60 protein-coding genes and 1 pseudogene (2 of these 61 cut by a window edge) are annotated in these 53,996 nt (G+C 65.5%); 33 read left to right on the forward strand and 28 right to left on the reverse strand.

Annotated elements, in window-relative coordinates; translation table 11 throughout:
- Window positions 1-84, forward strand: the end of a protein-coding gene (locus ACPYOD_RS02120) for a phosphatidylinositol-specific phospholipase C1-like protein (RefSeq protein WP_481300074.1). It extends 1,044 nt beyond the left edge of the window; the window shows 84 of its 1,128 coding nt (coding positions 1,045-1,128); its start codon lies beyond the left edge, outside the window; the stop codon is at window positions 82-84.
- Between the two features lie 108 nt (window positions 85-192).
- Here the strand turns inward: ACPYOD_RS02120 and ACPYOD_RS02125 are convergent, their stop codons facing one another.
- The 7 genes from ACPYOD_RS02125 to ACPYOD_RS02155 form a co-directional block, all read right to left on the reverse strand.
- Window positions 193-915: a 3-keto-disaccharide hydrolase gene (locus tag ACPYOD_RS02125; protein ID WP_481300075.1), complete on the reverse strand. Its 723-nt coding sequence runs from the start codon at window positions 913-915 to the stop codon at window positions 193-195.
- Between the two features lie 111 nt (window positions 916-1,026).
- The gene (locus ACPYOD_RS02130) at window positions 1,027-1,848 is read right to left on the reverse strand and encodes a CHAD domain-containing protein (protein WP_481300076.1); all 822 of its coding nucleotides are present in this window, start codon (window positions 1,846-1,848) and stop codon (window positions 1,027-1,029) included.
- 43 nt (window positions 1,849-1,891) lie between these two features.
- Window positions 1,892-2,251 carry a 2-hydroxyacyl-CoA dehydratase gene (locus ACPYOD_RS02135; protein WP_481300077.1) on the reverse strand — a complete coding sequence of 120 codons (360 nt, stop codon included), beginning with the start codon at window positions 2,249-2,251 and terminating at the stop codon, window positions 1,892-1,894.
- 194 nt (window positions 2,252-2,445) lie between these two features.
- Window positions 2,446-2,964, reverse strand: coding sequence for a hypothetical protein (locus tag ACPYOD_RS02140; RefSeq protein WP_481300078.1), 519 nt, complete (start codon window positions 2,962-2,964; stop codon window positions 2,446-2,448).
- A 15-nt stretch (window positions 2,965-2,979) separates the two neighbouring features.
- Complete coding sequence (locus ACPYOD_RS02145; protein ID WP_481300079.1) at window positions 2,980-3,348, reverse strand: BON domain-containing protein; 369 nt, start codon at window positions 3,346-3,348, stop codon at window positions 2,980-2,982.
- 95 nt (window positions 3,349-3,443) lie between these two features.
- On the reverse strand, window positions 3,444-4,181 hold the full coding sequence (locus ACPYOD_RS02150) for a 2OG-Fe dioxygenase family protein (protein ID WP_481300080.1): 738 nt from the start codon (window positions 4,179-4,181) through the stop codon (window positions 3,444-3,446).
- Window positions 4,182-4,213: 32 nt separating this feature from the next.
- Window positions 4,214-4,651, reverse strand: coding sequence for a low affinity iron permease family protein (locus tag ACPYOD_RS02155; RefSeq protein ID WP_481300081.1), 438 nt, complete (start codon window positions 4,649-4,651; stop codon window positions 4,214-4,216).
- A gap of 115 nt (window positions 4,652-4,766) precedes the next feature.
- Here ACPYOD_RS02155 and ACPYOD_RS02160 point away from each other — a divergent pair, with 115 nt between their 5' ends.
- Complete coding sequence (locus ACPYOD_RS02160; protein WP_481300082.1) at window positions 4,767-5,267, forward strand: DUF421 domain-containing protein; 501 nt, start codon at window positions 4,767-4,769, stop codon at window positions 5,265-5,267.
- Between the two features lie 355 nt (window positions 5,268-5,622).
- Here the strand turns inward: ACPYOD_RS02160 and ACPYOD_RS02165 are convergent, their stop codons facing one another.
- The 3 genes from ACPYOD_RS02165 to ACPYOD_RS02175 all read right to left on the reverse strand — a co-directional run bounded on the left by ACPYOD_RS02165 (window position 5,623) and on the right by ACPYOD_RS02175 (window position 8,591).
- A complete protein-coding gene (locus ACPYOD_RS02165) occupies window positions 5,623-6,267 on the reverse strand; it encodes a hypothetical protein (RefSeq protein ID WP_481300083.1) in 645 nt (214 codons plus the stop codon).
- A 125-nt stretch (window positions 6,268-6,392) separates the two neighbouring features.
- Window positions 6,393-6,752: a hypothetical protein gene (locus ACPYOD_RS02170; protein ID WP_481300084.1), complete on the reverse strand. Its 360-nt coding sequence runs from the start codon at window positions 6,750-6,752 to the stop codon at window positions 6,393-6,395.
- Between the two features lie 111 nt (window positions 6,753-6,863).
- Entirely contained in the window at window positions 6,864-8,591 is a 1,728-nt protein-coding gene (locus ACPYOD_RS02175) for a L,D-transpeptidase family protein (RefSeq protein ID WP_481300085.1), read from the reverse strand.
- A 136-nt stretch (window positions 8,592-8,727) separates the two neighbouring features.
- Here ACPYOD_RS02175 and ACPYOD_RS02180 point away from each other — a divergent pair, with 136 nt between their 5' ends.
- Both ACPYOD_RS02180 and ACPYOD_RS02185 read left to right on the forward strand, forming a co-directional pair.
- Window positions 8,728-9,450, forward strand: coding sequence for a murein L,D-transpeptidase catalytic domain family protein (locus ACPYOD_RS02180; RefSeq protein WP_481300086.1), 723 nt, complete (start codon window positions 8,728-8,730; stop codon window positions 9,448-9,450).
- Between the two features lie 55 nt (window positions 9,451-9,505).
- Window positions 9,506-9,844: a hypothetical protein gene (locus ACPYOD_RS02185; protein WP_481300087.1), complete on the forward strand. Its 339-nt coding sequence runs from the start codon at window positions 9,506-9,508 to the stop codon at window positions 9,842-9,844.
- Between the two features lie 10 nt (window positions 9,845-9,854).
- Here ACPYOD_RS02185 and ACPYOD_RS02190 read toward each other — a convergent pair whose 3' ends face one another.
- Window positions 9,855-10,253, reverse strand: coding sequence for a response regulator (locus ACPYOD_RS02190; RefSeq protein WP_481300088.1), 399 nt, complete (start codon window positions 10,251-10,253; stop codon window positions 9,855-9,857).
- Between the two features lie 118 nt (window positions 10,254-10,371).
- Between ACPYOD_RS02190 and ACPYOD_RS02195 the strand changes: the two genes are divergently transcribed.
- From ACPYOD_RS02195 to ACPYOD_RS02220, 6 genes and pseudogenes are all read left to right on the forward strand, one after another.
- Window positions 10,372-10,776, forward strand: a complete 405-nt coding sequence (locus ACPYOD_RS02195) for a hypothetical protein (protein WP_481300089.1) — start codon at window positions 10,372-10,374, stop codon at window positions 10,774-10,776.
- A 73-nt stretch (window positions 10,777-10,849) separates the two neighbouring features.
- Window positions 10,850-11,089: a hypothetical protein gene (locus tag ACPYOD_RS02200; protein ID WP_481300090.1), complete on the forward strand. Its 240-nt coding sequence runs from the start codon at window positions 10,850-10,852 to the stop codon at window positions 11,087-11,089.
- A 102-nt stretch (window positions 11,090-11,191) separates the two neighbouring features.
- Entirely contained in the window at window positions 11,192-11,446 is a 255-nt protein-coding gene (locus ACPYOD_RS02205; RefSeq protein WP_481300091.1) for a hypothetical protein, read from the forward strand.
- Between the two features lie 67 nt (window positions 11,447-11,513).
- A complete protein-coding gene (locus ACPYOD_RS02210; RefSeq protein ID WP_481300092.1) occupies window positions 11,514-13,934 on the forward strand; it encodes a DEAD/DEAH box helicase in 2,421 nt (806 codons plus the stop codon).
- A gap of 95 nt (window positions 13,935-14,029) precedes the next feature.
- A pseudogene (locus ACPYOD_RS02215) lies at window positions 14,030-14,854 on the forward strand (ribonuclease H-like domain-containing protein); the annotation flags it as partial.
- 223 nt (window positions 14,855-15,077) lie between these two features.
- Entirely contained in the window at window positions 15,078-15,227 is a 150-nt protein-coding gene (locus ACPYOD_RS02220; protein WP_481300093.1) for a hypothetical protein, read from the forward strand.
- A 109-nt stretch (window positions 15,228-15,336) separates the two neighbouring features.
- Here ACPYOD_RS02220 and ACPYOD_RS02225 read toward each other — a convergent pair whose 3' ends face one another.
- Window positions 15,337-15,921, reverse strand: a complete 585-nt coding sequence (locus ACPYOD_RS02225; RefSeq protein ID WP_481300094.1) for an FMN-dependent NADH-azoreductase — start codon at window positions 15,919-15,921, stop codon at window positions 15,337-15,339.
- 122 nt (window positions 15,922-16,043) lie between these two features.
- Here ACPYOD_RS02225 and ACPYOD_RS02230 point away from each other — a divergent pair, with 122 nt between their 5' ends.
- The 3 genes from ACPYOD_RS02230 to ACPYOD_RS02240 are packed head-to-tail and all read left to right on the forward strand — an operon-like array spanning window position 16,044 to window position 19,018.
- A complete protein-coding gene (locus ACPYOD_RS02230) occupies window positions 16,044-17,072 on the forward strand; it encodes a LysR substrate-binding domain-containing protein (protein WP_481300095.1) in 1,029 nt (342 codons plus the stop codon).
- Between the two features lie 9 nt (window positions 17,073-17,081).
- Window positions 17,082-18,227, forward strand: coding sequence for a pyridoxal phosphate-dependent aminotransferase (locus ACPYOD_RS02235; protein WP_481300096.1), 1,146 nt, complete (start codon window positions 17,082-17,084; stop codon window positions 18,225-18,227).
- Window positions 18,215-19,018 carry an amidohydrolase gene (locus ACPYOD_RS02240; RefSeq protein ID WP_481300097.1) on the forward strand — a complete coding sequence of 268 codons (804 nt, stop codon included), beginning with the start codon at window positions 18,215-18,217 and terminating at the stop codon, window positions 19,016-19,018. The genes ACPYOD_RS02235 and ACPYOD_RS02240 overlap by 13 nt, the downstream gene beginning before the upstream one ends.
- 105 nt (window positions 19,019-19,123) lie before the next feature.
- Here the strand turns inward: ACPYOD_RS02240 and ACPYOD_RS02245 are convergent, their stop codons facing one another.
- The 4 genes from ACPYOD_RS02245 to ACPYOD_RS02260 form a co-directional block, all read right to left on the reverse strand.
- Window positions 19,124-19,987, reverse strand: a complete 864-nt coding sequence (locus ACPYOD_RS02245) for a C13 family peptidase (protein ID WP_481300098.1) — start codon at window positions 19,985-19,987, stop codon at window positions 19,124-19,126.
- Between the two features lie 169 nt (window positions 19,988-20,156).
- A complete protein-coding gene (mtnC, locus tag ACPYOD_RS02250) occupies window positions 20,157-20,840 on the reverse strand; it encodes an acireductone synthase (RefSeq protein ID WP_481300099.1) in 684 nt (227 codons plus the stop codon).
- A gap of 51 nt (window positions 20,841-20,891) precedes the next feature.
- Window positions 20,892-21,461, reverse strand: a complete 570-nt coding sequence (locus ACPYOD_RS02255; protein WP_481300100.1) for a 1,2-dihydroxy-3-keto-5-methylthiopentene dioxygenase — start codon at window positions 21,459-21,461, stop codon at window positions 20,892-20,894.
- Window positions 21,458-22,102, reverse strand: a complete 645-nt coding sequence (locus ACPYOD_RS02260) for a methylthioribulose 1-phosphate dehydratase (protein ID WP_481300101.1) — start codon at window positions 22,100-22,102, stop codon at window positions 21,458-21,460. The genes ACPYOD_RS02255 and ACPYOD_RS02260 overlap by 4 nt, the downstream gene beginning before the upstream one ends.
- A gap of 125 nt (window positions 22,103-22,227) precedes the next feature.
- Between ACPYOD_RS02260 and ACPYOD_RS02265 the strand changes: the two genes are divergently transcribed.
- Window positions 22,228-22,560 carry a high-potential iron-sulfur protein gene (locus ACPYOD_RS02265; protein ID WP_481300102.1) on the forward strand — a complete coding sequence of 111 codons (333 nt, stop codon included), beginning with the start codon at window positions 22,228-22,230 and terminating at the stop codon, window positions 22,558-22,560.
- A 300-nt stretch (window positions 22,561-22,860) separates the two neighbouring features.
- Here the strand turns inward: ACPYOD_RS02265 and ACPYOD_RS02270 are convergent, their stop codons facing one another.
- From ACPYOD_RS02270 to ACPYOD_RS02280, 3 genes are all read right to left on the reverse strand, one after another.
- Window positions 22,861-24,300 (reverse strand): amino acid permease, encoded by a 1,440-nt coding sequence (locus tag ACPYOD_RS02270; protein WP_481300103.1) that lies wholly within the window; start codon window positions 24,298-24,300, stop codon window positions 22,861-22,863.
- A gap of 88 nt (window positions 24,301-24,388) precedes the next feature.
- Window positions 24,389-25,879 (reverse strand): amino acid permease, encoded by a 1,491-nt coding sequence (locus ACPYOD_RS02275; protein WP_481300104.1) that lies wholly within the window; start codon window positions 25,877-25,879, stop codon window positions 24,389-24,391.
- Between the two features lie 216 nt (window positions 25,880-26,095).
- Window positions 26,096-27,061, reverse strand: a complete 966-nt coding sequence (locus ACPYOD_RS02280; protein WP_481300105.1) for a transporter — start codon at window positions 27,059-27,061, stop codon at window positions 26,096-26,098.
- Window positions 27,062-27,210: 149 nt separating this feature from the next.
- On the opposite strand from ACPYOD_RS02280, the gene ACPYOD_RS02285 reads away from it, so the two are divergent.
- Window positions 27,211-27,759 carry an NUDIX hydrolase gene (locus ACPYOD_RS02285; protein WP_481300106.1) on the forward strand — a complete coding sequence of 183 codons (549 nt, stop codon included), beginning with the start codon at window positions 27,211-27,213 and terminating at the stop codon, window positions 27,757-27,759.
- Window positions 27,760-27,769: 10 nt separating this feature from the next.
- Here the strand turns inward: ACPYOD_RS02285 and ACPYOD_RS02290 are convergent, their stop codons facing one another.
- A complete protein-coding gene (locus ACPYOD_RS02290) occupies window positions 27,770-28,294 on the reverse strand; it encodes a 3-hydroxyanthranilate 3,4-dioxygenase (RefSeq protein WP_481300107.1) in 525 nt (174 codons plus the stop codon).
- A gap of 115 nt (window positions 28,295-28,409) precedes the next feature.
- Between ACPYOD_RS02290 and ACPYOD_RS02295 the strand changes: the two genes are divergently transcribed.
- Both ACPYOD_RS02295 and ACPYOD_RS02300 read left to right on the forward strand, forming a co-directional pair.
- A complete protein-coding gene (locus ACPYOD_RS02295) occupies window positions 28,410-29,684 on the forward strand; it encodes an NAD(P)/FAD-dependent oxidoreductase (RefSeq protein WP_481300108.1) in 1,275 nt (424 codons plus the stop codon).
- Between the two features lies 1 nt (window position 29,685).
- Window positions 29,686-30,021: a tRNA-binding protein gene (locus tag ACPYOD_RS02300; RefSeq protein WP_481300109.1), complete on the forward strand. Its 336-nt coding sequence runs from the start codon at window positions 29,686-29,688 to the stop codon at window positions 30,019-30,021.
- A 25-nt stretch (window positions 30,022-30,046) separates the two neighbouring features.
- Here the strand turns inward: ACPYOD_RS02300 and ACPYOD_RS02305 are convergent, their stop codons facing one another.
- The 5 genes from ACPYOD_RS02305 to ACPYOD_RS02325 all read right to left on the reverse strand — a co-directional run bounded on the left by ACPYOD_RS02305 (window position 30,047) and on the right by ACPYOD_RS02325 (window position 36,080).
- Window positions 30,047-30,556 carry a hypothetical protein gene (locus ACPYOD_RS02305; protein WP_481300110.1) on the reverse strand — a complete coding sequence of 170 codons (510 nt, stop codon included), beginning with the start codon at window positions 30,554-30,556 and terminating at the stop codon, window positions 30,047-30,049.
- Between the two features lie 194 nt (window positions 30,557-30,750).
- Entirely contained in the window at window positions 30,751-31,677 is a 927-nt protein-coding gene (locus ACPYOD_RS02310) for an MBL fold metallo-hydrolase (protein ID WP_481300111.1), read from the reverse strand.
- Between the two features lie 75 nt (window positions 31,678-31,752).
- Window positions 31,753-32,961, reverse strand: a complete 1,209-nt coding sequence (locus ACPYOD_RS02315) for an acetyl-CoA C-acyltransferase (protein WP_481300112.1) — start codon at window positions 32,959-32,961, stop codon at window positions 31,753-31,755.
- A gap of 52 nt (window positions 32,962-33,013) precedes the next feature.
- The gene (locus ACPYOD_RS02320; protein WP_481300113.1) at window positions 33,014-35,383 is read right to left on the reverse strand and encodes a 3-hydroxyacyl-CoA dehydrogenase/enoyl-CoA hydratase family protein; all 2,370 of its coding nucleotides are present in this window, start codon (window positions 35,381-35,383) and stop codon (window positions 33,014-33,016) included.
- A 34-nt stretch (window positions 35,384-35,417) separates the two neighbouring features.
- Window positions 35,418-36,080, reverse strand: coding sequence for a TetR/AcrR family transcriptional regulator (locus ACPYOD_RS02325; protein WP_481300114.1), 663 nt, complete (start codon window positions 36,078-36,080; stop codon window positions 35,418-35,420).
- Between the two features lie 243 nt (window positions 36,081-36,323).
- Here ACPYOD_RS02325 and ndk point away from each other — a divergent pair, with 243 nt between their 5' ends.
- The 8 genes from ndk (at window position 36,324) to moeB (ending at window position 44,333) form a co-directional block, all read left to right on the forward strand.
- Window positions 36,324-36,749 carry a nucleoside-diphosphate kinase gene (ndk, locus tag ACPYOD_RS02330; protein WP_481300115.1) on the forward strand — a complete coding sequence of 142 codons (426 nt, stop codon included), beginning with the start codon at window positions 36,324-36,326 and terminating at the stop codon, window positions 36,747-36,749.
- On the forward strand, window positions 36,746-37,882 hold the full coding sequence (rlmN, locus tag ACPYOD_RS02335) for a dual-specificity RNA methyltransferase RlmN (RefSeq protein WP_481300136.1): 1,137 nt from the start codon (window positions 36,746-36,748) through the stop codon (window positions 37,880-37,882). Before ndk ends, rlmN begins: the two co-directional genes overlap by 4 nt.
- Window positions 37,872-38,642, forward strand: coding sequence for a type IV pilus biogenesis/stability protein PilW (pilW, locus tag ACPYOD_RS02340; protein WP_481300116.1), 771 nt, complete (start codon window positions 37,872-37,874; stop codon window positions 38,640-38,642). The genes rlmN and pilW overlap by 11 nt, the downstream gene beginning before the upstream one ends.
- 89 nt (window positions 38,643-38,731) lie before the next feature.
- Entirely contained in the window at window positions 38,732-39,697 is a 966-nt protein-coding gene (locus ACPYOD_RS02345; protein WP_481300117.1) for a RodZ domain-containing protein, read from the forward strand.
- Window positions 39,698-39,849: 152 nt separating this feature from the next.
- Window positions 39,850-40,500, forward strand: a complete 651-nt coding sequence (locus ACPYOD_RS02350; RefSeq protein WP_481300118.1) for a YfgM family protein — start codon at window positions 39,850-39,852, stop codon at window positions 40,498-40,500.
- Window positions 40,497-41,696 carry an outer membrane protein assembly factor BamB gene (gene bamB, locus ACPYOD_RS02355; protein WP_481300119.1) on the forward strand — a complete coding sequence of 400 codons (1,200 nt, stop codon included), beginning with the start codon at window positions 40,497-40,499 and terminating at the stop codon, window positions 41,694-41,696. Before ACPYOD_RS02350 ends, bamB begins: the two co-directional genes overlap by 4 nt.
- 21 nt (window positions 41,697-41,717) lie before the next feature.
- Entirely contained in the window at window positions 41,718-43,115 is a 1,398-nt protein-coding gene (gene der, locus ACPYOD_RS02360) for a ribosome biogenesis GTPase Der (RefSeq protein WP_481300120.1), read from the forward strand.
- Window positions 43,116-43,163: 48 nt separating this feature from the next.
- Window positions 43,164-44,333, forward strand: coding sequence for a molybdopterin-synthase adenylyltransferase MoeB (gene moeB / locus ACPYOD_RS02365; RefSeq protein ID WP_481300121.1), 1,170 nt, complete (start codon window positions 43,164-43,166; stop codon window positions 44,331-44,333).
- Between the two features lie 33 nt (window positions 44,334-44,366).
- On the opposite strand, the gene ACPYOD_RS02370 is transcribed toward moeB, so the two are convergent.
- Window positions 44,367-44,945 carry a GNAT family N-acetyltransferase gene (locus ACPYOD_RS02370; RefSeq protein ID WP_481300122.1) on the reverse strand — a complete coding sequence of 193 codons (579 nt, stop codon included), beginning with the start codon at window positions 44,943-44,945 and terminating at the stop codon, window positions 44,367-44,369.
- A gap of 65 nt (window positions 44,946-45,010) precedes the next feature.
- On the opposite strand from ACPYOD_RS02370, the gene folD reads away from it, so the two are divergent.
- From folD to ACPYOD_RS02395, 5 genes are all read left to right on the forward strand, one after another.
- Window positions 45,011-45,865: a bifunctional methylenetetrahydrofolate dehydrogenase/methenyltetrahydrofolate cyclohydrolase FolD gene (gene folD, locus ACPYOD_RS02375; protein WP_481300123.1), complete on the forward strand. Its 855-nt coding sequence runs from the start codon at window positions 45,011-45,013 to the stop codon at window positions 45,863-45,865.
- 188 nt (window positions 45,866-46,053) lie between these two features.
- Window positions 46,054-47,508 (forward strand): IMP dehydrogenase, encoded by a 1,455-nt coding sequence (guaB, locus tag ACPYOD_RS02380; protein ID WP_481300124.1) that lies wholly within the window; start codon window positions 46,054-46,056, stop codon window positions 47,506-47,508.
- A gap of 90 nt (window positions 47,509-47,598) precedes the next feature.
- A complete protein-coding gene (gene guaA, locus ACPYOD_RS02385; protein ID WP_481300125.1) occupies window positions 47,599-49,155 on the forward strand; it encodes a glutamine-hydrolyzing GMP synthase in 1,557 nt (518 codons plus the stop codon).
- 119 nt (window positions 49,156-49,274) lie between these two features.
- A complete protein-coding gene (locus ACPYOD_RS02390; RefSeq protein WP_481300126.1) occupies window positions 49,275-49,889 on the forward strand; it encodes an HAD family hydrolase in 615 nt (204 codons plus the stop codon).
- 27 nt (window positions 49,890-49,916) lie between these two features.
- Complete coding sequence (locus ACPYOD_RS02395; protein ID WP_481300127.1) at window positions 49,917-50,780, forward strand: class I SAM-dependent methyltransferase; 864 nt, start codon at window positions 49,917-49,919, stop codon at window positions 50,778-50,780.
- 6 nt (window positions 50,781-50,786) lie between these two features.
- Here ACPYOD_RS02395 and ACPYOD_RS02400 read toward each other — a convergent pair whose 3' ends face one another.
- Window positions 50,787-51,380, reverse strand: a complete 594-nt coding sequence (locus ACPYOD_RS02400) for a TetR/AcrR family transcriptional regulator (protein WP_481300128.1) — start codon at window positions 51,378-51,380, stop codon at window positions 50,787-50,789.
- 123 nt (window positions 51,381-51,503) lie between these two features.
- On the opposite strand from ACPYOD_RS02400, the gene ACPYOD_RS02405 reads away from it, so the two are divergent.
- The 3 genes from ACPYOD_RS02405 (at window position 51,504) to ACPYOD_RS02415 (ending at window position 53,700) form a co-directional block, all read left to right on the forward strand.
- Window positions 51,504-52,238, forward strand: coding sequence for an SDR family NAD(P)-dependent oxidoreductase (locus ACPYOD_RS02405; RefSeq protein WP_481300129.1), 735 nt, complete (start codon window positions 51,504-51,506; stop codon window positions 52,236-52,238).
- Window positions 52,239-52,264: 26 nt separating this feature from the next.
- A complete protein-coding gene (locus tag ACPYOD_RS02410) occupies window positions 52,265-52,861 on the forward strand; it encodes an NADPH-dependent F420 reductase (protein WP_481300130.1) in 597 nt (198 codons plus the stop codon).
- 86 nt (window positions 52,862-52,947) lie between these two features.
- Window positions 52,948-53,700, forward strand: a complete 753-nt coding sequence (locus ACPYOD_RS02415) for a DUF72 domain-containing protein (protein ID WP_481300131.1) — start codon at window positions 52,948-52,950, stop codon at window positions 53,698-53,700.
- Window positions 53,701-53,707: 7 nt separating this feature from the next.
- Here the strand turns inward: ACPYOD_RS02415 and ACPYOD_RS02420 are convergent, their stop codons facing one another.
- Window positions 53,708-53,996 carry the 3' portion of an ester cyclase gene (locus ACPYOD_RS02420; RefSeq protein ID WP_481300132.1) on the reverse strand. The gene runs 110 nt beyond the window's last position, so 289 of the gene's 399 nt are visible here — the last part of the coding sequence; the start codon falls outside the window, past its right edge — the gene reads right to left on this strand; the stop codon is at window positions 53,708-53,710.

Below are 53,996 nucleotides of genomic sequence, written 5' to 3' on the forward strand. Positions count from 1 at the left end.
TTCCCCTCGGGCGTGGCGGTACGGTGCAACCCCGTGCTCACGAAGAAGAGCCAGTGCAGCGACCGGAATCTGGAGAAACCTTGACTATCCACGAGTGCACTGTGGGAGCCGCTTCAGCGGCGATGGGTGCTTGCTGCAAGCTTGCCCGCTACCGCGGGATCGCCGGCATAGCCGGCTCCCACAAGTCAGCTCTTAAAGTTCCTTGATCCGGATGTTCCGGAAGGAAATCCGGATCGGCTCGATGCCCTTGTCCTCGCCGCCCTGGAGGGCGATGCGGCCCTTATGGAAGCGGGCATAGTCCGGCATCTTCGCGAACTTGGTCTTGGCGACGAGGGCGTTCCACTCCGGCGTCCACATGGTGGTGTCGACGGTCTTCTTGCCATTCTGGAAGAACTGCATGTGGCCGTGGTCCACGATGATCTCGATGGCGTTCCAGTTCCCGTACTCTTTCACGTTCTCGACGGGAGCGGAAATGAGGTCGAAGAGATCGCCCGAGCGTTCGTAGAGCGTGTAGCTGTCCGGCTTGGTGCACACCAGGTCGGCGATCTGCATCTCCGGGCCGGTCTCCCAGGTTTCCCGGTATTTCGGGGTTTCCTGCACATTGAAGATGATGCCGGCATCGGCGCAGGGGGTCATCTTCCATTCGAGCTTCAGGTCGAAGTTCTCGTATTCCTTGTCGGTGACGAGGTCGGCGAAATCTTCCCGCGGCGCCTTGAGGTCGCGGTGCAACTCGATGCTGCCGTCCTCCACGCTCCAGTCCTTGCCCACACCCTTCTGGCCGAAGGAATGCCAGCCGGCCAGGGTCTTGCCATCGAAGAGCGGCGTGAAGCCGTCGGAACTCGCCGCGTCGGCGGCATAGGCGGGCACGGTGGCGATGCAGCACACGGCGACGACGATCAGGCGCTTCGGGAACATGAGGCAACTCCGGGTGGGGGACGACGAGCGTAGCGCAGTTGCCGGCTCATGCCATGCGTTTGCGTATGGACGTCTGGACTTCCAATGCGGGTCTCGCCGCCGTAGCGGCGCCTACGCCGGGTGCAGGTTCTTGCGATGCTTCTTCAGTTCCTGCCCGATCTCCGCCAGAAGAGGAGCCATGGCCTCGGGCTCGCGGAGCGAACGAAGCGTGGCGCGCAGGGCACGCAGGTCCTGTTTCGTGCCGAGTGCGTCGGAGAGGCGCGACAGTTCGTGGGCGCGTTCTTTCCGGCCTTGCGCATGACGGTGGCCTGCCTTTCCGCGCGCCTTCTGGATCCGGCGCCCGAGTTCGAGCTGCATGCGCAGGCGTCGCGCCTTCCTTCGCCAGTCGTGCAACGCCGCCGGATTGGCGGTTCTCTTCGCTCGCTTCTGTGCCTTTGCCAGCCGCCGCTCGGAACGTGCGAGCGCGTCGTCGATCGTCCGCTCACGGAGTGTTCGCCATGGCAGTGCCTCCAGCGTGGCTGCCAGTTCGCGCAATTTTCGGCGGCGTTTCAGGAAACCGGGGTCGTCGTGCAACGCCGCGGCCAGCCGTCCTTCGCTGCGATGTTCCAGTTTCTCGAGCGCGTGCCGCCAGGCGGGCGACGGTCGCGGTCCGGCAAGCGTGCGCGCGGTATGCAGCGCGACGTAGGCGTCGCGCAGCGTGGAAAGACTCTCGGCCAGTTCGGCGAGCGTGGCCTTGATCGCAGGCATGGCGTCGGCGAAGGGCTCCTCCGCCAGCACGAGCAGGCTTTTCAGCCGGCGGATGGCCTTGCGCGTCTCGTGGATGCCGCGATGGCGGTCTTTCGTGTTGGAAAGGGAACGGATCGCCTTGCGGCATTCGCTGACCGCGGATGAGGCGAGGGCGGCCGCGATGCTCGGCGCTTTGGCTGGGCTCATGGCCCCTAGATAGCAGACCCGGAGCGGGGCGTCATCCGCCCGCTCAGCTTTCCGGTGTGGTGCCGTCGTCCGCGGGCGTCTTGGCCTTGCGGCGGCGCCGGGGTTTCGGTTCGCTGGCGGCGATCAGGTTCTGCAGATAGGCGATGCCTTCCTCGGCCGGGAACCACGACACGACATCGGCCACGGTGAGTCCATGCCGCAGGCGCAGCGCCTCGAACTCGGCGCGGGCGCCTGCCAGGGGATCGACCTTGGGGGGCCGGCCGCGGCGCTTCGGTGCGGCGGGCGTGGGCGTGGGCGCAGGAACAGGAGCCCTGGCGGCGGGCTTGCTTTCCGCGGCCTGGCGATCGAGGGCGGCAAGCTCCTCCTGGAACTGCCTGAAATCATATTTGCCGGACGAGTTCATCGCGCTACTTGGAACCGGTGGAACGACCATTGTGACACGGTGTCTCGTTCAGCATTTGAGAAAAGGCGCCGCCAGGCACCGGCGATTCCTCCTTGAGCAGCTTGTGACCAATGCAACGCAAGTGCCCGCCGCAAAAGGCGGCGGGGCACTTATCCACATGGTTGTCCAAGTGCTTTCCACAGCACCTGTGGATATCACGGCACTCTGGCTTCCGAGCCCGTGGAGATGTCGTCGGCGTTGTTGCGGCGGAAGATCTCCTTGGCCGCGTCACGCTGGTTGCCGCTTTCGGTGTGCACCGAGATGAGGATGCCGCCTTCGCGCACCTTGGCGTCGTAGCGCTTGGCTTCGAACTCGGGGATACCCATGCCGACCAGTGCCCCGACGATGCCGCCGGTGGCGGTGCCGACCGCGGCGCCGCCGAGCGCGGCCATGATGGGACCGGCCGCGATGAAAGGACCGACGCCTGGAATGGCCAACGCGCCGATGCCGGCGAGCCAGCCGAGTCCGGCGCCAAGGCCCAGCCCGACCACGCCGCCGGTGGTCGCGCCTTCCGGCGCCTTGGTGTGGTGTTCATGGGCGAAGTCGCGGGTGCCGCGACGGTCCGGAAGCAGGGCCGAGATATCGTCGCTGATGAAACCGGCCTGCTTGAGTTCGAGCACGATGTGCTCGGCCTGTTCCACGGTGCGGGTGGTGCAATAGACGGAGGCTTTCATGGGGACTCCCGTTGATTAATGGGCGATGTCGAGCTGGTTCTGCACGGAGGTCACGCCGGCGACGCCTTTCGCGATCGCCTCCACACGCGACTTCTCGGCTTCCGTCTGCACGGGTCCGCGCAGCGTGACGGTGCCTTTGGCGGCTACCAGCTTCACGTTCTGCGCCGATGTGGACAGCGAGCTGTCCGCCACGAGCGCCTTGCGCACGGCGGCGGCCACGCGGATGTCCTCCGCGTTGTTCGGCTGGTCCATGGGAGTCAGGCTCTCGGCGTGACGGTCGCGCTTGTTGATGCCGGTGTCGTCGACTTTCGAGGTGTCCTGCGCGAACGCCGGCGCCGTCATGGCAAAGGCGAACAGCAGGATGAGAGGGGCACGTACGTTCACGGTGGTTGCTCGGTGTCTGCGGTGCGCGCAGTACGCCGGGAAGGGCGTGAACCGATGGTGCAATCCGTGCGACGGACGCGTGGCCCGTTTTGCTGTCAGCCAGCCTCGGCGCGGAAGGTGACGACCAGCACGTCGCGATGGGACGCCTTCGCAGGATCCAACGGCGTTACCGGCGTCACGCCGTGGAAAACCCGCGGATCATGGATGAGCGCGGCGTCGAAAGGTCGCGCCAGGGTGAACTCGCCGAGTTCCCGGCCATCCGGCGCATGGATCGTGGTGGTACCGCTGGCGATGTTCTCGCGGTCGACTAGCAGCACGAGCACGTAGTCCACCCCGTCGCGATGGCTGCCCTCGGGCGTCGGTTCGCCGGCGGCACCGGCCGTGGCCTCGATGCGGAACTGGTGCACTTCCACGTGCCAGTGGGGAACGGAGGGCGAAAGGCCGCCGAAGAAGTCGCGACAGAAGTCGAGGATGGCGCCCATGGTGCTCCCGGACGCGATCTCCGGAAGGATCGGCTCGAACCAGCGTTCGATGTCGCCCTGCAGCGTATTGTAGGCGAGCGTCTGGTAGTGCGCCTGATGCGGGCGCGGCTCGACGTGGCCGAATGGCGACGCGGCGAAGGTCGCGTGGCGGCGGCGGCGGAAGCGGCCGGTCGCGGCAAGGTAGGTGTCGGGTTCCAGGGCGTTCCAGCTGGCCGCGAAGGCTTCCCAGTCCGTCAGTGGGGCGAGGTGTTCTACCAGCGCACGCATGTCGGGGGCGTGCACGAAGGCAAAACCCTCGTCGCGCACCTGGTCGTGGAGGGAGGTTGCGGTCGCTTCCTGGGGCAGGTTCATCCGCGCAGTATACGGCCACGACCAAGCGGCCATCAGCCGGCGGGCCGGCCTGCGTCGGCCTCCCGCTCGGGCTCGTCTTCGCAACCCAGGTCCTTGCGTGCCTGCAGCGCCCGCTTGAGGTAGGTGGCACGGATGGCGTCGAGCGTCTTCTCGTCCAGTTCCTCCAGGTCCAGCAGGGCCGAGTTGGCGCCCTCCAAGGCGTAGATGAGTTCATCCAGCTTGATCTGGATGGCCTCGGTGTCGCGGTTCTGGGTGTTCTGGATGAGGAACACCATGAGGAAGGTCACGATGGTGGTACCCGTGTTGATCACGAGCTGCCAGGTATCGCCGAAGCCGAACAGGGGGCCGCTCGCCCCCCAGATCACGACGATTAGCACGGCTATCGCGAAGGTGGCGGGCTTGCCGGACGCCTTGGCGACCGCCATCGCCATGCGGGTGAAAAAGCTCTGGTCCTTGCCGTTGTTCGCCATGTCGATTCTCCAAGGGTGCAAGGGTCGTTCACTTCGCGCATGCGCCGAAGCGACCACAACATGCACAGCGTGTTTCGGCGTCCGTGAAGCACGAGCGAAGACGGGGAGTGTGGCGATGAACGAATGGTTTGAACTGTCGGAACCGTGGTGGCACTTCGCGGTGCGCGGCGTGCTTACCTATCTTGGACTCCTGATACTGATGCGGATGTCCGGCAAGCGGAGCTTCGGCGAAATGTCGGCGTTCGACCTGCTGGTGCTGGTTCTTGCGGGCGGCACCTTGCGCACGGCCATCATCGGTGACGACCACACTTACCTCGGCGCTTTCATCGGCGTGGCCAGCATCCTGCTCACGAACAAAGTGCTGGCATGGATCTGCGTGCGCTCGCCGCGCTTCAACCGGCTGGTGGAGGGGCTGCCCGCCATACTCGTGCGCAATGGGAAGCGCGATACGGAAGAACTACGCCGCCAGGCGCTGCCGGAGGCAGCCTTCAACCGCGCCTTGCACGCGGCGGGCATGGAGCACGAGGGTTCGGTATTGATCGCCCGGTTGGAACCGAATGGCAAGATAACTTTCATCCGTCACGACGAGGAAATGAAAGCCGCACGAAGTGGCTGAATCATGCTTTGGCCCGGGCGGATTGATATACATGTGGGGAAGCGCGGCTGCGCTCCCCCAGCCCCTAAGCAGTCAATGGAAGGTGAATTGGACGCTCCAGTCGTGGCTCGCTGTATCCGTTGAGACGAGTCGGCTGCTGCAGCGGGCTCCGCCCGACGCTTTTGCCGAATGGCTTTCGCCGCTCTTGATTTCAGTGTCCGGTCATTCTTGGATATTGGAGTCAGTCTTATCGTTTCCTTTGAAAGGTTGACTACTTCGATCCAAACCTCGGATTCAGCAAGTGCCGTAGAAGAGCTAAGAGCGCAGAGCAGTAGGACCGTTCGTTTGATGTATCGCATAACCATCTCCAATGTCGTTAATGCTTGTTTGCGATCAACATCCATCGCATCAAAAGCGAAAGCATCATCGGAGGTGTGTCATCAGTTGAGCAGTCGGTGTGCGCCGATGGCAATGAGCGGCTTCGGAGCAGATCCAGGTAGCCGTCTGGAAACTGGGCCCGCTCGACGGGCGGGCAGCTTTCGTAATAAGCGAGGGTTTCGGCATTCGTTTGCATGCGCGAACCTGTCTGCTGACGCTCGGCCTTGCTGTTGATATGTGTCTGTATGGACCATTCGCGGTATTGACGGCTTCTCTCCAGGGCTGCCGCGCGGCGCTCGTTGGTAGTGAACGCGCCGCTTTCGTCATACTTGATGGCCGACAGAGCATGCATGTCGAGCCCCAGGAAGGGATTTTCGAGATTGATCCTTTGGGGATCGGATAGCGTCGTCCGTCGATCCATGAAAACCGTGACCTTCCTCGAGAAGGCCACACGTTCAGGGTCGGTGTTGTCTGGTATTTCCGCCGCAAGTTTCTCCCATCCGTCGCGCCAATTGCCCTCGAACACGCGTCGATAGGCGCGGTCGGCCAGCGCACGGAGTTCGTTTATGGAGGCACTGCTATCGCGCGCCTCGGCACGTTGAACAGCCTCCGAGACGGCTTTGCTCCACGAAGACATCTTCACGAGCTCGGTACCGTGGGATGCCAGTGAGGGTGAGGCGGTGGATGCCGGGAGGGTTGCCGACTCGTTCGCCCGCTTCGTGGCGTACGGGCAGATTACGGTTCCACTTTTTATAGATGGAAGCACAGTCATGTGCGAGCTCTGAACGGCTTGTATTGGCTGACAACGTTGGCTTTTGGCTTGTCGATGTCGAGGTTGTGCAAGCGGATGCGGTTCAGGGCGTCGGCGATGTCCTTCTCACGCTGCCGGAGGTTCCCCTTGGCTGCGGGTTTCAGCGCGTTCCAAAGCGTGGCGCACAGGCGTTTCATCACCTCGCTGATGCGCTTGTTTTCCTGACGCGTGATGAGTGAGCGCCGCGCGGGTTTGAGTCTCGGATCGCGGTACGGCGAGCGCCCGGTCTTGCCGAAACGCGGACTCGCCGGGAGGGTGGCGATGCGTCGGCTCGACACCGCACCGGAATGAACGGGACGTGGAACGGAACTGATCATGTGAGCTCTCCTGGGTTGTCCAGGAGTTATGCCCTGCGGCCGCGGAGGGCGAAGCCGGAGGAGTCTGACGAGTGCGTGGGGCCCGGCCAGCCGACGGCCGAGGCGAATCTTTCAGGGCGCGCGCAGTGGCTGCGGCTTGTCCAGGGCGGCGATGAGTGAGCCGTCGCGCTGGTACACGTCCGGCTTGTAGGCGAGCTTGCCGTCCGCACCGATGTCGACCGTCCAGTAAGCCAGCAGCACGGGAATCGCGGTGGGTAGCGTCACGTTCTGCGTGTTCTTCGTGGCGATGCGTTCGTCGATCGCCTGCCGGTTCCATTTCTGGGGATCGTTGAAGAGCAACTCGACCAGTTCCAGCGGATGCTCCACGCGGATGCAGCCGGAGCTGGTGTCGCGCCGGGCTTTCTCGAAGAGTTCCTGGTGCGGCGTGTCGTGCAGGTACACGGCATACGCGTTCGGGAAGCGGATGACCACCTGGCCCAGCGAATTGCCGGGGCCGGCGTCCTGGCGGAGGGTGATGCCGCCCGGGCGCGACCAGTCGACGCTCGACGGGCGGATGACATTGCCGCTGCGATCGAGCACGCGGATGCGGTTGTTCGCCAGGTAGGAAGGGTTTTTCCTGATCTTCGGCAGGACGTCGTTCTTCAGAATGGTGGGCGGAACCGTCCAGGTCGGGTTGAACGTGACGTAGGTGATCTGCGAACGGAAGATGGGCGTGCTGCGGTATGGCTTGCCGACCTGCACACGGGATTTCCAGACCGGCTGGCCATCGCGATAGAAGGTGATCTTGTAGCCCGCGACGTCGACGACGACGAAGGTGCCTTGCAGCGAGTGCAGCAGCCAGCGTGCCCTTTCGAGATTGGCCCGCACCTGCCCGATGCGTGCCTCGACGGGCACGTTGAGCGCGGCCAGTGTTTCGGCACCGACGCTGCCGTCGGCATCGAGGTATTGGTCGGCCTGGAAGCGGCTCACCGCATCCTTGAGCGGGTTGTCGTAGCGATCGCCGTGGGCGAGCGTGGGATCCAGATAGCCGCCGGCCACGAGCCGGGCGCGCAGGGCCTCCACGCGTGGATCGTTCATTCCGGGCTTCAGGGTGGGACCTTCGGGCACCACGGGCCATCCGCCGTTCGCGGCGGTGGTGCGCAGTTGCGCAAGGGCGGCGCGAAGCTGCGCGTAAAGCGGATTCTGCGGCCGCGCCATCGCGAAGGCCTGGTCGACGCTGCGTTCCTCGATGGATGTTTGCAGCATGGACATGCCTTGCTGGGGATCGATCGCGGCGGGGTCGAAGTTCCAGATGGGATCGAGGCGGTTCGGATCCACCTTGCCCCGCGCGAGCTGGACAAGCGCGGAGATGTAGGCGCTCGTGGCGGTCACCTCGAATTCGGCGCGCGCTGCTGGAGAGAGGCCGGGGTCCTTCAGTGCCTCGGCCATCGTGCGCAGTTCCGACAGGCGATAGTCCTCCGGCAGCAGTCCATCGCCCTCGACAGAGGCGATGCCGTCCAGAAGCTGGCGGACGTTGTCCGCGTCCGACCATGCCGCGGCGTAATGGCGCTGCGCATAGAAATCGCCCAGGGCCTTGCCGAGCGCGGCGTCGGCGCGGGGCAAGGGGCCCCCGTCCAGCGGAGTCATCTGCTGGAGCCGAGAGAAGATGGCCTGGGCGACGGGATCGTCGGACGGCGGGGGCGTCACAGCGCTCGCCGCGGGCGCCGGTTCCTGGGCAACGATGGGGGGTGGAACGGCAGCCGAGGCCGCCGGTGGGAGTTCCTGGGCAGGTAAGGCGAGGGGCAGGGCTGCCATCCATGCAAGCGCGGCGATGCTGCGTGACCTCTTTCCCATAGTCATTGCCTATCAATTCCTTATTTATTATGGGCGAATCTTTGCGACTTTCATTTATCTGAATGGCGCCGATGTGACGATCCTGTGGTCAATAAATGATCAGCACGTTAGGATGCGGGTTGATGCTTACACGGCTTGCCGCATGATTCGACCACTTCGGACGCTCCTCGCATCCGCGCCCGTACTCGGCGCCCTGTTTTCCCTCCCGTTTCCCGCCTTCGCCGCCGATTCGCTCGGCGACGCGCTCTCGCGCCTGGCGCCTTCGGCGGATCCGCACGTGATCGGCCTGGCGGTGAAAGCTTCCGAATGTGCGCAGACGCAGGGTGGGCAGCCGTCCGATCGACTGGCGGTGATCGACTATTCGAAGCCGTCGTCGGAACCGCGGCTGTGGGTGTTCGACACCGTGAACCGCAAGCTGCTGTTCCAGGAACTGGTGGCGCACGGAAAGAACAGCGGGGACGCGAAGTCGACGCAGTTTTCCAATGCGCCCAACAGCCTGGCATCCAGCCTTGGGCTGTTCCGCACGTCCGACACCTATAACGGCAAGAACGGCTATTCGCTGCGCATGCAAGGCCTGGAGCCAGGTGTGAACGACCAGGCGATGGCCCGTGCCATCGTCATCCACGGCGCGGCCTATGTGAACGAGGCGATGGCGAAAGTGGCGGGCCGGATAGGCCGCAGCTGGGGTTGCCCTGCCGTGCGCACGGCGGTCGCGCACAAGCTGATCGACGCCCTGAAGGGCGGGCAGATGGTGTTTTCGTACTACCCGGACAAGCGCTGGCTTTCCTCGTCCCATTACCTGAAGTGCGAGAACGGCCAGCTGGCGAAGGCCGAGGCAAGCGTCGCATCGCGCACCGGCGGCTGATCGCACGGGCGCGCCGTCGCGCTAGAATTCCCGGAACCTCACCGTGGAATCCAGCATGAAATACGTTCTTGCGATCGCCGCCAGCACCCTCCTCGCCGGTTGCGCCACCAGTGGCCTCAAAGACACCCTGCCCAAGCTCAGCAGCAAGACGGGCAAGAGCGTCACGGCCTATGTACAGTGCGTGGAGCCGAAGTGGCAGGCGCTCGCAAAGGACGCCAAGGGCGAGGCCAAGGACGACGAGGGCCGGGTGACCGCGAACGACGACGGAAAGCACGAGCGCCTGGATGTCACCGCCAACGGTGCCGGCGCGCTCGTCGTCATGCACGAGATGCAGAAGACCAAGGGCGGCGAGTACGACGGCCGCTTCCGCGACGAGGCCATCTCCTGCCTCTGATCTGGGGACGCTAGCTCGGTTCGCGCGTGGCCGGCCGCGAAGACCGGGCGCGCTCGATGGCATCCAGCAGTTGTGCCCGGTCGAACGGTTTCTCCAGGAACACCGCCGAGCGCGGGAATGGCTCCAGGTCTTCCGGCAGGCGGCTCGACACCACGACCATGGCCGTGGTCGGCCGTTCGCGCAGGGCCGCCTGCAACAGCATGCTGCCGCGGCGCTCCCCCGGCGAGTCCGCGTGGATGACCATCAAGGACAATTCCGGCAAATCGTGAAAGACCCGCTTGGCCTCCCGATAGGTCACCGCCGGGTGCGCCGCGTAACCGGCGTCGTCCAGCACCATGGCAATGGTGTCCGCGACCAGGTGGGCGCGGTCGAAAACCAGGGCGGGGGGGCGAGGAGGCTTGGCGGTCATGGGCGAAGTCTAGCCTTCTCCGAGGCGAATTGGGCAGGATACCGGCCGAATGGCGTAGGCTTTTCACTCGTCTTCGACAGTCTTGAACGAATCCTCCCCTGAACCCAAGGAGTGCCCCATGCGCCACATAGTTATCGCCGGTCTCGTCCTGCTTGCCGGCTGTGCCACCCAGAACGAGCGGCACGTTGGTATCCATGACGTTCCTTCCAGCACGGTGTTCGATCTGCAGGATCCGAACGGCGGCGACGCCACGCTCAACGTCGTGCGCGAACAGGGTCTTTGGGGCGCCGGGTGCTCGAGCGCCATCTATGTGGACGACAAGGTCGTCGCGGACATGGAGATCGGCGAGCAACTCGTACTCCACGTGCCCGCCGGCACGCGCAAGCTGGGCATGATGCCGCACGGGGCGTGCAGCGCCGACCGGGTGGATGTGGATGCCAGCGTGCAACAAGGGGAAACGAAGAACTTCTCCATTCCGGCCAGCGGGTCGGGCCTGACCACCGCAACGGCACCGAGCGCCTGAACCACTTGTCATTTCATCGGCGACGGCGCAAGAATTTGCCGTCGCCACGACGCCATCACAAGGGGGCCGTATCGTGCATCGACGTACCGTTGGGCAGTATTCGGTGGAAGTGCGCACCCTGAGGATTGCCACGGGGGTGTGGAAGGCCGCCTATATCGTCGAGCCCGCCGGCCATGCCGGTCCCCGGGATTTCGTGATGATCACCCTCCTGGATGAATTCGATAACGAGCGGGACGCGGTGGATGCCGCGATGGAGAAAGGCACGCGCCATGCCGACTGGCTGGACGACGCGCGCCGCACCTGTCCCGGTTGACGTGACCGGTCCAGCGACTCCGCCGTGACATGCCCGCGACAGGCGCGCACCTAGCTTCGTTACGACGAAGACCAAGGGGGTCTTCCCGACGGAGCGGACTTCTTGCAACGCACGATCCTCTACGTACCTTTCAATGCGTCGACCCGCGGACAGTGGAGCCTGCGGCGAAATGCCGACCTCGTCGGGCAGTTTGCGACCCGCGACGAGGCGATGCGGCACGCGCTGGCGCTCACCGCGGCCATCCGCAACCAGGGGCACACGGTGGAGATCAAGGTGGAAGACGAATCCGGCATGTGGCGAGTGGCCCATGCCGACGAGGCAGATGCGGGCGCGGGGGCGGACAGCCCGGTGATCTAGACCGCCGTCGCAGCATCTGAGACCGGGCACGGGCATAACGGGCATCCTTCCGCCGCCCGTGACGCCCATGGCCGCCTACCTCAAAGCCCTTCGCTCCGACGAAGCCGACGCCGTGGTCGCGGCGCGACACGATGGCCAGACCCTGGCGCACCGTCTTACCGATAAATACGGCGACCGCGTCTGCTCGGCGTTCACGGTGTTCGGCCGCGAGGGCATCTACGCCCCCATGCCCCAGGGTATGCCCGCAGGTCTTTCCCGGGCGCTGGCCGCGCGCGGCATCGACCGCCTGTACAGCCACCAGCAGGAAGCCTGGGAGGCTGCGCGGGCGGGGAAGAACGTGCTCGTCGCCACGCCCACTGCCTCGGGGAAGACGCTGTGCTACACCATGCCGGTGATTTCCTCGGTGCTTGAGGCGGGCGCCAAGGCGCTTTACCTGTTCCCGACCAAGGCGCTGGCGCAGGACCAGGTGGCCGAACTGCTCGACATCAATCGCGCGGGCGACCTGGGCGTGAAAGCCTTCACCTTCGACGGCGACACGCCGGGCGACGCGCGCCAGGCCATCCGGCTGCACGGCGACGTGGTGGTCAGCAATCCCGACATGCTGCACCAGGCCATACTGCCGCACCATACGAAATGGGCGCAGTTCTTCGAGAACCTGCGCTACGTGGTCATCGACGAGATCCACACCTACCGCGGCGTGTTCGGATCGCATCTTGCCAACGTGCTGCGCCGGCTGAAGCGGATCTGTGCCTTCTACGGCGTGCGTCCGCAGTTCGTGTTGTGCTCGGCCACCATCGGCAACGCCACCGAGCACGCCGAGGCGCTGATCGAGGACGAGGTGGTCACGGTAAGCCAAAGCGGAGCACCCACGGGCGACAAGCACGTGCTGCTCTGGAATCCGCCCGTCATCAATCCAGACCTGGGCTTGCGCGCATCGGCGCGATCGCAGACCAGCCTCATCGCCCGCGTGGCGATCAAGGCGAAGATGAAGACCCTCGTGTTCGCGCAGTCGCGCCTGATGGTCGAGGTGCTCACGAAGTACCTGAAGGACGTCTTCGACCACGACACACGGAAGCCCGCCCGCATCCGTGCCTACCGCGGCGGCTACCTTCCCACCGAGCGCCGTGAGGTGGAGCGCGCCATGCGCGCGGGCGACGTGGACGGCATCGTGTCCACCTCCGCCCTGGAACTCGGCGTGGACATCGGTAGCCTCGACGCCGTGGTGCTCAACGGATATCCCGGTTCCATCGCGGCCACGTGGCAACGGTTCGGACGGGCAGGGCGTCGGCAGCAGCCCTCGCTGGGCGTGCTCGTGGCGAGCAGCGCGCCACTGGACCAATACCTGATGCGGCATCCGGCCTTCCTCACCGAGGCCAGCCCGGAGCATGCGCGCATCCAGCCCGACCAGCCGCTGATCCTGCTCGACCATATCCGCTGTGCGGCCTTCGAACTGCCGTTCCTGGCAGGGGACCGGTTCGGCCCGGACGACGCGGGCGACTTCCTGCAGGTGCTGGCCGAGTCGGAAGTGCTCCATCGCGAAGGAGACCGCTGGGAATGGATCGCCGACAGCTACCCGGCGAACGCGGTCAGCCTGCGCTCGGTGGCCGACGGCAACTTCGTGGTGGTGGACCGTACCGAAGGCCGGCAGACCATCATTGCCGAAGTCGACTATTCGGCAGCGGCGCTCACGTTGTACGAAGGCGCCATCCATATGATCCAGTCGGTGCCGTACCAAGTGGAGAAACTCGACTGGGACGGTCGCAAGGCGTACTGCACGCGCACGCGCGTCGACTACTACACGGATGCCATCGACTACTCAAAGCTCAAGGAGTTGGAGTGTTTCGACGGCACCAACTCGGGCAAGGGCAGTGCGCGGCACGGCGAGGTGCACGTCGTGCGACGCGTGTCCGGTTACAAGAAGATTCGCTACTACACGCACGAGAACATCGGCTACGGCCCCGTGAACCTGCCCGACCAGGAACTGCACACCACCGCCGTGTGGTGGCAGTTGCCGCAGACGGTGCTGGACGAAGCCTTCCGCTCGCGGCAGCACGCGCTGGACGGTTTCCTCGGTGCCGCGTACGCCCTGCATACCGCGGCGGTGGTGGCGGTCATGGCCGAGCCGCGCGATCTGCAGAAGGCGGCAGGTTCCGGCGACGGTGGCTGGTCCGCGCAGGTGGACGCCACGGGCCGCGGCCAGTTACGCGCGCCCGACGGCGGACTGGCCTTGCCCGATGCACTCGAGCGATTCCTGCCCACGGTTTATCTCTACGACAACTTCCCGGGTGGCGTGGGTCTGAGCGAGCCGCTGTTCCAGCGTGCGCAGGAACTGCTGGGCCATGCGCTGGCTACGGTCGAAGGCTGCGCCTGCAAGGCGGGCTGCCCCGGTTGCGTGGGGCCTGTGCTGGCCGCCGACGAAGGCCGCGAGGAAACACCGCGTGCGCTCGCGACGCGCGTGCTTCGCCTGCTGGGTGCCGTTGCCGCATGAGCAGCCTTGCTTCCCGCCTGGCCACCCTCCGCAAGCAGGCTGGCGCAGGCGCCTCGCAGGAACCAACTGTAGGAGCCGCTATAGCGGCGAGGGGTGCTCGCGATTCCGCACCTGTGGGAGCCGCTTCAGCGGCGAAGGGTGCTCGCGACCTCGCCGCACTCCGCCGCATGGCGGGCGTCCGCGAGCGCATCGCGAAGCCCCTCGCGCCAACGCGCCCACATACCCGCGAGGTTCCCGGCGAAGAGATCGCCCCAGGTCTTCGCTACATCGAACAGCGCTTCGCCTGGAACGAACCCCCGGCCGAACTCGACCTCACCTTCGCCAGGCTGACCACGGCTCGCCGCGCGCACCTGCTGCATTTCGACACGGAAACGACGGGTCTCGCTGGCGGCACGGGAACAAGGGCCTTCATGATCGGGGCGGCGGATTGGCACGAGGGCGCGCTGCGCGTCCGTCAGCTCTACATCACCGCCATGGCCGCGGAGTCCGCGATGCTTCGCGCGTTCGCCGAATGGATCCATGCGGATACGGTGCTCGTCAGCTACAACGGCAAATCGTACGACGCACCCCTGCTGGCCACGCGGTATCGCCTGGCGCGCATGGAGAACCCGCTGAAAGGCCTGACGCATGTCGACCTGCTGCACCCCATGCGGCGTCGTTACCGGCAGGTATGGGAGAACTGCAAGATGCAGACGGCGGAACGCCGGTTGCTGCGCATCGTGCGTGAGGACGACCTGCCGGGATCGGAGGCGCCGCGTGCATGGCTCACCTATCTGCGCGGCGGTTCGTCCGCCAACCTGATCCGGGTGGCGGAGCACAACCTGCAGGACGTACGCAGCCTGAGCGGCCTGTTGGTCGCGGCACATGGCTGGGCGGCGCTGGACGTTCAGGATGTTTCGCTGCGCAGTAACGAAAATTAGACGCGCGGCCGAGCACGCTTCAGTGCGTACCTGTGTGGAGCGAAAGCATGAACGAAGCCCCAAAACCGTGCGACCACGTGGGCTGCAACTGCCAGATTCCCGTGGCCCTCGAATTCTGCAGCGAAAGTTGCCGGATGGCGGCGGAGAGCCAGAACGTGGGCGGCGCCTGTGAATGCGGCCACGCCGCATGCGAGCAACGCCCTTGAGTTATCGGAGGTGATTCGTGACGAACGACGGCAAACAGCAGACGCCGGGTTATCGGGAAGACAACCCCAAGCCCTCGCATGGCACGCCCAAGGTGCCCGGCGAAGGACATCCGCAGGAACACCAGAACATGCCGAAGGAAAAACCGGGGAAGCAGAATTCCCCGTGAGTCCGGGATAAGGCTTTCCCGGTAAGCGCACCGGCTCGCTACATGTGCGAGCCGGTTTTGCGTTTGCTGCGACACTGACTGCCCGAACGGACTAGCCACCGTCCCTGGGTCAGGCCGCCTTGCTCAGCAGCCCGCCGATCCCGGCCATCGCAACGCTGATGCCATTGCTCTTGTGGTCGTCACCCATCGCCATGCCCTCGGCGCGAATGAACTCGAGGTCGGTGACGCCGAAGAAGTTGAACATGGCGCGCAGGTAGGGTTCCTGGAAGTCCATGGCCGCGGCGGGGGTGCCCGGCGTGTAGATGCCGCCGCGCGACAACGCGATGATCACCCGCTTGCCGCCGGCGAGTCCTTCGGGGCCCGAAGAGGTGTAACGGAAGGTCTTGCCGGCCACGGCGATGCGGTCGATCCACGCCTTCAGCGTGCTGGAGATACCGAAGTTGTACATCGGCGCGCCCACCACCACGACGTCCGCCGCCAGAAATTCCTCCAGGACCTTGGCGCCTTCGACAGCATTCGGGTCGTCCTCACCCGCCGGCAGGGCCCACGGGGCCAGCGGCGCGGCGTGCAGGTCGCGGTAGGTGACCTCGATGCCCGGATGGTTGCGCTCGAACTCCGCCACGACGGCAGCCGTCAGGCCGCGCGACACGGAGTGGGAGCCCAGGGCGCTGGCGTCGATGTGCAGGAGTTTCATGGCGTTTCCCTCAGTGATGGCCGCCGAAGCGGGATGGGAAAACCATACGCCGCAGACAATGCCCTGATTAGTCGGCTTGGAGTAGACTGATTGTTTCGCAGACGAAACGACGGAATTTCCTGATGGACGGCGCGCTGCAGGACCTCAACGATCTGTATTTCTTTGCCTCGGTGGTCGAACACGGCGGCTTTTCCGCCGCCGGCCGGGCGCTGGGCATCCCGAAGTCGCGCCTCAGCAAACGCATTGCCCAGCTGGAAGACCGCCTGGGCGTGCGCCTGCTCCAAAGGACGACCCGGCGCTTCGTGGTCACCGAAATCGGCGAGCGGTTCTACCAGCACTGCCGGGCGGTGCTGGAGGAGGCGCAGGCGGCGCAGGACGCCGTGGACGAACTGCGGACGGAGCCGAGGGGCGTCATCCGCGTGAGCTGTCCCATATCGCTGGCGCAGAATGTGCTCGGCCCGATGTTGCCGGCCTTCATGCTGGAACACCCGAAGGTGCAGGTACGCCTCACTGCCACGAACCGCCGGGTGGACCTCATCGGCGAGGGCTACGACATCGCCATCCGTGTGCGCGAGAAGCTCGACACCGATGCGACCCTGGTGCTCCGTAGCATCGGCTTCGCGCGCAGCCTGCTCGTGGCGAGCCCCAAGTTCCTCGACTCGAACGGGCGCCCGAAGACGCTCGACGAACTGGCCAAGCTACCGGCGCTGTCGATGTACGAGCATGAGGGAGCCCAAGTCTGGGAGCTGGTCGATGCCAGTGGAAAGAAGGCCGCCGTGGAAGTCACGCCGCGCCTGGTGAGCGGGGATTTCTCCGTACTCATCGCCGCCGCCGTGCAATGTTGCGGCGTGGCATTGCTACCCGAAGATTTTTGCGGCCCGCTCATCGCGAACGGCGACCTGGAATGGGTGATGCCCGAGTACACCACCGCCCAGGGCACGCTGCATTTCGTGTACCCGAGCCGCCGGGGACTTCTGCCTGCCGTGCGCAGCTTCGTGGACTTCCTGGCCGACCGGTTGCCGAAAGCCCAGGCCGAGTTCCACAAGGACTGCGAGAAGGTGGCCGCGAACCCCGAGCAGGCGGGGGCGATCCGCATGGCGCGCATGGTAGGATCGGAACATTCGACGGCATTTGGCCGTCCAAACGAATAAGGGCGGTCGATGCAGCTCGAAACCAAGCTTCCCAAGGTCGGTACCACGATCTTCAGCGTCATGAGCCAGCTTGCGCTGGAGCACAAGGCAGTGAACCTGGGGCAGGGCTTTCCCGATTTCGAACCGCCGGAGGCCCTGCGCGACGCCGTCACGCGCGCCATGGCCGAAGGCAAGAACCAGTACGCACCGGGCATCGGCATTCCGAAGCTGCGCGAGCAGATCGCCCTCAAGACGGAGCGCCTGTACGGCCACCGCGTCAGTCCCGACACCGAGGTGACGGTAACGTCCGGCGCCACCGAGGCGCTGTTCTCCGCCATTGCCGCCGTGGTACGGGCAGGCGACGAGGTGATCGTTTTCGACCCGTGCTACGACAGCTACGAACCGGCGATCGAATTGCAGGGTGCCACTGCCGTGCACCTGCCGCTGCTGCTGCCCTCGTTCGCCATCGACTGGCAGCGTGTGCGCGAGGCCATCACACCGCGTACGCGGATGATCCTGATCAACTCGCCGCATAACCCTTCCGGCGCCGTGCTTTCGCGCGCCGACCTCGACGAGCTCGCGGCGATCGTGCGCAACACGTCCATCGTGGTGCTGTCCGACGAGGTGTACGAGCACATCGTGTTCGACGGACAGGAGCACCAGAGCGTGCTGCGGCACGAGGAACTGGCCGCGCGCAGCATCGTGGTGTCGTCGTTCGGCAAGACCTATCACTGCACCGGCTGGAAGGTGGGCTACGCCGTGGCGCCCAAGGCGCTCACCGCCGAATTCCGCAAGGTGCACCAGTACCTCACGTTCTGCACGTTCAATCCCGCGCAGTGGGCGTTCGCGGAGTTCCTCGAATCCTCCCCGCAGCACTACTTCGAACTGCCCGCGTTCTACCAGGCCAAGCGCGACCGCTTCCGTGCCCTCATCGCGCCGTCGCGCCTGAAGCTGCTGGACGTGCCGGGCGGCTATTTCCAGCTCGTGGACTACAGCGCGGTGCGCGACGTCGACGACATCAATTTCAGCGAGTGGCTCGTGCGCGAAGGCGGCGTGGCCGCCATCCCGCTCAGCCCGTTCTACGAGAGCGCGCCGGACACGCGGCTGGTCCGCCTGTGCTTCGCCAAGAACGACGCCACCATGGAAGCCGCCGCGGAGCTCCTGTGCAAACTCTGACCGTTTCCCTCATCCAGGGCGCTACGCGCTGGCACGATGCGCCGGGCAACCGCGAGTACTACGGCCGGCTGGTGCGCAACGCCGCGCCCAGCGATCTGATCGTGCTGCCGGAAACTTTTCTCTCCGGATTCACCAACGACACGCTGGCGAACGCCGAATCGATGGACGGGCCCAGCGTGGCCTGGATGCGTGCGCTCGCGGGCGAGGTGAATGCCACCCTCACCGGCAGCCTGGTGATCCGGGACGGCGACACCGTGTACAACCGCCTTATCTGGGCCACGCCCGATGGGGAGATGGCCTGGTACGACAAGCGTCATCTGTTCCGCATGGCCGGCGAACACACGCGTTACGGCGGTGGTAACGAGCGTCTGATCGTTGAGCTGAAAGGCTGGCGCATCCTGCCGCAGGTTTGTTACGACCTGCGTTTCCCGGTGTGGCTGCGCAACGGGCGCAAGGAAGATGCCGCGGGCGGCATGGACTACGACCTGGCCCTGTTCGTCGCGAACTGGCCGGCACCGCGGCGGCAGCCGTGGCGCACGTTGCTGCGCGCGCGGGCGATCGAGAACCTCGCTTATGTCATCGGTGTGAACCGCGTCGGCGTGGACGGCAACGAGTTGCTTTATGCAGGCGACAGCGCGGTGATCGATCCCGTTGGCGAGCCGCTGGTGGAACTCGGTGTGCAGGAACAGGTGGTCACCGTCGTGCTCGACCCCGCGCCGCTGAAGGCCCACCGCGAACGCTTCCCGGCCTGGATGGACGCCGACCGCTTTTCGCTGGACGTGTCGGTCTGACCACCTGTTGGTGTGGTGTGGGAGCCGCTTCAGCGGCGATGGGTGCTCGCGGCAAGCATAATCGCTGCGAGATCGCCGGCGCAGCCGGCTCCCACAAGGCCGCCGTTAGTTCGCAGCTTTGAAGGGCACCGTGGGGCCTATCGACGCCGACTTCCGCCATGCCGCCAGCTTGTCCTGGATCCCCGCGCCGATATCGATCTGCGGCTCCGATGGCTCCAGGTTGTCGCGCTTTTCCCAACCGCCGATTTCCGCCTTCGCCTTGTCGAAGGCTTCGATGAAATCCGGTGTCGCATTCAATCCGTCGGCGAGCCACGCGCGACCGAAATACGTGATGTCCGACTCCGCGCCGCAACCGAACGAGGTGCGGTCGGTGCGTGCCGAGGTAAGCACCAACGTGCCGGCGGCGCGGATCTTCGGGACGTACCCGCCGGAATAGCAGGCATTCACCACCACCACCTTCCAGCGGAACGGATGCTTGGCGAGGATGTCCGCCAAGCCGTCGGGGTCCAGCTGGTCGAGCGGAATCGGATCCATGTCGACCAGCAGCGAATGATCGTTGCCGCCATGGGTGGCGACGTAGAGCAGTAGCACGTCCTGGCTTGGGTCCATGACTTTGGCCAGGCCGTCCAGGGCGGCCTCCAGGTTGGTCCAGCTCGCCAAAGGGCGAGTGGCGAGCGTGGCCGGATTGTTTTCCAGCACGAGGGTATGCCCTGGACTGCCGAAGCGCTTCGTCATCAACGTGTCGACATACTCGGCTTCATTGCGGAACACGTCTTCGGTGCCGTCGCCCCCGAAGGCGATGGCATAGAGGTTCGGTTTTCCCGGCGTGCGCGGGGCGAGCGCACCGAGCGCCAGGCGCAGCGCTTCCGGCTGCGCGGTAAAGACCTGTTCCGGCGTGGGCGCGTCGTCGGGCCAGGCGTCGCCGAGAGCCGTGTCGTCGGCGGCCGGTTCATCCGTGGCTGCTGACATACCGGCGCTCGACGTGCCCGCTGCCGGCGCGACGGACGGCGCCGGGCTGCCCGCTCCCGCTTCTGTGCTCGCGGATCCTGTTCCCGGCCCGAGGTGCAGGACACCTACCGTGAGGGCAACCCCCGCGGCGAAGGCGACGACGGTGGCGAGCGCAGTCCGGCGCCGGGATTCAGACGGTGATGGCATCGAAGTCGGCGACCGAAGGATGGCCGTTGTCGCTCAGGGCCAGGGGAGGGCGGATAAGCTGGGTGGTGCGCATGCCGGCTGCGCGCGCGGCATCGAGTTCCTCGCGGATATCCGAGAGAAACAGGATCTGGTGGGGTGGCAGGCCTACGGCTTCAGCGATGCGGCGATACGACTCCACCTCGCGCTTGTGCCCCGTCTGCGTGTCGAAATAGCCGGAGAACAGCGGTGTGAGGTCGCCACTTTCGCTATGGCCGAACAGCAGCTTCTGCGCCGGAACCGAGCCGGAGGAATAGACATAGAGCGACAGCCCGCTTTCGTGCCAGGCCTTCAGGCACGCCGGTACCTCGGGGTACATGTGCGACACATAGGCGCCCGACTCGTAGCCTTCGCGCCAGATCATGCCCTGCAAAGCCTTGAGTGCGGTGGATTTGCGGTCTTCGTCGATCCAGCGCACGAGCATGTCGATGATTTCGCCGCGCGTCGCTTCGACGATGCCCGCTTCGTTCGCCGCCTCGTGCAACCAGTGCTGCACCTCCGGCTCGTCGGTATGCGTCTCCACGAAGGCGGGCAGGTGCCGCCGCGCATAAGGAAAGAGCACGTCCTTCACGAAGTCGATCGAGCTGGTGGTGCCCTCGATGTCGGTGAGGATGGCGCGGATATCGGACATGCGGAAAGCCTGCGGAACGGGTAGTCCCGCAGGATAAACGACGGGGCCGGCTTACGAAACCGTGGACGCCGAGGCGTGCGGCTTCATGCGCGGGAAGCGCTCGGCGATGTCTTCGCCCGTGAATTTCGCCACCCAGCCTTCCACGTTGGTGAACAGGCGGATCGCGACGAAATACGGCGACTCGCTCATATCGAACCAATGCGGCGTACCGTCCGGCACGCCGATGAGATCGCCCCGTTCGCAGAGCACCTCGTACACCTTGCCATCGATGTGCAGCGTGAACTGGCCGGCGCCGGCGACGAAGAAGCGGACCTCGTCCTCGCTATGCGTGTGCTCGTTCAGGAACTTCTGGCGGAAGGCCGCGCGGCCCGGATGGTCGGGCTTGAGGCTGATGACGTCCACGGCCTGGTAACCGTTCTCGCGCATGAGCCGGTCGATGTCGGCGCGATAGGCGGCGATGACTTCGTCCTGGCTGGCGCCGGGCGCGATGGGCTGGTTCGCCTGCCATTGCTCGAAACGCACGCCCACCGCCTTCAGTTCGGCGGCGATGGCGGCGTGGTCGTCGAGGAGGGCGATGGGGGTGTCGTGACGGGTGTCTTCGTAGATGCGCAGACGGCTCATGGCGCAAGCCTCCTCAGGTCGAGTTCGCAGCCCAGCAGGAATTCCAGTGCCTCGAGGTGACGGCGCGTTTCGGCCATGTCGCGGCCCCAGGTGTAGATGCCGTGGCCGTCGATCAGGTAGGCATAAAGCGGCTTGCCCGAATCGATCCAGGCGTCTACCCGGGCCTCGAGCTCGGGCATCTGCTGGGTGTTGGGGAAAACGGGAATGTCGAGCACGCTCTCGTGCGTGGTGTAGCCGGCGATGGCCTTCTGCAGTTCCCAGCCCTCGAGCCGCACGCGGCCTTCGGACGCGAACAGCCGGGAAGCCACGCTCTGCGTGCGCGAATGGGTGTGCAGCACCACGTTGGCGTCCGGAAAGCGGCGGTACACCTGCGTGTGCAGCCCGGTTTCCGCCGAGGGCCGGTGGTCGGATCCCACCGCCTTGCCTTGCATGTCGATCATCATGATGTCGTCGCGGCCGAGCCGGCCCTTGTCGCGGCCTGAAATCGTGATCGCGGCGAGATCGTCGTCGATCCTCATCGAAAAGTTGCTGCTGGTGGCGGGCGTCCAGCCAAAGGCGGCCAGCTCGCGGGCGGCTTCGGCGATGGCATCGGCGCGTTCCGCCAACAGGGTAGCCACGACGGGCGGGGGAGTCTTCGACATGGGGATTTGGACGTCCAAACAGGCTCCGACTATAGCATGGGGTCCAAGATGACCCGAGGGTAATGCGAACCACTTGCCTTTGGCCGATGGAGGTACGATTTCGGCAAATCCGATGGAGGTTACGCATGTCGCAACACGATCAGAACGATGAGGGGCGTCGCCGGTTTCTCAAGCTCGCCGCGGGCGGCGTGGCCGCCGCCGGTGTGCTGGGCACGCTCTCCGGTCCGGCGCGGGCCCAGGACCTGCCTCACGTTTCGCTGTCCGATCCGACCGCCATGGCGTTGAAGTACACCGAGGACAACACCAAGGCCCAGGGAAAGAAGGATCCCAAGGACGCCTGCTTCAACTGCAATTTCTACCAGGGCAAGGCCGGCGCGGCCTTTGGCCCGTGCCAGCTCTTCCCGGGGAAGGCTGTGGCAGCGAAGGGCTGGTGCGTTTCCCACGCCGTCATGATCTGAGCCAGCCTGCAGCGCACAGACAAAAGGCCAGCCGCGAGGCTGGCCTTTCAGTGTCCGGGCTTAAAATGCAGCCCAAGCGCGCCAGGCCGAGGAGCTGACCCGCCTGACGCGCAGGGCGGCAATCCGGGGCCCACTGCCAAGTGATTTACCCTCGGACTGGGGATCATACTCCCCTCCATGGGCGACCGGCCAATGGCAATTAAATGACCGTGGCGATTTCCACTAACCAGTTATCATTTCAACGGTTTGTGCAACAAACTTCAGGCTAGATCAAGGTTTGTGGCGGAAATCCGTGAGCTATCAAGGGTGCCGCTTCAGACGGCTGTGGCGATAGCCGTAGACGAGGTAGACGACGATGCCCACGGCGGTCCAGATGCCCATCAGCACCCAGTTGCGCACGCCCATCGACCACAGCAGGCCGATGCAGCTGAGGATGCCGAGCACGCAGGTAACCGGAGCCCAGGGCACGCGGAACGTGCGCGGAAGGTCCGGTGCCGTCTTGCGCAGGATCATCACGCCGGCGCACACGGCGCAGAAGGCCACCAGCGTGCCCATCGACGTGAGATCGCCGAGCACGTTCAGCGGGAACACGGCCGCGAGCAGGGCGATGCCCAGGCCGGTGATGACCGTGTTGATGTGCGGCGTGCGGTACTTTGGATGGATGGTGGTGAACACCTTCGGCATCAGGCCGTCGCGTCCCATGATCATGAAGATGCGCGGCTGCGCGATGATCATCACCAGCACCACGGAAGAGAGGCCGATGAGCGCGCCGACTTCGACGACGCCACGCAGCCAGCCCAGTTCCGGATGCTGGCGGATCGCCGTGACCACCGGCTCCGACGTACCCAGCTGGGCGAACGGCACGAGGCCGGTCAGCACCGCCGCCATGGCGATGTAGAGCACCGTGCAGATGGCGAGCGACGCCAGCGTGCCGATGGGCATGTCGCGCTGCGGGTTCTTCGACTCCTGGGCGGCCGTGGACGTGGCTTCGAAGCCGATGTAGGCGAAGAACACCATCGAGGCGCCGCGCAGAATGCCGTTCCAGCCGTACTTGTCGCCGCCTTCGTTGGCGGGGATGAAGGGATGCCAGTTCGCCGTGTCGATGTGGCTGGCACCGACGACGATCACCAGGATGATGAGCGCGGTCTTCAGCAGCACCATGGCCATGTTGATGCCGGCGGACTCCCTGATGCCCACGTAACAGACCCAGGTGAGCGCCAGCGTGATGCCGACGGCCGGAAGATTGAACAGCGCGCCCGTGAGAACCATGTGGCCGTCGACCCAGTCCACCGGGGCATTGGTGAGCGCCGGGGGAATGTGGATGCCGACATGGTCGAGCAGGCTGACGAAATAGCCCGTCCAGCTCACCGCCACCGCGGAGGCGGACACCCCGTATTCGAGGATGAGGTTCCAGCCGATGAACCAGGCCGCGCCTTCGCCGAGCGTGGCGTAGGCATAGGAATAGGCGCTGCCGGAGACGGGGATCATCGACGCGAACTCGGCATAGCAGAGCGCCGTGAAGGTGCTGCAGATGGCCGCGAGGATGAAGGAAACGATGATGGCGGGGCCGGCGTGTTCCGCCGCGGCGACGCCCGTGATGACGAAGATGCCGCCGCCGATGACCGCGCCGATGCCCAGCGCCGTGAGCCCCCATGGTCCGAGAGTGCGTCGCAGGGCCGGGCCGTGCGCGTCGTCGGGTTCCGCCTGGGGAGCTTTCTTCGCAAGTAACTGCTGGAGCATGGACAGCCTGGAGGTCGTGTTCGATGGAGGATAGTGCAAATGGAAAGGCCGGCGGACGACCGCCGGCCTTTCCGTCTGGCAGCTGCGATCAGCCGAGGGACTTGCGCAGCTTGCTGTGCGCGTAGCCGTAGCCGAAGTAGATGGCCTGGCCGATGACGATCCAGCCGAGCATCAGGCGCCAGTGTTCTTCGAACGCCTGCCAGAACAGGTAGACGCAGGCCAGGGCACCGGTGATGCAGATGGGCCACACGAACGGCACGCGGAAGCTGCGCTGGAGGTCCGGACGGGTATAGCGAAGGATGAGCACGCCGATGCAGACGGTGGCGAAGGCGAGCAGGGTGCCCATGGACACCAGTTCGCCCAGCACGCTCACCGGGAACAGGCCGGCCATGGCGGCCGCAGCGACACCGACGATGATGGTGCCGATGTACGGGGTGCGGAACTTCGGGTGCACCTTGGCCATGGTCTGCGGCAGCAGGCCGTCCTTCGCCATCGAGAAGAAGATGCGCGGCAGGCCCATGAGCATCACCAGGATGACCGAGGACAGGCCGGTGATGGCGCCGAGCACCACGATGGCCTTCAGCCAGGACAGGTGCGGATAGAGACCGAGGGCGGTGGCGACCGGCTCTGGCGTGTTGAGCATGCGGAACGGCGCGATGCCGGTGAGGACGAGCGCCACGGCGATATACAGCACGGTGCAGATGGCGAGCGAGCCGAGGATGCCGATGGGCATGTCGCGTTGCGGGTTCTTCGCTTCGCCCGCCGCGGTGGAGACCGCGTCGAAGCCGACGTAGGAGAAGAACACGATGGTGGCTGCGCGGAAGATGCCGCCCCAGCCGAACGTGCCCGGGCCTTCCGCTTCGGGAATGAAGGGGTGCCAGTTGGCCGGGTTGATGACCTGGATGGCGAAGGCGAGGAACAGCAGGATCACGGTGACCTTGATGGCCACGATGATCGAGTTGACGAACGCCGACTGCGTGATGCCGACGTAGCAGAGACCCGACAGCGCGGCGATGATGACCACCGCTGGCAGGTTGATCAGCGTGCCGGTGGCCTGGATGTGGCCCTCGATGAACTGGAACGGCGCCGACGAAAGCGACACGGGCAGGGCGAGGTTGGTGCCGGACATCTGGCCGAGCATGCCGAGCAGCTCGTTGAAGTAACCGGACCAGCCGGCGGCGACGGTGGCCGCGGCGAAGAGGTATTCGAGAACGAGGTTCCAGCCGACGAACCAGGCGACGTATTCGCCGAGGGTGGCGTAGGAATAAGAGTAGGCGCTGCCGGAAACCGGAAGCATGGCGGCGAACTCGGCGTAGCAGAGGCCGGCCAGGGCGCAGGCGAAGCCCGCGATCAGGAAGCTGATGACCAGCGCGGGGCCTGCATGGAGCGCGGCGGCCTGACCGGTGATGACGAAGATACCTGCACCGATGACGGCGCCGACGCCGAGAAGAATGAGGTGCTTGGCCGTGAGGACTCGTTTGAGTTCACCGCTTGCGTGCACACCGGTTTCGATGTGTTCGCCAGCGTCGACGTGCGGCGCGGCCTCGATGGGATGCGTCGCGAACAGGTGTTTCAACATGTGTCTCCCCTACTGCCGGAATGTAGCCTTTTATTATTGGGACCGCCGCGTGGGTTACGGTGGACACGCCGCTGCCCGGAGGCGCCAGCACGGCACCATAGCCCAGTGGGCCTTGGCCGTACAAGCTGCAATGCGAGGCCTGCCAAGGCATTGCGCGCTGCGGGCGGGGATGTCGACCATGACTTGCGGCGGTTGTGCATGTCGTGTCTCGGTGCTTCAGAAGACCATGTTGAGCGCCACCTGAGGCGCCACGTAGTCGGCCGTGTTACGGCCGGCGACGGTGAACTGCACGCCGGCGATGAGTCCCGTGTTCGGCGTGAAGTTGTATTCCACGGCGGGTGCGAGACTGAACTCCTGGCTGGGTGCGAGCCTGCGTGCCACATGCGAGCGATCGGCGGCGGTGCCCGCGAGGTCGATGGCGCTGGCGCGGTTCCAGATGGCTTCGCCCACGAGTACCCAGCGGGCATCGAGTGCGTATTCGGCGGCGACGGAGGCATTCCATGCCTGGCCGAGCCGTGCGTGGCCGCGGAAACCGGCTTCGGTGCCATACACGCTGCTGCCGTGCACGCGGATGCGACCGGGCGACGGGCTCCACGCGAGCTGGCCGCGCCAGCGGATGGCCTGGCCACCGTCGAGCCAGAACAGTTCCTGGGCACCGAAGGCGAAGGTGGTGCGCATGGCGCCATTGCCCGTGCCGTTCAGCGGGTTGGTGTCGAGGCGGTGGTAGCGGCCGGTGGGCAGGCGCTGCGCCAGGGCGAGGCCCAGCACCAGCCCGGTGCCGTCGGCGGCCGGGCCGCGGAGCCGCTGTTGGACGCGGACCGTGGTGTCGCCCATGCGCAAGCCGTCGCTGTGCTGGCCGTTGCCAGAGGTACGGGCCGCATTGAGGATGACCTGCGCTGACGCCGTATCGGTGAGGGCGTACGTGATCGGCACCGCAAGCTGCCACTGGCGCACGGTGGGTTTGCTTTCCCGGCGGTCGCCACGGTTGTCGTAGCTGCCGCGCGTATTGGTATGGATGAGGTATGGCTGGATGTTCACCATGCCGGCCGGCAACGCATTGACGGCGGGGGTGACGAGGGGCCCGGTGAAGTTGGCTTCGCCCGGGAGGGCGGCGGCCCAGGCTGCGGCCGGACAGGTGCACGCCAGCGCAATGGCGGCGGCGGACTTCAATTTCTGCGGCATGCGCGACTCCTTGCATTGCACAGCGGACGCTGCGGACGGAGCGCGTCGTGCGCTCGATGACATCCTAGGCAAGCCTTCACCGGCAGCGACATCGGACTAATCCGAAAAAGCCGTGCGAAAATGCCCCGCTCTTTCCAGACCGTGTTCCCATGAACGCCACACGACAGCATTTGCTCGACGCACTGGACCATTACGCCGGCCGTTGGCCGGACGAAGGCGCGGTTCATCACTTCACCGCCTGGACGCGGGACGAGGCACGGCCGTTCCACCGTGAAACGCAGCACGGCCATTTCACGGCCTCGGCGTGGCTGGTGAGTGCGGACGGCGAGCGTGCGCTGCTGATGCTCCATCGGAAGTTGGGCCGGTGGCTCCAGCCCGGTGGACACGCCGATGGCGAGGCGAACCTGCCGGAAGTCGCCTTACGGGAGGCCGAAGAGGAAACGGGGCTGACCGGGCTGGAACTGCTTCCCGGCATCTTCGACGTGGACCGGCACGTCATCCCGGCGCGCGGGAACGAACCGCAGCACTGGCATTACGACGTGCGCTACGCGGTGGTCGCTCGCGGGGGAGAGGACTTCGTGGTGAACGAGGAGTCGCTGGAACTGGCCTGGCATTCCGTGGCCGACATCGCGGCCGATCCGGCACTGGAGCCGTCCCTTCGCCGCATGGCGGCGAAGTGGCTGGCCAGGGAGCGCTGACGCGCGGGAATCAGCCCGCGTATTTCGCCGGAGCGGGGTGGACCGCGCCGCAGTTGGCGCAGGTGCGGGCTTCGATGGACCGGTAGAACTTCTCGAAGACCGGTGGGAAGTCCGTCTCGATGCTGCCCAGCGGGAAATACTCTTCGTAGAGCTTGTGGTTGCATGCCTGGCAGAACCACATCAGGCCGTCTTTCTCGCCGGCGATGCGGCGCCGCTCGATCACCAGGCCGATCGATTCGGGCATGCGCTGCGGCGAGTGCGGCACGCGGGGCGGGAGGTAGAACATCTGTCCCGCCTTGATCGGGATGTCGCGGGCCTGCCCGTCGTCCTGCACTTTCAGCACCATCTCGCCTTCGAGCTGGTAGAAGAACTCGGGGCCCTCGTCATAGTGATAGTCGGTGCGGGCGTTGGGCCCGCCGACGATCATCACGATGAAGTCGCCATCGACGATGCATTTGTTGCCGACTGGGGGCTTGAGCAGGGAGCGGTTCTCGTCGATCCAACGTTCTAGGTCGATGGGCGGCAGCAGGCTCATGGCATGGATTGTCCGGGACGTCCGCCGATCATACGCCTGAACAGGGTGACGGACGGACCTTTCGCCTCGCCGCGCGGTCTTGTACAACGGCGCACCTGCTTCGAGGAACCGCCACATGCCGTCGTGGTACCACGACCGAACGTCCGCTCCCGCGCTTCGGCCGCCGCCGCAAGGCCGGCGCGAGGCCGCGGTCGTCATCGTGGGCGGTGGGTTCGCGGGGCTGAATACCGCACTGGGGCTGGCGGCGCGCGGCGTGCGCGACGTAGTGCTGCTGGAATCCCGATGGGTCGGCTTCGGGGCTTCCGGCCGGAATGGCGGTTTCGTTTTCGCCGGCTACTCGCTCGGCGAAAAGGCCCTGCTGGAACAGGCGGGGGCGGAGCGCGCCCGCGCGCTGTATGCGCGCACCGTGGATGCGGTGAACCTGATACGCGAGCGGATTTCGGTCCTCGGCATCGATTGCGATGCCGTCGACGCCGGCGTCGTCTGGGCCAACTGGTTCCGCGACGCCGAGGTATTGCGCGCCAGGCAGCGCCTGCTTGCCGAACACTACGGCGCCGACTGGCAATGGATTCCAGAGGACGCCATGCACGAGTTCGTGCGCAGCCCCCGGTACCACGACGGCCTTTATGAAAGGAACGCCCTGCATATCGATCCCCTGGCGTATGCCCGCGGGCTGGCGCAGGCGGCCGAGCGGGCAGGGGTAAGCATCCACGAGTCGTCGCGTGTACGCATGCTCGAGCGGCGGGGGTCGCGCTGGGTACTGCGCGTCGGCGATGCGGAGCTGGAAACGCCGAACGTGGTGCTCGCGTGCGGTGGCTATCTTGCGGGATTGGACCGCCGCATCGATCGCGCGGTGCTGCCTATCGCCACGTACGTCATGGTGACCGAGTCGCTGGGCGAGCGCCTCGGGGAATGCCTGCGCACGCGGGCCGCCGTCTACGACACACGTTTCGCCTTCGATTATTATCGGCCTCTGCCCGATACGCGCCTCCTCTGGGGTGGCCGAATCTCGGTGCGCGATCGCTCCCCGCGCGCGGTGCAGCGACTGCTGAAGCGCGATCTCGCGCGGGTTTTTCCGTCGCTGGCGGATGCACGTGTCGAGCAGGCATGGTCGGGCCTGATGAGCTACGCACGGCACGAGATGCCCCAGGTGGGCACGCACGGAAACGGCCTCTGGTATGCGCAGGCATTCGGTGGCCATGGCCTGGCCCCGACATGCGCGGCCGGCGAGGCATTGGCCGAGGCCATCGCCTCGGGCGACCCCGTGCTCGATACCTATGCGGGTTTCGGGCTGGATCCGGTGCATCGGCCGTTCGGTTACCTGGCGGCGCAGGGCACCTACTGGAAATATGAACTGCGCGACTGGTTCAAGTCGCGACTGGAAGGATGAGATGAGCGAAGAAATAAGCTGGGCGGATTTCGAGAAGGTGATGCTGGTGGCGGGCACGATCGTTCGTGCCGAAGTCTTCCCTGAAGCGCGCCGGCCCGCGTACAAGATATGGGTGGATTTCGGGCCGCACGGCGAGAAGAAAACCAGTGCCCAGGTGGCGGCGATCTACAGCGCGGAAGAACTGGTGGGCAAGCAGATCGTCGGGGTGATCAATTTCCCGGAGAAGCAGATCGGGCCGTTCCGGTCGCAGTTCCTCTTGACCGGGTTCCATACCGACGAAGGCGTGGTGATCACGACCACGGAGCGTCCCGTAGCGAATGGCGCGCGACTGGCCTGAAACCAGACAATCGCGCGCGCGACGGTCACCTGTTCTCGTCGGTTGTGTCGATCAGGCTGATGTCTGTCACATAGAATTTGCCGGGCGGCCACTCGGTCTCGCCACGAGGCAGGACAATTAGATTGACCTCCATCGAGCCATTGTCCAGATGGGACGCCACTTCGAAATCGTTCGTGATGACTTCCCAATCCCTTCCCCATACCTCTCCCTGCGCGAGCTCGAGGTGGGCTCCGTAGATAGACGTATAGTCAGGTATCCTCACGGTCACACTTACCTCAGCGAGGATGCGTGGCAAGACCCGATCGGGAAGAGCGTTGACGGCAAAGGCGATGCGATACCGCGCGCCTGCACGCGCTGTTGCCACTAGTCGTTGGCGTGCAATCGTGTTTTCACCGAGGGAACAATGCAGGGCGTTTTTCTTTTCGAAAAGGGAAACATGTAGTTTCCGGCTGCCCCCGCTTACCCAATGCACCGCCTCTTCCGCGAAGTCACCATTCTGAATGAGATTGGAGCCCTTGATCGATTTCGCGCCCATTGCGGTTCTCCTTGGTCGGGTAATGCCAACTGTCCTTGTGCACCGCTGGCAAAGGGAGAATAACAGTGGGTAATGTGTCTGGGCGGCCACGATGCATCGCCTCGCCAGGAGGCTTTTCGAGCGTGAATTGCGGCGGCCGGCGCCTCATGCCGGAAATCCCTAGCGATTCACGTGGCGTGTCCGGTAAGCGGAATTCAGCGGGCGTTTCTGCTTAGCCAAATCATGACGCCTTGCGCATTCAGGCGAATGTCAACCTCCAGCACCTTCACGATTTCCGCCGTGGTCAAGGTCACGCCCTGGCGGTGCGCGCGTTCCACATAGAGGTCGATGAAGTCGAAGGCGGTGCGCTGCTCGCGATCCGCTGCCGTGGCGTGCCGTTTCGCAATCGCCACCATCGCGTCGATCAGCGCGTGCAGATCGTTCGCAAGCCGCTTCACGTCGGTCACCCTGCCGTAATGCGTGAGGTACATCGCTTCCGGCTCGTAGCGCATGAGGCGCTCGATGGAGGCGTGGGCCGCGTCCGGATCGAACTGCACGGGCGATGTCGTGGGGATGATGAAAGGCCCGCCGGGCGAATCCAGCTCGCGATAGGACAAGCCGAAGATGTCGCCGGTGAAGAATGCGTTCGCGCGCTCGTCGTGTATCGCGATGTGGTGGCGGGCATGGCCCGGGGTATCGAGGCAGAGCAGGGCGCGGCCGGCGAGGTCGATGACGAAGCCGTCGTCCGCCTCGATCACGCGGTCCTTCGGTACGGGAAGGATCTCGCCATAGTCGCGCCGAACGATGTCTTCCCCACCGTACACGGCTGAAGCGCCGGCGATGAGGACCGAAGGATCGATCATGTGCGGCGCGCCGCGCGGATGCACCGCCAGCATGGCGTTGGGAAGGTGGCGCATCAGCAGTCCGGCACCACCGGCATGGTCGAGGTGGACGTGGGTGAGGATCACCCAGTCGATGTCTTTCGGTTCCAGGTCGGCCGCGGCGATGGCGTCGAGGAAGCGCGGCAGCGAATGCGCGGTGCCGCTGTCGATGAAGGCGCCGCGGCCCCGCTCGGCCACGAGGTAGGCCGCATCGAAGGACGGGCGGCCGAAGCCGGTGTCGATGGTATGGATGCCGTGCATGGGTCGAGGTTAACCCCAAATCTTCGCTCTGTGTGGGAGCCGCCATCGCCGCCGAAGCGGCTCCCACATCTACCGTTAGAGCGCTTCGAACACGCCGGCGGCACCCATGCCGGTGCCGATGCACATCGTGACCATGCCGTACTTCTGCTTGCGGCGGCGCAGGCCGTGGATCAGCGTGGCGGCGCGAATGGCACCCGTGGCGCCCAGCGGGTGGCCGAGGGCGATGGCGCCGCCCAGCGGATTCACCTTGGCCGGATCCAGGCCGAGGTCGCGGATCACCGCAAGGGCCTGCGCGGCGAACGCTTCGTTGAGTTCGATCCAGTCCAGCTGGTCCTGGGTGATGCCGGTCTGCTTCAGCGCCTTCGGAATCGCTTCCTTCGGACCGATGCCCATCACGTCCGGCGCCACGCCGGCGACCGAGAAGCCGACGAAACGCGCGAGCGGCGTCAGGCCGTAATCCTTGATGGCCTTCTCGCTGGCGATCAGCAGGGCGCCGGCACCGTCGGACATCTGCGAGGAATTGCCCGCCGTGACCGAGCCGCCGAACTGGCCGTTGCGGAACACCGGGCGCAGCTTGCCCAGCACGTCCAGCGAGGTGTCCTGGCGCGGGCCTTCGTCGGTGTCGATGATGCGGCGGTCTTCGCGGACGCTGTGGTTCTTCAGGTCCGGATAGCGATCGTCGAGCTGGAACGGGGTGATCTCATCCTTGAACTCGCCGGCGGCGATGGCTGCGATGGCACGCTGATGCGATTGCAGGGCGAAGGCGTCCTGGTCTTCGCGGCTGACCTTCCAGCGCTCGGCCACTTTCTCGGCGGTGATGCCCATGCCGAATGCGATGGCGCGGTTTTCGTCGTTCTCGAAGATCGCCGGGTTCATGGCGATCTTGTGGCCCATCATCGGCACCATGCTCATCGACTCGGTGCCGCCGGCCAGCATGAGGTCGGCTTCGCCCAGACGGATGCGGTCGGCGGCCATGGCGATGGCCTGCACGCCCGAAGAGCAGAAACGGTTGATGGTGACGCCCGGCACCTGCTCGGGCAGGCCTGCCAGCAGCACGCCGATGCGCGCGACGTTCATGCCTTGCTCGGCTTCCGGCATGGCGCAGCCGATGATGGCGTCGGCGATCATGGCCGGGTCGATGCCCGGTGCCTGCTCGAGCACCGCGCGAATGACGTGGGCCAGCATGTCGTCGGGGCGGGTGTTGCGGAACACGCCGCGCGGCGCCTTGCCTACCGGAGTGCGGGTGGCGGCGACGATGTAGGCGTCTTGCACTTGCTTGCTCATGGAAGTGTTTCCTTTAAGTGGGGAGGAGGGCTGCGTCAGAGCGCTGGGCGCGTCAGTTACGCAGCGGCTTCCCCGTCGTCATCGTGTGCGCGATACGGGCCTGGGTCTTTTCGGTTTGCGCCAGTTCCACGAAGTGGCGGCGTTCCAGCGCGAGCAGCCATGCTTCGTCGACCAGCGAACCGCGTTCGATCTTTCCGCCCGACAGCGTGTCGGCGATGCGGCTGGCGATGTCGATGTCGTGCGCGGAAGCGAAGTAGCCCTCCGCCATGTTCGCGAGCGACGCCTTGAAGGTGGCGGTGGAGGTGTCGCCGGCGGCGGGAATGGCGCGCGCGGGCAACGGCGGGCGATAGCCCGACTCGGCCATCGCGCGTGCCTGCGCCTTGGCCACGTGCAGGAGTTCGTAGCTGTTGAACACCACGATGTCGTCCTTGCGCAGCAGGCCGAGCGACTTCGCTTCGAGCGCGCTCGTGGACACCTTGGCCATCGCCACGGTCTCGAACACCTTCTTCAGCGATTCGAACGGATCTTCCGGATTGGCCTGCGCGGCACGCACGGCCAGTTCCTTGAGACCGCCACCGGCGGGCAGAAGGCCGACGCCGGCCTCGACGAGCCCGATGTAGCTCTCCAGCGCCGCGACGGTGCGCGCCGAATGCATCTGGAATTCGCAGCCGCCGCCGAGGGCGAGGCCACGCACCGCGGCGACCACCGGAACCAGCGAGTACTTGATGCGCATGCTGGTGGCCTGGAAGTTCGCGACCATGGCCCCGAACTGCGCGAGCTTGCCTTCCTTGAGCAGGCCCAGGGCGCCCTTGAGGTCGGCACCGGCCGAGAACGGCTCCGACGGCTGCCACAGCACCACGCCGCGGAACTGCTGCTCGGCCAGGCCGATGGCATGCTGGATACCGTCGAGCACCTGGTCGTTGACCGTATGCATCTTGGTCTTGAAGGAGATCACGCCGATGTCGTCGCCGGCATGCCACAGGCGCACGCCGTCGTTCTCCCAGACCGTCGTACCCTGGTCGAACTTCTCGCCCAGGATCGGATCGGGGAACGCCTGGCGCTGGTACACGGGGTGGCTGGAGCGCGGCTTCTCGGTGCCGTCCGCGGCGGAGTACGAACCCGCCTTACCGTGCACGCCGGCACGGCCATCGGTGACCCAGGCAGGCAACGGTGCGCTGCTCATGGTCTTGCCGGCGGCGATGTCCTCGGCGATCCAGCCGGCAACCTGCTGCCAGCCGGCCGACTGCCAGATCTCGAACGGGCCAAGCTTCCACCCATAACCCCAGCGGATGGCGAAGTCGACGTCGCGAGCGGTATCGGCGATGTCGGCCAGGTGATAGGCGGAGTAATGGAAGAGGTCGCGGAACACGGCCCACAGGAACTGTGCTTGTGGGTCGGCCGACGCGCGCAGCTTCGCGAACTTCTCGGCGGGATCCTTGATGGCCAGGATGGCCGAGACTTCATCGGACGCCTTCTGCTCGGACACGCGGTAGTCCTGCTTCTGCAGGTCGAGCACCACGATGTCCTTGCCGGCCTTGCGGTAAACGCCCGCGCCGGTCTTCTGGCCGAGGGCACCCTTCTCGATGAGCGCCTTCAGCCATGCCGGCGCCTGGAAGTACGTGTGCCACGGATCGTCGGGCAGGGTGTCCGCCATCGTCTTGACGACGTGGGCGAGCGTGTCGAGGCCGACGACGTCGGCCGTGCGGAAGGTGGCGCTCTTCGGGCGGCCGATGCCGGGGCCGGTGAGGGCGTCGACGGTGTCGAAGCCAAGGCCGAACTTCTCGGTGTGATGCATCGTGGAAAGCATGGAAAACACGCCGATGCGGTTGCCGATGAAGTTCGGGGTGTCCTTGGCGTAGACCACGCCCTTGCCGAGGGTGGTGGTGAGGAAGGCCTCGAGGCCCTCGAGCACCGTCTTGTCGGTGAGCTTCGTGGGAATCAGTTCCACGAGGTGCATGTAGCGCGGCGGATTGAAGAAGTGCACGCCGGTGAAGCGATGGCGCATCTCTTCCGGCAGCGCTTCGGCCAGGCCGTTGATCGACAGGCCCGAGGTGTTGCTGGCGAGCACGGCGGTCTTGGACACGTGCGGAGCGATCTTCGTATAGAGATCCAGCTTCCAGTCCATCCGTTCGGCGATGGCTTCGATCACCAGGTCCACGTCGGCCAGGAGGGCCAGGTCTTCCTCGTAGTTCGCCGGCACGATCGCGGCGCCCAGGCTCTTCTCGGCCAGCGGCGCGGGCGAAAGCTTGGCGAGGTTGGCGATGGCCTTGATGGCGATGCCACTCTTCGGGCCTTCCTTAGCCGGAAGGTCGAACAGCACGGTTTCCACGTTGGCGTTCGTCAGGTGAGCGGCGATCTGCGCGCCCATGACGCCGGCGCCGAGTACCGCGGCCTTGCGAATGCGTAACGGTGTTGCGGTCATGGTGTTCTCCGATAGCTCAATGATCGTTCCCCGGTCAGCGGGTGGCCGGGGAGTTCGAAACGGAAGGGTTGCGCAGGCCGGCGGCGGCGAAGCGGATGAGGTGCTCCGCGGCGGCTTCGCGGTGGTCGCGCTCGGCGACGTCGCTCTTGCGCTGGATGATGCCGAAGTCGGCCATCGCATAAGTGAGGGCGCCGGTGACGATATCGAGGCGCCAGTAGATCTCTTCCTTCGCCAGCCCCGGCAACAGGCGGCCGAACTCGGTGGCGAACTGGCGCAGCACGTGGCCGTAGTTGTCCGAAAGGAAGCGGCGCAGGGTGTCGTTGTGCTCGGCATAGGCACGTGCCAGCACGCGAACGAAGGCAGCCCCGCCGCCGTCCGTGCGCGAGAGGTCGAGCGCCGGGCGAATGTACGCGTCGAGCACGTCCTCGAGCTGGGTCTCGTCCTGGTTTGCGATTTTCCCGAGGGCAGCCAGGCGGCGGCTGTTGAGTTCGTCGAGGCGGCGGCGGAACACCTCCTCGATGAGCTTGTCCTTCGAGCCGAAGTGGTAGTTCACGGCAGCGAGGTTCACCCGGGCGGCGGCCGTGACCTGGCGGAGCGAGGCGCCGGCGAACCCATGGGTGGCGAAAAGGGCCTCGGCGGCACCGAGAATCCGTTCTTTCGTGCTGCGTTCGCGGGAAGCGTAGGGTGCGCTCGTCATGTCGGCGGACTCCGCAGGCGGTGGGTTTGAATCAAACGATCGTTTGAGAGTACGCCCGGCCGCCCGGGGCGGTCAATCTGCGACCGCACACCGGCCTGCAAACGGGTTGCGGATCAGCTAGAATCTGTCAAGATTTCGTGTGCTAAGTCAGTCATTCCGGACGGCTTTAGCCGTAAACTGGCAGCCGGCGCCTTCCGAGGCGCCCATAATTTTTTTGTCCATTCCCTTTCCCGGAGCACCCGTATGGCGCTGGAGCGCACCCTTTCGATCATCAAGCCCGATGCCGTCAAGAAGAACGTCGTCGGCGAAATCCTTTCCCGGTTCGAGAAGGCCGGCCTCAAGGTCGTGGCCGCGCGCATGGCGCAGCTGAGCCGCGCCGAAGCCGAAGGTTTCTACGCCGTGCACAAGGAGCGTCCTTTCTTCAAGGCGCTGGTCGATTTCATGATCTCGGGTCCCGTCATGATCCAGGTGCTGGAAGGCGAGGGCGCCATCCTGAAGAACCGCGACCTCATGGGCGCCACCAATCCCAAGGAAGCCGCCGCGGGCACCATCCGCGCCGACTTCGCCGAATCGATCGACGCCAACGCCGTGCACGGTTCCGATGCACCGGAAACCGCGGCTGTCGAGATCGCCTATTTCTTCCGCACGACGGAAGTCGTTTCCCACTGAGTCATGCCGTGAACACGCCCGCCGAAAAGGTCAACCTGCTCGACTTCGATCGCCAGGGACTGCGCGATTTCTTCGCCCAGCTCGGCGAGAAGCCGTATCGCGCCGAGCAGGTCATGAAGTGGATCTACCACCGTCTCGAAAGCGATTTCGAGAAAATGACCGATGTCGGCAAGGCGTTGCGCGAAAAACTCAGTGCCAGCTGCTACGTGGGGCCGCCGAAGACCGTGTTCGAGAAGGCCGCGGTCGACGGCACCCACAAGTGGCTGCTGGGCATGGATGGCGGCAACGCCATCGAGACGGTGTACATCCCGGAGCCGACCCGCGGCACGCTCTGCGTGTCGTCGCAGGTCGGCTGCGCCCTGAATTGCCAGTTCTGCTCCACGGCCACCCAGGGCTTCTCCCGCAACCTCTCCACGGCCGAGATCATCGGCCAGGTATGGGTCGCGGCCAAACACCTCGGCAACGTGCCGCACCAGCAGCGCCGCATCACCAACGTGGTGATGATGGGCATGGGCGAGCCGCTGCTGAACTTCGACAACGTGGTGAAGGCCATGAGCCTGATGCGCGACGACCTGGGCTTCGGCCTGGCGAGCAAGCGCGTCACGCTGTCCACGGCCGGCCTCGTGCCGATGATCGACCGCCTCTCCGCCGAGAGCGACGTCTCGCTGGCCGTGTCGCTGCATGCGGCCAACGACGAACTGCGCACGGAGCTCGTGCCGCTGAACAAGCGCTACCCGCTGGCCGAGCTGATGGGCGCCTGCGAGCGCTACATCCAGCGCGCGCCGCGCACGTCCATCACCTTCGAATACACACTGATGAAGGGCGTGAACGACCAGCCCGAGCACGCACGCCAGCTCATCAAGTTCATGCGCCGTCTTCCGGGTGCGAACAAGGTCAACCTCATTCCGTTCAATCCGTTCCCCGGCACGCGCTTCGAGCGCTCCGGCCAGGACGACATCCGCGCGTTCCAGACCCAGCTGCTCAATGCGGGCGTGCTGACCATGCTGCGCCGTACCCGTGGCGACGACATCGACGCCGCATGCGGCCAGCTGAAGGGACAGGTTGTGGACCGTACCCGCCGGCAGGCGGAGTTCCGCAAGAAACTCGGAGAGGGAGTGGTGAATGCGGCTTGAGCGGTGGGGGATGCTGGCGGCGCTCGCATTCGCGTGCGCCGGCTGCGTGGGGGACGGCTCGGGCCTGAAGCCCTCGACGGCCGCCGACGATCGCGCCAAGGGGGCGGAGGTTCACACGGAGCTCGGCCAGCGCTACATGCAGAACGGCGACCTCAAGGGCGCCATGGAAAAACTTCAGAAAGCGCTTCAGTTCGACCCTAAATACGTTCCGGCCCATACGGTTATCGCCGTGCTCTACGAGCGCATCAACGATCCGGTGAACGCCGAGCTGCACTATCGCAAGGCCGTGGAATACGACCCGAAGAAGGGCTCGGTGAACAACAACCTCGCCGTTTTCCTGTGCACCCAGCACCGGCCGGCGGAGGCGAAGCCGTTCTTCGATCGTGCCCTGGCCGACCCGTTCTACGAAACGCCGGATCTTGCGCTGAGCAATGCGGGCACCTGCCAGCTGCAATCGCAGGATTACGACGCCGCGGAGGGTTACTTCCGCAAGGCGATCGAACGCAATCCGAATAACGCCGACGCCCTGTATCAGATGGCGCACGTGTTGTACCTTAAGAACGATGCATTCCGGGCGCGCGCCTTCCTGCAACGCTACGAAGCGCTGGGGGCGCCGAGTCCGGATTCGTTGAAGCTCGGTCACGATATCGAGCTCCGTCTGGGCAACGGGGAGGTTGCCCAGGACTACGCCAAACGCCTGCGCGAAAGGTTCCCGGATTCGGATCCCGCGCACGCACTCGAAGCCACCGCACGTCAATGACCCCAGTATCTTCGAATTCTTCCGGTCGGGACGGACACGAACAGGACCTGTTCGCGGGGCTCGAGCCGAATGCACACAGGGAGCATGCCATGGACCCGCAAATCGAGGCCCCTGCCGAAGAGGGCCGCGTGCTGATCGATCATCCAGCGACCGCCGCCGGCTTCGGCGCGCGGCTGCGCGCCGCCCGCGAGGCCCGCGGATACACCATCGAGGCCTGCGGCCAGGCGCTGCGCCTGCCCACGCGCCTCCTGCGTCAGCTCGAGGCCGGCGAATACGGCGGTATCGATTACCAGGTGTACCTCGCCGGCTATCTCACGAAATACGGCCTTCACGTGGGCATCGAGGAAGAGGCCATCCAGGCCGAGCTCGCCCGCCTTACGCCGCGTCAACCGGAACTCGTCGTCACCGGTGGCGTTTCCCATTCCCGCTATCTGTTCGAGCGCTACCTCACCGCGGCCACCTACGTGGTGCTGACGGCGGTAATCATCGTGCCGATGGTGTGGCTGGGCGTGCGCGGCACGCTCGACCGCGACATGGCGCGTCTGTCCCCGCTCGACGCCACGCCGGTCGCGCAGCAGGACGCGCCTGCCACGTCGTCTTCCAGCGCCGGCGCCAACGTGGCCGCCGCGGAGACGAAGCCCGTGGCAGCCAGCGAGCCGCGTGTCGAAGACCAGCAGCCGCTCATGGCGTCCATGGCCATGTTCCCGCCGCTCGATCACGCCACGGCCAACAAGGCGCCGCTGGCTTCGGCGGCGCCCGCGCCGGACGCGACCACGGGGCAGGGTGGACACAGCCTCACCCTGAACCTGCCATCGGCCAGCTGGGTGGAAGTCACGGCCGCCGACGGTTCGCGCCTGGAGTACGGCATCCTGCCGGCCGGCACGCAGAAGTCCTATCGCAGTGATTCCCAGCTCGATGTTCGCATCGGCAACGCCACCGGTGCCCAGGTGACCGTCGACGGCCAGCCGGTACAGCTCGACACGTTCCGCCGCGCCAACGTGGCCCGGTTCCGCGTCGACATCCGCGACGGCAAGGCTTCACCCACCGCTCTCTGAACGCTTCGGCACGCCGTGCGCACACCGCGCGGCGCCGCCCGCCCGTCCTTTTCGGGTATCCTTGCCTATTGATCCGTGCCGCCATCGCCGATGGCCGGCCCGGGCTCGTTCCCTCCCTCGGTTTTGCTGCGCGGAGCGCAGTGGGTGATTGCATGGCATTCGACGTATACGACGACTACGAACAGGGCGAACGCGTCCAGCAGTGGCTGCGCAAGAATGGTGTCTCCATCGCCGTGGGCATCGGCTTGGGCCTGGCGCTGATCTTCGGCTGGCAGCAGTGGAAGTCGCATCGCGCCAACCATGAACAAGCCGCCGCCGGCGAATATTCGGCGTTGCAGCTTGCCGTGGCGCAGAGCCGTGGCAACGAGATCGACATGCGTACCGAAACCCTGCTGAAGGACTATTCGGACACCGCCTGGTCGGTGTTCGCCGCCGGCGAGCGTGCGCAGCGCAACGTCCTGGCCGGGCAGTTCGACAAGGCCGCGGGCGACCTGGACTGGGCGAAGGCCCATGCCAAGGACCCGACGCTCAAGGCGCTCGTATCGTTCCGCGGCGCCCAGCTGAAGTACGCGCAGGGCAAGCCGCAGGACGCCATCACCGCTCTCGACGGCATGGACGGCAAGTCGTTCGTGGCGCTCTCGCAGGAACTCCGCGGCGACGCGCTGGTCAAGCTGGGTCGTCCCGACGATGCACGTAAGGCCTACCAGGCCGCCATCGCCGCCATGGGCGACAGCGCACCGCAACGCGGTGTGGTCCAAACCAAACTCGATGATCTGGCCGTGGCCGGGAAGCAGGGTGCATGAAACGTTTCTGGGCAATCGCGTTGACTTCGTCGCTGGTCGTACTGGCCGGCTGCCACTCTTTCAAGAAGGAAAACGTCGAACCGCCGACCCCGCTCGACAAGAAGTTCGAGCCCACGCTCAAGGTCGAGCGCGTGTGGAAGTCCAGCATCGGTGACGGCGCCGCCGAATCCGGCGTGCGCATGCGCCCGGTGGTGTCCGACGGCGTGCTCTACGCCGCCAGCACCGACGGCAAGATCGCCGCGTTCGAAGCCTCCACCGGCAAGAAGCTCTGGTCGAAGAGCACCCGCCAGCACGGCTGGTTCGGTTGGGGCGACGCCAAGCGCGAGGACGCCCGCTTCTCGGGCGGTCCGGGCGCCGCCGGCGACCTGGTCGCCATCGGTACGCTCGACGGCCACCTGTATGGCATCAACGCAAAGGACGGCGAGCGCCGCTGGGCCAGCGAGGTTTCGTCGGAAGTCATCACCGCGCCGGTCATCGTGGGCGACCTCGTGGTCGTCCGCTGCAACGACGGCCGCGTGTACGGCATCGACGCCAAGTCCGGCGAACGCCGTTGGGTGTTCGACCAGGCCCAGGTGCCGGTGCTCAGCCTGCGCGGCAACGGCCGCCTGCTCGTGGCGAACGGCGTGGTGTTCTTCGGCAGCGACGCCGGCAAGCTCGTGGCGCTGCGCCTGGACACCGGCGAGAAGCTCTGGGAGCAGACGCTCGCCACCGGCGAAGGCCGCACCGAAATCGACCGCCTCGCGGACGCCGACGGCGCGCTGGTCCTCGACGGCAGCACCCTCTACGGTGCGGCCTACCACGGCCAGCTCACCGCCATCGACGGTCCGAGCGGCCGTCCGCTGTGGAACCACGCGCTGTCCACCTTCACCTCGCTCGACGTGCACGGCAACGCCGTGTTCGGCGTGGACGATGTGTCCCAGGTGGTGGCCTACGACAAGTCCGGCGGCGCCAACATCTGGAAGCAGGACGGTCTGAAGTACCGTTGGCTCACGGGTCCGGCGGTGCAGGGCAACTACGTGGTCGTGGGCGATCTCGACGGCCACATCCACTGGCTGGACAGCAGCGACGGCAAGATCGTCGCCCGCGAGCGCCTGTCCAGGAAAGCCATTCGTGCCCAGCCCCTCGTGGTGGGCGATACCGTCTACGTCGAGGATGTCGAGGGCCATATCGGCGCCTACCGCATCCCGGCGAACTGATCCAAGGAATGATGTACCCCCATGTTGCCCGTCGTCGCCCTGGTCGGCCGCCCCAACGTCGGTAAGTCGACCCTCTTCAACGCGTTGACGCGCAGCAGGGACGCCCTCGTCGCCGACATGCCCGGCGTCACCCGCGACAGGCACTACGGTGTCTGCCGCCTCGGTCCCCGGCCCTTCGTGGTCGTGGACACGGGTGGCCTGTCCGGTAGCGACGAAGGTATCGAAGGTCTCACCGCCCAGCAGGTTCGCGCCGCCATTTCGGAAGCGAACCTGCTCGTCTTCGTGGTCGACGCGCGCGAGGGCATCCTGCCGCTCGACGCCACGATCCTCACGGAGCTGCGCCGCAGCGGCAAGCCGGTCATCGTCGTGGTCAACAAGACCGACGGCGTGGACGAGCTGGTCGCGCTGGGCGAATTCGCCTCGTTCGGCATTGCCGAAACCCTGCCGATGTCGGCGGCGCACAACCGCGGCGTCGACACGCTGGTGGCCAAGGCGCTGCCCTACCTCCCGGACGATCGCGACGACGATCCGGCCCTGGAAGACCAGGGCATCCGCGTGGCCATCGTGGGCCGTCCGAACGCGGGCAAGTCCACGTTGATCAACCGCCTGCTCGGCGAGGACCGCCTCATCGTGTCCGACGTCGCCGGCACCACCCGCGACCCCATCCGGGTGCCGCTGGAACGCGATGGCCGGCGCTACACCCTGGTCGACACCGCCGGTGTGCGGCGTCGTGCGCGCGTGGAAGAAGCGGTAGAGAAGTTCAGCGTCATCAAGACCTTGCAGTCCATTGCTGCGTCGCAGGTTACGATCGTTATGATCGACGCGCGTGAGAACCTGGCCGACCAGGACCTCACGCTCATCGGTCATGCCATCGAGGAAGGCCGGGCGCTGGTCATCGCCGTGAACAAGTGGGACGGCATGGACAGCTACCAGCGCGAGCAGACCCAGAAGGCCCTGGAACGGCGCTTGCAGTTCGCCGAGTGGGCGAAGACGGTCTTCATCTCGGCGTTGCATGGTTCCGGTCTTCGCGAACTCATGAAGGCGGTAGTCCGGGCACATTCGGCGGCTACGAAGGAACTGTCGTCGAGCGAACTCACGCGCACGCTGGAGAAAGCCTACGAGGCCTACCAGCCGCCGCTGGTGCGCGGCCACGCGCCGAAGCTGCGCTATGCGCATCCGGGTGGCTCCAACCCACCCACCATCGTGATCCACGGCAGCCGCACCAAGCACATCGCCCCGGCGTATCGTCGCTACCTGGAAGGCTTCTTCCGGAAGCGCTTCCGCCTGGAGGGCACGCCGGTTCGCATCGATTTCCGCGACGGCGAGAACCCCTTCGCCGGTAAGAAGAACGTGTTGACGGAAGGCCAGCAGCGCCGCCGCCAGCGCATGATCCGCAACGCGAAGCGACGCGAGAAATAGCGTCGCCAAGGGAGGCGCCGAACCGCGGCGCGTCTCCAGGAGCCACGCATGACCGAAGAGCTCAACCGTGACCGCTGGTTGTCCGACATCCGCTCGAAAGTGGGTGAAGTGTCGGCCACGGAGGCGTTGACCCGGCAACTGGCCGGCGCCTTGCTGGTCGACGTGCGGGAGGACAGCGAACGCGCCGCCGGCACGCCCGCCGGCGCGCTGGGGTTGTCTCGCGGGTTCCTCGAACTCCGCATCGAACAAGCCGAACCGGACCGCCAACGCGAGATCCTGGTGCTGTGCGGTAGCGGACAGCGCTCGCTCCTAGGCGCCGAGGCACTGCAGCGACTGGGCTACCGCCGGGTCTCTTCCGTTGCCGGCGGCATGGGCGCCTGGAAGGCGGCCGGGCTCCCCGTAACGGCGGGAACGCTCGATTCGGATGCGGCGGAACGTTACGCGCGCCAGGTGTTGTTGCCCCAGGTGGGCGAAGCGGGGCAGGCGAAGCTGGCCCAGGCACGCGTGGTCGTCATCGGTGCGGGCGGACTCGGCTCACCGGCGCTGCTGTATCTGGCCGCCGCGGGCGTCGGGCATATCACGCTGATCGACGACGATCGGGTCGAACGGTCGAACCTGCATCGCCAGGTGATCCACAGCGATGCGCGGGTAGGGCTCGGCAAGGCGGAATCCGCCCGCATGACCCTGGCAGCGTTGAATCCGCGAGTGCGGGTCGAGGTCGTCGCGGATCGTCTGCGCGCGGAGAACGTGGAGGCGCTGGTCCGCGATCACCACGTGGTGATCGACGGGGCCGACAACTTCGCCACGCGTTACCTGCTCGCGGCCGCAACCCGCCGCCTTGGCGTGCCCATGGTGTACGCCGCCATCGAGCGGTTCACGGGGCAGGTCAGCGTGTTCGATCCGCGCCGTGACGATTCGCCGTGCTACCGCTGCCTGTTCCCGGAACCACCGTCGGCGGCCGACGCGCCCACCTGCAGCGAGGCGGGGGTGCTGGGCGTGCTGCCCGGCCTGGTCGGTCTCGTGCAGGCCACGGAAGCACTGAAGCTGTTGCTCGACATCGGCCAGCCATTGGTTGGGCGGCTGCTGACCTACGACGCGCTTGGTATGCACTTCCGCGAACTGACGTTGCGTCGCGATCCGCATTGCCCGGGGTGCGGTGTGGACGCCCGGTTCGAAGGGTATGTAGATCTCGAACGGATGTGTGCCGCGGCGGGGTGAGAGGTTTTTCGGCTCGCCCGCTTCCGGGCGAACTTACGAAGCCGAAGCGGCCGGATCGCCGAGCACCACCGAATACATCGCGGCGTCCAGCGATTCGCCCTTGACAACCAATCGTTTACGAAGCATTCCTTCGAGAATACCTCCAATCCGTTCAGCCGTTCTGCGGCTGGGCAGATTGTGCTCTGCCGCGACGATTTCCAGCCTCGCGACCTTCACCGCGGCGAACGCGAAGCCGATGGCGAGTCTCCCGGCGCGGGTCGCGATGCCGCGCCCTTGCTCCGACTGCCGCACCCAATACCCGAGGTTGGCGAAACGCTGCTCCTTGTTCCGCTGATTGACGCCCATGCCGCCGAGGATTTGGCCGGTGGTCGCATCCACGATCAGCATCTCGAAGCCGTCGGCGAGCAGCCAGGATTCCCGTGCGGACGCCATCCACTTCCCGGCATCTGTCACGTCGTAACCGGCATGACACCAGTCCTGCCACCGCCCGACGGTGTCGACCGATTCGCGCACGGCCTCGGCAAGGGCCTCGGCGTCGCCGGGCCGATGCGCGCGCAACGTGACCACGCCATCGCTGAGGTCCTTGGGATAGGGAAGGGTATCTATGGCCATGGCACATCCTACAATCCGCTTCCGCTATCGGCGATAATGCCTCGTTTCCGCAGGGCGACCCATCCATGACCGCACGCATCCTCGACGGCAAGCGCATCGCCCACGAACTGCTCGAGCACATTGCGCGCCGCGTGAAGAAGCGCGTGGCCGACGGTCGCCGTGCGCCGGGTCTTGCGGTCGTGCTGGTCGGCGACGATCCGGCGTCGGCGGTCTACGTCAAGAACAAGCGCCGTGCCTGCCAGCAGGTCGGCTTCAATTCGTTCGGTTACGACCTTCCGGCGTCGACGACGCAGGACGAGCTCTTCGAACTGATCGACAGCCTCAATGCCGATCCGGCCGTGCACGGCATCCTCGTGCAGTCGCCGCTGCCCGAGCACATCGACGAGGACGCGCTGGTCGACCGCATCGATCCCGGCAAGGACGTGGATGGCTTCCAGGCGGTGAACGTGGGTCGTCTCGCGCTGCGCCGCTTCGGCTTGCGCCCCTGCACGCCGAAGGGCGTGATGACGCTGCTCGGTCACACCGACCGTCCGGTGCGCGGCCGCCACGCCGTGATCGTGGGCGTATCCAACCATGTCGGCCGGCCCCTGGCTCTTGAACTGCTAATTGCAGGAAGTACAGTAACTTGTTGCCACAAGTTCACGCAGGATCTAGCCAGCTTCGTGCGCCAGGCCGACATCCTCGTGGTGGCGGCCGGCAAGCCAGGGCTGGTGAAGGGCGAATGGGTGAAGCCGGGCGCGGTGGTCGTGGACGTGGGCATCAACCGCCTCGAGGACGGCCGCCTCGTCGGCGACGTGGAGTTCGCTCCGGCTGCTGAGCGCGCCTCGTGGATCACCCCGGTGCCCGGCGGCGTAGGCCCCATGACGGTCGCGACGCTGATGGAAAACACCTTCGAGGCCGCGGAAGCCATCGACGCCTGAAGTGCGGCAGCCGGCCATGTGGAAGATGTGAGAGCCGGCTATGCCGGCGATCCCGCGGCAGCAGGCAACCCTGTCGCGAGGCTCCATCGCCGCTGAAGCGGCTCCCACAGAAGTCTTCCCACGCCGCTATCTGTCGCTTTGTTGCAACGCACGCTATAATGCCGCGATTTACTCGCGGGACTAATGCTATGCGCATCCTTGCCGAGGCACTCACTTACGACGACGTGTTTCTGGTTCCCGGCCACTCCACGGTCATGCCGCGTGATGTGGACACCTCGACGCGCTTCACGCGCGGTCTCCGCCTGAACATCCCCATCGTGTCCGCCGCCATGGACACCGTGACCGAGGCCCGCCTCGCGATCACCATGGCGCAGAACGGCGGCATCGGCATCATCCACAAGAACATGACGGCCGAGCAGCAGGCCGCCGAAGTGCGCCTGGTGAAGAAGTTCGAAGCCGGCGTCATCCGCAATCCCATCACCGTGCGCCCCGACACTTCCATCGGCGAAGTGCTCCAGCTGACCCGCGCGCACAACATCTCCGGCGTGCCGGTGGTCGACGGCGAGAAGCTGGTCGGCATCGTCACCAGCCGCGACCTGCGTTTCGAGCGCAAGCACGACGACCCCGTTCGCAACATCATGACCCGCGAAGACCGCCTGGTCACGGTGGGCGAGGGCGCGTCGCACGACGAAGTGCTGCAGCTGCTGCACAGAAACCGCATCGAGAAAGTCCTGGTCGTCAACGACGGCTTCCAGCTCCGTGGCCTCATCACGGTGAAGGACATCCAGAAGGCCCGCGACAACCCGAATGCCGCCAAGGATTCGCACGAGCGCCTGGTGGTCGGCGCCGCGGTGGGCGTGGCCGGCGACACCGAGCAGCGCGTCGAAGCGCTGGTCGAAGCCGGCGTCGACGTCATCGTGGTGGACACCGCGCACGGCCATTCGCAGGCCGTGATCGACCGCGCCGGCTGGGTGAAGAAGCGCTACCCGCAGGTGCAGGTCATCGCCGGCAACATCGTCACGGGCGAGGCGGCGCGCGCGCTGCTCGACGCCGGCGTCGACGCCGTGAAGGTGGGCGTGGGCCCGGGCTCCATCTGCACCACCCGCATCGTCACCGGTATCGGCGTGCCGCAGATCACCTCGATCGACCTCGTTGCCACGGCGCTGAAGGGCGAGATCCCGCTCATCGCCGACGGCGGCATTCGTTACTCGGGCGACATCCCCAAGGCGCTGGCCGCCGGCGCGTCGTCGGTCATGCTCGGCTCCATGTTCGCGGGCACCGAAGAAGCCCCGGGCGAGGTCGAGCTCTTCCAGGGCCGCTCGTACAAGAGCTATCGCGGCATGGGTTCCATCGGCGCCATGCAGCTCGGCTCGAAGGACCGCTACTTCCAGGACGAAGCGGACGCCGACAAGCTCGTGCCGGAAGGCATCGAAGGTCGCGTGCCGTACCGTGGCCCGCTGCGCAACATCATTCATCAGCTCATCGGCGGCCTGCGTGCCTCCATGGGCTACATGGGCGCGGCCACCGTCGAGGAAATCCACGCCAAGGCGCAGTTCGTGAAGGTGACCGGTGCGGGCGTGCGCGAAGCGCATCCGCACGACATCCAGATCACGAAGGAAGCACCGAACTACCGCCTGGACTGACGCGCCCCGGCGCTCGCTCCAGGTGACCCAGGACGCCCGCCGCAAGTGGGCGTTCTGCTTTTTCAGCTATTCAAACCGCAGGCTGCCACGATGACCGACATCCATAGCGACAAGATCCTGATCCTCGACTTCGGTTCGCAGTACACGCAGCTGATCGCCCGCCGCATCCGCGAGATCGGCGTCTATTGCGAAGTGTGGGCGTGGGATCACGCGCCGGAAGACATCCGTGGCTTCGCGCCGCGCGGCGTGATCCTCTCCGGCGGCCCTGAATCCGTCACCGAAGACGCCTCCCCGCGCGCGCCGCAGGTGGTGTTCGAACTGGGCGTGCCGGTGCTCGGCATCTGCTACGGCATGCAGACCATGGCCGAGCAGCTGGGCGGCAAGGTCGAGGCCGGCCATCACCGCGAGTTCGGCCCGGCCACCATCACCTTCGGCGGCTGCGCGCTGTTCGAAACCGTGGTGCAGGACGGCGAATCGCTGGGCGTGTGGATGTCCCACGGCGACCGCGTTACCGCGATCCCGGAAGGCTTCAGCGTCACCGCGTCGACACCGAGCCTGCCGCTGGCCGCCATGGCGGACGACAAGCGCCGCTTCTACGGCCTCCAGTTCCACCCCGAGGTGACCCACACCAAGCGCGGCATGGAACTGCTGCGCCGCTTCGTCGTCGACCTCTGCGGTTCGGCCACCCTCTGGGACGCCGCGCACATCATCGACGACGCCGTGGAGCGCGTGCGCGCCCAGGTCGGGAACAATCGCGTGCTGCTGGGCCTCAGCGGCGGCGTCGATTCCTCGGTGGTGGCGGCCCTGCTCGAAAAGGCCATCGGCGACCAGCTCACCTGCGTCTTCGTCGACACCGGCTTGCTGCGCTACCAGGAAGGCGACCAGGTCATGTCCACCATGGCCGAGCACATGGGCGTGCACGTCATTCGCGTGGACGCGAAGCAGCGCTTCTTCGACGCGCTGGCGGGCGTGGAAGATCCGGAAGCCAAGCGCAAGGTCATCGGCCGCCTGTTCGTCGACGTGTTCGACGAGGAATCCGCCAAGCTCGAAGGCGTGAAGTGGCTGGCCCAGGGCACCATTTATCCCGACGTGATCGAGTCCGCCGGCAGCAAGACCGGCAAGGCGCATGTCATTAAGAGCCACCACAACGTCGGCGGCCTGCCGGAGCACATGAAGCTCAAGCTGGTGGAACCGCTGCGCGAGCTGTTCAAGGACGAAGTGCGCCGCATCGGTGTCGAGCTGGGCCTGCCGCGCGAGATGGTCTACCGCCACCCGTTCCCGGGTCCGGGCCTCGGCGTGCGCGTGCTCGGCGAGGTAAAGCCGGAATACGTGGACCTGCTGCAGCGCGCGGATGCGATCTTCATCGAGGAGCTTCGCGCCCACGGCCTGTACGACCGGGTGAGCCAGGCATTCGCGGTATTCCTGCCGGTTCGCTCCGTGGGTGTCGTGGGTGACGGCCGCGCTTACGAGTGGGTGATCGCGCTACGTGCCGTGGAGACGATCGACTTCATGACGGCGCATTGGGCGCACTTGCCTTACGACTTCCTTGACAAGTGCTCTACCCGTATTATCAATGAGTTGCGTGGTATTTCTCGCGTTGTTTATGACATTTCGGGGAAGCCGCCGGCTACGATCGAGTGGGAGTGAGTTCGTCCTTCGAGGAGGGTTGATCGTTTGGATATATCGTCGTTGTCGTAGCCAAACTACGATTAGACGCATATTTCAAATTGACCTTTGCTCGGAAATTCGTCCCTACCTTCCTTTGAATGCCAATCTCACTTGCTCTGTTCGATATGGACGACGTCCTGGTTCACTACGACCGGGCAGCGCGTGTCTCATACCTGGCGTCGCTGTCGAATCGGTCATTGGACGAAGTCGTAGACGCCGTATGGGGTTCCGGACTCGAAGCGAAAGCCGACGCGGGTTTGATCGACAGCGCCACGTATCTGCGCGAAACCAGCCACCTGCTCGGCTGCACGGTGTCGCTCGAAGATTGGCTACGAGCGCGCCGGGAATCGATGACTCCAAACCTTGAGGTACTGGCGCTGGCAGCAGAGGTATCCAGGACGTGCACGATTGCCGTGCTGACCAATAACAGTCAACTCGTGGCCGACAACATCGGCTACTTGTGCCCGGCTATCGCGAACCTCTTTGGCAAGAATGTGTTCGCATCCGCATCTTTTAACGCCACGAAGCCTTCGCCCGAAATTTTCCTCAAGTGCATCGATGTGTTGGGCGTCGCTCCCGCGGAAGCGTTTTTTGTCGATGATAGTGAAGCGAACGTGGCGGGTGCGCGCGAAGCCGGGCTACTCGGACACGTGTTTACCGATTCCGCTGCACTTTCCGAAGAACTTCGCAGACACCACCTGCTGAGTCACTGACATCCGAATCAGAACAAGGAAAAGGGCGTGGCAGAGCAAAACGCGTATCAGGTAACCGATTGGAATGGCCAAAGCGGGGAGCACTGGGTCGCCAACCAGGCTCGGCTTGACGCCATGCTGGCGGTGTTTGGCCAGGCCGCGCTGGAAGCCGCCGCGCCCACGACGGGTGAGCGCGTGCTCGACGTCGGCTGCGGCGCGGGCGCGTCGAGTCTGGCTCTGGCCGCGCGCGTCGGCCCGGGCGGCCACGTGCTGGGCGTGGACATTTCCGAACCGCTGATCGCTCGAGCGAGCGCGCTTACGCCACCGGGTACGCCGGCCCTGTTCCAGGTGGCCGATGCCAGCAGCGCCGAGCTGGCCGAGGGCGAGTTCGACCTCCTGTTCTCGCGTTTCGGGGTGATGTTCTTCGACGATCCGACAGGGGCGTTCGCCCATATGCGGCGTGCGCTCCGGCCAGGCGGGCGGGTCGCTTTCGTCTGCTGGCGCGGCTCGGCCGAGAACGATTGGGTGCGCCTGCCAATGGGTGCGATCAAGGGCCTCGTCCCGCCCACCGCGCCGCCTGATCCGGAAGCACCCGGCCCATTCTCGTTCGGCGACCGACAGCGCGTAGCGCGCATCCTGACGGCGGCCGGCTTCACCGATATCGCTATCGAGCGGTTCGATGCTTCTACCCCGTTCGGCGAGGGCGAGACGCGGGATGCGGCGATCGACGACGCGGTGAAGATGGCGTTCGAGGGCGGCCCGCTGTCGCGTGCGCTCGCTGGTCAGCCCGACGACGTCCGCGCCCGTGCCTCGGCTGCGGTTCGTGCCGTCTTCGCGGGACTCCCCGGCGAGCGGTCGGTGATGATGGACGGCGCGGCGTGGATCGTCACGGCACGCAATCCGGCAAGCTGACAGGACCTAACAGGATCGCCGGCTATCGTGGCGCGACCTCTGACTGTTGCTGGTCCGACTGGTCAGAATCGCGCTCGTAACAAGATGCACGAGATGATCCGCCCGCGCCGCGAATGAGGGCTGGTCGACCGCCCAGCCGAGCGCCGTAATCAACGCGAACAGGTCGTCCCCGGTCATGTCGGCGCGAGCCGTGCCTTCCGCCTGGGCACGCAACAACAGTCGCGCACCTGCGTCGTGTACGGCGGCGCATGACGCGTAAAGTGCGGATTCCGGGTTGGCATGCGCGGCCGCCATCATGGCGACGACACCTCTGTAGCCCTGGGTGAATACCACCAGTTCACGGAACCACGTGAGCAGGGCTTCATCTGCCGATGCCGAGGCTGCGAGTTCGTCCGCCCTCTGGGTCAGGGCGTCCAGGTGGGTGCACAGCAACGCCTCGAACAATGCCTCTCGCGTCGGGAAATGACGAAGCAGGGTGGCCAGGCCCACGCCAGCGCGGCGGGCGATATCGCGCATGGACACCTCCGCACCGTGCTCGGCGATCACGTCGCGCGCGACGGTGAGGATCTGGCTGCGATTTTTTTGGGCGTCGGCTCGCATGAGTGCCTTGACAAAGTGGATCAGTGATCCATATAGTCGTTATATCCGGATCAGTGGTCCACATAATAACGCCTCACGCGGCGTTTCTCCACCTTCCGGCAACTCCTGCGAAGAGCACATGACATGAACAGACTGACTGGAAAGACCGCGGTCATTACCGGCGGCGCTTCGGGTATCGGCCTTGCCGCGGCAAGGCGCTTCATCGAGGAAGGCGCTTTCGTCTTCATCTTCGGCCGTCGACAGAAGGCCCTCGATGCCGCCGTGACGGAGCTCGGTCCCCAGGCTCGCGCGGTGAAGGGTTCGGTTTCCGAACTTGCCGACCTCGATCGCCTTTATGCGGCGGTGAAAGCCGAGCGCGGAACCCTCGATATCGTCTTCGCGAATGCGGGGGCGGGAAGCCCGCTTCCTCTCGGCCAGATCACCGCCGAGCACATCGACGACACCTTCGACACCAACGTCAAAGGCGCGATTTTCACGGTTCAGAAAGCGCTGCCGCTGATGGGCCCTGGCGGTTCGATCATCCTCACCGGATCGAGCGCCGGCACGACGGGCGCCCCTGGATTCACGGCCTACAGCGCGAGCAAGGCCGCGGTGCGCAACCTCGCCAAGACCTGGGCGGAAGACCTGAAGGGCACAGGCATCCGCGTCAACGTGCTGTCGCCCGGACCGACGGCGACCGAACTCGCCAAGGAAGCGCTGGGCGAGGAGGGCCAGAAGGCTTACGGAGCGATGACCGCGCTGCAGCGTATGGCCGATCCGGCGGAGATCGGGGCCGTCGCCGCCTTTCTCGCATCGTCGGACAGCAGCTTCATGACCGCCAGCGAGGTCGCCGTCGACGGCGGCCTGGCACAACTCTGAACATGCCGGGTAAGAAGGAGACATCCATGAGCTACGCCATCATTGGCTTCGGCAAGATCGGCCACGCACTTGCCAGGGCGTTCGCCCGCAACGGTATCGAAGTGGCCGTCGCGACGACACGCGATCCGGAAAGCTTCGCAGCCGATGCTGCCGCGATCGGACCCACGGTCATTCCCAGGACGCTGGCGGAGGCCCTCGAGGCGGACATCATCTTTCTGGCCGTTCGTTTCGAATCGCATCCGGAAGTCGCAAAAGCACTGCACGACTGGAAGGGGAAGACCGTTGTCGATGCGATGAACACGCAGGCTCCGCTCGAGGAACTGGAAGGGCTACCGTCCTCCGCGTTCGTCGCGAAAGCATTCAGCGGCGCCCGGTTGGTGAAGGGCTTCAATCACCTGGGCGCTTCTGTCCTCGACCAGGACCCGGCCGTACACGGGGGAAGGCGGGTCGTGTTCCTGTCGAGCGACGACGATGCCGCCGCAGCGGAGGTTGGCGTGCTTGCGGAGCAGCTCGGCTTTGCGCCCATCCAGCTTGGTGGCCTCGCCGAAGGCGGATGGCTCGTGCATGCACGGGGAAAGACCTGGGGTCGCCTGATCTTCAAGGACCTCGTCAAGTTCGGCTGACGAGTTGCGGGCGTCTCGGTTCGTACACGTATGCAAAGGTATACGGGCAGCGGCGATCGATAAAGACGGAGCCCTGGCCTTGCACCATGAGTGAACGAAACCGGTCCAAGCGCGCGAAACCCTCGATCCGCGTGGGCTGTGCCGGCTGGTCGGTTCCCTCGACGGCAGCCGGCCACTTCGCCACGGAAGGCACTCACCTGGAGCGCTACGCGCAGGTGTTTCCCTGCGTGGAAATCAACACCTCTTTCTATCGGTCGCACCAGCCGAAGACTTACGAGCGCTGGGCCCGGAGCGTGCCCGAGTCATTTCGCTTCAGTGTGAAAATGCCGCGCACCATCACCCACGAGTTGCGCTTGCGGGAATGCGAGGCGCCCCTGGATGCCTTCCTCGACGAGATCGCTTCGCTCGGGGACAGGCTGGGCTGCATCCTTGTTCAATTGCCGCCGAGCCTCACGCTCGAGAAGCGTGACGCCACCGCGTTCTTCACGCTGCTGCGTAAGCGCACGTCGTTACCTGTCGCTTGCGAGCCACGTCATGCCACGTGGTTCACGCCTTTGGGTAGCAGCATCTTGAAGGACGCCGGCATCGCGTGCGTGCAGGCGGATCCGCAGCCTGTCGCCGATGCGGTTTGCGACGGCGATCCGGGCCTTCTCTATCTCCGTTTGCACGGCAGTCCCCACATTTATTACTCCGCCTACGACGACGCTTTCCTCGACGGCATCGCGGCGCACATACGTGCCGCGCAGGCGAAGAAGCAGGACGTCTGGTGCATTTTCGACAACACGGCACGCGGCGAGGCCATACCGAACGCCATGGCGTTATTGGAACGGCTGGCGTAGGCCTCGGTCAGCTGGCTCCTTCAAGCTGTTCTTCGATGGCGGCTTTGTCGATAACCGACCACACCTCTTGAATGCGGCCCTCGCGGAACTCGTAGAAGACGTTCTCCGCGAAGCCCACCTTCCGGCCGTTCACGGGAAGGCCGAGAAAGTCCCCTTTGGGCATGACATCGAACCACAGCCTGGCCGCGACATGCGCTGGCGTGGCGATGAGGATCCGGATGTCGAAGAAGAGGTCGGGTATCCGATCGACATCGTCCTCGAGCATGCGCCGGTATCCATCCAGGCCGAGCACGACA

The organism is Luteibacter sp. HAY1-4A, assembly GCF_056755355.1.

Bases quoted from the DNA above. Each gene is read 5' to 3' on its own strand.
- ACPYOD_RS02125 (WP_481300075.1), bottom strand. From the start codon at position 915: ATGTTCCCGAAGCGCCTGATCGTCGTCGCCGTGTGCTGCATCGCCACC.
- ACPYOD_RS02130 (WP_481300076.1), bottom strand. From the start codon at position 1,848: ATGAGCCCAGCCAAAGCGCCGAGCATCGCGGCCGCCCTCGCCTCATCC.
- ACPYOD_RS02135 (WP_481300077.1), bottom strand. From the start codon at position 2,251: ATGAACTCGTCCGGCAAATATGATTTCAGGCAGTTCCAGGAGGAGCTT.
- ACPYOD_RS02140 (WP_481300078.1), bottom strand. From the start codon at position 2,964: ATGAAAGCCTCCGTCTATTGCACCACCCGCACCGTGGAACAGGCCGAG.
- ACPYOD_RS02150 (WP_481300080.1), bottom strand. From the start codon at position 4,181: ATGAACCTGCCCCAGGAAGCGACCGCAACCTCCCTCCACGACCAGGTG.
- ACPYOD_RS02155 (WP_481300081.1), bottom strand. From the start codon at position 4,651: ATGGCGAACAACGGCAAGGACCAGAGCTTTTTCACCCGCATGGCGATG.
- ACPYOD_RS02160 (WP_481300082.1), top strand. From the start codon at position 4,767: ATGAACGAATGGTTTGAACTGTCGGAACCGTGGTGGCACTTCGCGGTG.
- ACPYOD_RS02170 (WP_481300084.1), bottom strand. From the start codon at position 6,752: ATGATCAGTTCCGTTCCACGTCCCGTTCATTCCGGTGCGGTGTCGAGC.
- ACPYOD_RS02175 (WP_481300085.1), bottom strand. From the start codon at position 8,591: ATGACTATGGGAAAGAGGTCACGCAGCATCGCCGCGCTTGCATGGATG.
- ACPYOD_RS02180 (WP_481300086.1), top strand. From the start codon at position 8,728: ATGATTCGACCACTTCGGACGCTCCTCGCATCCGCGCCCGTACTCGGC.
- ACPYOD_RS02185 (WP_481300087.1), top strand. From the start codon at position 9,506: ATGAAATACGTTCTTGCGATCGCCGCCAGCACCCTCCTCGCCGGTTGC.
- ACPYOD_RS02190 (WP_481300088.1), bottom strand. From the start codon at position 10,253: ATGACCGCCAAGCCTCCTCGCCCCCCCGCCCTGGTTTTCGACCGCGCC.
- ACPYOD_RS02195 (WP_481300089.1), top strand. From the start codon at position 10,372: ATGCGCCACATAGTTATCGCCGGTCTCGTCCTGCTTGCCGGCTGTGCC.
- ACPYOD_RS02210 (WP_481300092.1), top strand. From the start codon at position 11,514: ATGGCCGCCTACCTCAAAGCCCTTCGCTCCGACGAAGCCGACGCCGTG.
- ACPYOD_RS02225 (WP_481300094.1), bottom strand. From the start codon at position 15,921: ATGAAACTCCTGCACATCGACGCCAGCGCCCTGGGCTCCCACTCCGTG.
- ACPYOD_RS02230 (WP_481300095.1), top strand. From the start codon at position 16,044: ATGGACGGCGCGCTGCAGGACCTCAACGATCTGTATTTCTTTGCCTCG.
- ACPYOD_RS02235 (WP_481300096.1), top strand. From the start codon at position 17,082: ATGCAGCTCGAAACCAAGCTTCCCAAGGTCGGTACCACGATCTTCAGC.
- ACPYOD_RS02245 (WP_481300098.1), bottom strand. From the start codon at position 19,987: ATGTCAGCAGCCACGGATGAACCGGCCGCCGACGACACGGCTCTCGGC.
- mtnC (WP_481300099.1), bottom strand. From the start codon at position 20,840: ATGTCCGATATCCGCGCCATCCTCACCGACATCGAGGGCACCACCAGC.
- ACPYOD_RS02255 (WP_481300100.1), bottom strand. From the start codon at position 21,461: ATGAGCCGTCTGCGCATCTACGAAGACACCCGTCACGACACCCCCATC.
- ACPYOD_RS02260 (WP_481300101.1), bottom strand. From the start codon at position 22,102: ATGTCGAAGACTCCCCCGCCCGTCGTGGCTACCCTGTTGGCGGAACGC.
- ACPYOD_RS02265 (WP_481300102.1), top strand. From the start codon at position 22,228: ATGTCGCAACACGATCAGAACGATGAGGGGCGTCGCCGGTTTCTCAAG.
- ACPYOD_RS02270 (WP_481300103.1), bottom strand. From the start codon at position 24,300: ATGCTCCAGCAGTTACTTGCGAAGAAAGCTCCCCAGGCGGAACCCGAC.
- ACPYOD_RS02275 (WP_481300104.1), bottom strand. From the start codon at position 25,879: ATGTTGAAACACCTGTTCGCGACGCATCCCATCGAGGCCGCGCCGCAC.
- ACPYOD_RS02280 (WP_481300105.1), bottom strand. From the start codon at position 27,061: ATGCCGCAGAAATTGAAGTCCGCCGCCGCCATTGCGCTGGCGTGCACC.
- ACPYOD_RS02285 (WP_481300106.1), top strand. From the start codon at position 27,211: ATGAACGCCACACGACAGCATTTGCTCGACGCACTGGACCATTACGCC.
- ACPYOD_RS02290 (WP_481300107.1), bottom strand. From the start codon at position 28,294: ATGAGCCTGCTGCCGCCCATCGACCTAGAACGTTGGATCGACGAGAAC.
- ACPYOD_RS02295 (WP_481300108.1), top strand. From the start codon at position 28,410: ATGCCGTCGTGGTACCACGACCGAACGTCCGCTCCCGCGCTTCGGCCG.
- ACPYOD_RS02300 (WP_481300109.1), top strand. From the start codon at position 29,686: ATGAGCGAAGAAATAAGCTGGGCGGATTTCGAGAAGGTGATGCTGGTG.
- ACPYOD_RS02305 (WP_481300110.1), bottom strand. From the start codon at position 30,556: ATGGGCGCGAAATCGATCAAGGGCTCCAATCTCATTCAGAATGGTGAC.
- ACPYOD_RS02310 (WP_481300111.1), bottom strand. From the start codon at position 31,677: ATGCACGGCATCCATACCATCGACACCGGCTTCGGCCGCCCGTCCTTC.
- ACPYOD_RS02315 (WP_481300112.1), bottom strand. From the start codon at position 32,961: ATGAGCAAGCAAGTGCAAGACGCCTACATCGTCGCCGCCACCCGCACT.
- ACPYOD_RS02320 (WP_481300113.1), bottom strand. From the start codon at position 35,383: ATGACCGCAACACCGTTACGCATTCGCAAGGCCGCGGTACTCGGCGCC.
- ACPYOD_RS02325 (WP_481300114.1), bottom strand. From the start codon at position 36,080: ATGACGAGCGCACCCTACGCTTCCCGCGAACGCAGCACGAAAGAACGG.
- ndk (WP_481300115.1), top strand. From the start codon at position 36,324: ATGGCGCTGGAGCGCACCCTTTCGATCATCAAGCCCGATGCCGTCAAG.
- pilW (WP_481300116.1), top strand. From the start codon at position 37,872: ATGCGGCTTGAGCGGTGGGGGATGCTGGCGGCGCTCGCATTCGCGTGC.
- ACPYOD_RS02345 (WP_481300117.1), top strand. From the start codon at position 38,732: ATGGACCCGCAAATCGAGGCCCCTGCCGAAGAGGGCCGCGTGCTGATC.
- ACPYOD_RS02350 (WP_481300118.1), top strand. From the start codon at position 39,850: ATGGCATTCGACGTATACGACGACTACGAACAGGGCGAACGCGTCCAG.
- bamB (WP_481300119.1), top strand. From the start codon at position 40,497: ATGAAACGTTTCTGGGCAATCGCGTTGACTTCGTCGCTGGTCGTACTG.
- der (WP_481300120.1), top strand. From the start codon at position 41,718: ATGTTGCCCGTCGTCGCCCTGGTCGGCCGCCCCAACGTCGGTAAGTCG.
- moeB (WP_481300121.1), top strand. From the start codon at position 43,164: ATGACCGAAGAGCTCAACCGTGACCGCTGGTTGTCCGACATCCGCTCG.
- ACPYOD_RS02370 (WP_481300122.1), bottom strand. From the start codon at position 44,945: ATGGCCATAGATACCCTTCCCTATCCCAAGGACCTCAGCGATGGCGTG.
- folD (WP_481300123.1), top strand. From the start codon at position 45,011: ATGACCGCACGCATCCTCGACGGCAAGCGCATCGCCCACGAACTGCTC.
- guaB (WP_481300124.1), top strand. From the start codon at position 46,054: ATGCGCATCCTTGCCGAGGCACTCACTTACGACGACGTGTTTCTGGTT.
- guaA (WP_481300125.1), top strand. From the start codon at position 47,599: ATGACCGACATCCATAGCGACAAGATCCTGATCCTCGACTTCGGTTCG.
- ACPYOD_RS02390 (WP_481300126.1), top strand. From the start codon at position 49,275: ATGCCAATCTCACTTGCTCTGTTCGATATGGACGACGTCCTGGTTCAC.
- ACPYOD_RS02400 (WP_481300128.1), bottom strand. From the start codon at position 51,380: ATGCGAGCCGACGCCCAAAAAAATCGCAGCCAGATCCTCACCGTCGCG.
- ACPYOD_RS02405 (WP_481300129.1), top strand. From the start codon at position 51,504: ATGAACAGACTGACTGGAAAGACCGCGGTCATTACCGGCGGCGCTTCG.
- ACPYOD_RS02410 (WP_481300130.1), top strand. From the start codon at position 52,265: ATGAGCTACGCCATCATTGGCTTCGGCAAGATCGGCCACGCACTTGCC.
- ACPYOD_RS02415 (WP_481300131.1), top strand. From the start codon at position 52,948: ATGAGTGAACGAAACCGGTCCAAGCGCGCGAAACCCTCGATCCGCGTG.